This is a genomic window from Pseudomonas sp. NDM, assembly GCF_003105095.1.
Lineage (GTDB): Bacteria > Pseudomonadota > Gammaproteobacteria > Pseudomonadales > Pseudomonadaceae > Aquipseudomonas > Aquipseudomonas moraviensis_A.
Genome location: NZ_QETJ01000005.1, coordinates 57,672 through 113,271, shown reverse-complemented (window position 1 = coordinate 113,271; position 55,600 = coordinate 57,672). Strand labels below are relative to the sequence as shown.

The following is a 55,600-nucleotide window of genomic DNA, read 5'->3' as shown; positions in this document are numbered from 1 at the left end:
GATGGCGTCAGGTCAGCCAACTCTTCTGTGACTGACACACCGCAATCGCGAGCAGGCTCACTCCTACAGGGGATTTGTGGTTGTGCACATGAACCTGTGGGAGCACCGTTGCGTGACATTCGCGTGACATTCACGGGGTTAAATCAACGGACATTCAGGCGTATAACCTGTAGAGACTTTTTGATCTGCATGCGGACATCAACACGGGGTAGCGACATGACCACAGCAAACATCCTTGGCAATCTGTTCCCTTCTGTCAGCGACATCCCGGAAAAATACCGCCTTGATGCTCAGGTCGAGCAACGCGAATATCTGGTCGACGGCCAGTTGCGCCGCTGGGACGGCCCGCTCGCGCAGGTGCGTAGCCCGGTTTACGTGAAAGGCGCAAACGGTGAAGAACAGGTCATTCTCGGCAGCACACCGCTGCTGGATGCCGACACCGCCCTCACCGCCCTCGATGCCGCCGTCCGCGCCTACGACCGCGGTCAGGGCCTGTGGCCAACCATGCGCGTGGCCGAGCGCATCCAGCATGTCGAAGCGTTCCTCGGCCGCATGCGCGAGCAGCGCGAAGCCGTGGTCAAGCTACTGATGTGGGAGATTGGCAAAAACCTCAAGGACTCGGAAAAAGAGTTCGATCGCACCTGCGATTACATCGTCGACACCATCAACGCCCTGAAAGAACTTGATCGCCGCTCCAGCCGCTTCGAGCTGGAGCAGGACACCCTCGGGCAGATCCGCCGCGTACCGCTCGGCGTCGCACTGTGCATGGGCCCTTACAACTATCCGCTCAACGAAACCTTCACCACGCTGATCCCGGCGCTGATCATGGGTAACACCGTGGTATTCAAACCGGCCAAGCTCGGCGTGCTTTTGATTCGGCCATTGCTCGAAGCCTTCCGCGACAGCTTCCCGAGCGGTGTGATCAACGTGATCTACGGCAGCGGCCGCGAGACTGTCAGCGCACTGATGGCCAGCGGCAAGATCGACATTTTCGCTTTCATCGGCACCAATAAGGCCGCCAGCGACCTGAAGAAACTGCACCCGAAACCACACCGTTTGCGCGCCGCTCTCGGTCTGGATGCGAAGAACCCTGGCATCGTCTTGCCCGAAGTCGATCTCGACAATGCTGTCAGCGAAGCAGTCACCGGCTCACTGTCGTTCAACGGCCAGCGCTGCACCGCGCTGAAAATCCTCTTCGTGCATGAAGACGTGGTCGACAGCTTCATCGAGAAATTCAACGCCAAACTGGCCACGCTGAAACCGGGCATGCCGTGGGAAAGCGGTGTTTCGCTGACGCCGCTGCCGGAATCCGGCAAGGTGGATTATCTGCACGGCCTGGTGGCAGATGCGCAGAGCAAGGGTGCGCAAGTGGTCAACCCGAATGGCGGCGAATCCCGCGCGTCGTTCTTCTATCCGGCGGTGCTGTACCCGGTGAACCCGCAGATGCGCGTGTATCAGGAAGAGCAATTCGGCCCGGTCGTGCCGATTGTGCCCTACCGTCATCTCGATACCGTGATCGACTATGTGCTGGAGTCGGATTTCGGCCAGCAGTTAAGCATCTTCGGCACCAACCCGGTGGCGGTCGGCCGACTGGTCGACACCTTCGCCAATCAGGTCGGGCGGATCAACCTCAACGCCCAGTGCCAGCGCGGCCCGGACACTTACCCGTTCAACGGCCGCAAGAACTCCGCCGAAGGCACGCTCTCGGTTCACGATGCGTTGCGGGTGTTCTCGATCCGCACGCTGGTGGCGACCAAATTCCAAGAGAGCAACAAGGATTTGATCAGCGAGATCATTCGCGGGCGTGATTCGAGCTTCCTGACCACCGATTACATCTTCTGAGTCGGCTATCGGGCAGAGTTGATTAATCCTGCTCGATAGCGGCCGCCTCCCGGCGTTTCAGTGTCTACACTGAGCCCAGCATTGCTGGATGCCCGGGAGGCTGACCATGCTCGATTACTTCGCGTTGGGCCTGTTGGTGTTTGTCGGTCTAGTGCTGTTTTACGGGATCATCGTGCTGCATGACATCCCGTACGAGATCGCCGTCCACCGCAAGCACCCGCACCAGGATGCCATTCATGCCACTGGCTGGGTCAGCCTGTTCACCCTGCATGCGCTCTGGCCGTTTTTGTGGATTTGGGCGATGGCCTATCGGGAGGACCGCGGCTGGGGTTTCGGTGATGGCAAACCCGTGCAAAACCATGTCATCCGGCTGGAGCAGCAAGTCTTGGAGCTGCAGGACCGCATCGAGCGACTCGAAGCGCAGTTTCCTGCTGCCCCTGCTGCCGATACGCGGGGGATCTGAGCATGGATCTGTTGCTCATCCTCACCTACGCCGCACTCTGTGTCGCCATCTTCAAGATCTTCCGCATTCCGCTGAACAAGTGGACGGTGCCCACGGCTGTTCTGGGTGGTGTGCTGATCATCGGCGCGCTGATTTTCACCATGAACTACAACCATCCCTATTCCGAGGTGGCGCGCTCCTACTTTGTCTCGGTGCCGGTGATTCCGATCGTCAGCGGCCAGGTCATCGACGTGCCGGTCAAGGGCAACGAGCCTCTGGAAAAAGGCGACGTGCTGTTTCGCATCGACCCTACGCCTTTTCAGAACCGGCTCAAATCCCTCAAGGCGCAGCTGGTAGCCGCCAAGGGCGACCGTTATCGCATCACCGAACTGATTCGCCGCAACTTCGGTACTCAACGCGAACTGGACGCGGCCATCGCCCGCACTGACGATCTGCAGGCGCAACTGGACAATGCTCAGTTCGAGCTGGACAACACCGTGGTGCGGGCGCCGAGCAAAGGCTTTGTGACCCATGTTTCGCTGCGACCGGGGATGATGGCGAGCAAGCTGCCGCTGCGCCCGTCGATGGTGTTTATTCCCCAGGAAGGTCAGTATTTTGCCGCGTGGATGCGTCAGAACAGCCTGCTCCGTCTGACAGTGGGCGATGAGGCCGAAGTGGCCTTCGATGGCATTCCCGGCAAGGTCTTTGCGGGACGGGTAAAAAGCGTCATTGGCGTGATCGCCGAGGGGCAGGTGCAGCCTTCCGGCACGCTGATCAGCTACACCGGCTCGCCACCGGCGGGACGGGTGCCGGTGATCATTGAAATCACTGACCCGGCTTTCGCCGAATACAGCGCGCTCATGCCTGGCGGCGCTTACGGACAGGCGGCGCTGTACAGCCAGCACTTCCATCACATCGGCGCGATGCGCAAAATCCTGCTGCGCATGTCGGCCTGGATGAATTACATTTTCCCCTTCCATTGATTTGACTGACTCACGAGGTTCGCACTGACTACTTACAGCTCCCACCGCCTGCCACCACTGTTGCGCCGAATCCTGCGCCCGCTGCTGGACCCGTATCGGCGCTACCGCCACGCCCGACTGATCCATTCCGTGCGGGTCGCGCTGGGGTTGCTGGCGACGATTCTGTTGACCACCGGCATCAACCTTCCCCACGGCGAGTGGGCATCGGTGACGATGCTGGTGGTGATCGGTGGCTTGCAGCACCACGGCAATATCGGCAAGAAAGCCGCCGAGCGCGCCATTGGCACGTTGATCGGTGCAGGGGTCGGATTGGCGCTGGTGGCGCAACATGCGTGGCTGGACCTGCCGTGGCTGACCTATTTTTCCATGGCGGTGGTCTGTGGCTTTTTCTCGTATCACGCGATCGGCAAGGGTGGCTACACCGCCCTGCTCTCGGCCATCACCGTGTTCATCGTCGCCGGACATGGCGATAACCCGATCACCGATGGTCTGTGGCGCGGTGTCGACATCTTGATCGGCATCGCCCTCGCCCTGGCTTTTTCCTTCGCCCTCCCGCTGTACGCGGTCTACTCGTGGCGCTACAACCTCGCCGATGCCTTGCGCGATTGCGCCACGGTGTACGGGCGCATCATCAACGGTGAAGCGGTCAGCGCCGACGAACATGTGCGGCTGATGAGCAAAGTCGGCGCGGTAATGGTGCAATTACGCTCGCTGATGCCGTCGGTGTCCAAGGAAGTGAAAATCTCCATGACCGAGCTCGACGCCATTCAGCGCAACCTGCGCATGTGCATCAGCACCCTGGAAATCCTCGGCAATATCCGCCCCAACGCTAGCGACCCCGCGGCCACGGCGCATCTGCAAACGGCGTTGAAGGCTGAGCACCGGCAGATTCGCGTGCAACTGATCGGCATGGCCCGCGCGTTGAAAACCGGCGCGTCGCAGCGGCTGGAGCGTCCGATGGAACTGCCGGCAGCGGACCTGGATGCGCCGGTTGCCAATACGCTGGACGGCTATCGGATGCTGACGCGACAACTGGCAGCCAATATCAGCGAAATGCGCCAACGTCTGGCGGCCACCGCGCCGCGCTGGAACATCTGAACCTTACTGTGCCGCCAGCCGCCGGGTTTTCCAGCCCCAGCCTTGTTGCATGCCGGCGGCGGCCAGCAGAATCGCCGCCACTCCGATCCATTGCAGCAGTTCCAGGCGGTGGCCGAAGGCGAACCAGTCGACGAAAATCGCCGCAATCGGATAGATGAACGACAGCGCGCCGGTCAGCGCTGTCGGCAACTTTTGAATGGCGCCGTAGAGCAACACATACATCAGACCGGTGTGAACGATACCCAATGTCACCAGACTGGCCCAGGCGTCGGCACCTTGCGGCAGCGCACCGAAATGCGCGAACGGCGCGAGCAACAATACGCCAGTGCAGACTTGAATCAGCGCGATCAGATGTGGCGGCGTGCCGGTCAGGCGCTTGATGATCAGTGCGGCAATCGCATACAGAAACGCCGCACCCAAGGCTAGAGCAATCCCCAGCAAATAATCGTTGCCGCTCTCCCCTTGAGTGCCATGGGCGCTGACGATTGCCAGCATTCCCATGAAGGAAACTGCCAGCCAGAACAGCTTCTGCAAGGTGATTTTTTCGCCAAGAAACAAGGCCGCCAGACCGACCAGCATGAACGGCTGCACGTTATACACCGCCGTGCCGATCGCAATCGAGGCGCGGGAATAGGACGCGAACAGCAACACCCAATTACCGACAATCGCCATTCCGCTGAGCACCGCCAGCAGAAAGGTCGTGCGGGTGAGGATCCCCGGACGAAGGAAGCCGAACGCGGCGCAGATCAACAGCAAGGTCCCGGCGCCGAACACGCAGCGCCAGAACACCACGTCCAGCACCGGTTGCCCGGACACCAGCACGAACCAGCCGATCGTCCCGGATATCAGCATGGCGGCGGTCATTTCCAGCGAGCCGCGGCGGATTGCGTTGTCCATCATTGTTCTCCTGAGGCTAAGGTGAAGCATGGCGAAAGTATGCCAAGCGAGCGCCAGGCTGCTCCAGCGCATAAAGCAGGCTAAACTCCCTTTTGGCCTTTTTTATCGTGGGTGTTTTGCACCTTTTGCCTAATACGGGAATTCACACATGACTGACGATATCGACCAGGTTCTCATCGGTGCCTTGATGGAAGATTCCCGGCGTTCACTTAAAGCGCTGGCGCAGATCAGCGGCCTGTCGTCGCCGAGCGTGGCCGAGCGGCTACGGCGTCTGGAAGAGCGCGGCGTGCTCAAGGGCTATACGGTGGAGGTTGACCCGAAATGTTTTGGCTATCAGCTGCAGGCGATCGTCCGGGTACGACCTCTGCCCGGGCAATTGCAGGAGGTGGAACGGCAGATCATGTCGATCCCGGAGTTCACCGAGTGCGACAAGGTCACCGGTGAGGACTGCTTTATCGCCCGCCTGCATGTGCGCTCGATGGAACAGCTCGACACCCTGCTCGACCGCCTCAATACATTGGCGGAAACCAATACGGCGATCGTCAAGAAGACCCCGGTCAAGCGGCGACTGCCACCGATGGCCTAGGTGCCTTTTGCATCTGATCGGCGTAAATTGTGGTTTTTCACAGCTAAGGAATGGCGGTATGAAAACTCAGGCAATGCTGCTGGCGGCCCTGCTGCTCGGCGGTTGCGGCACGATTCAAACGGTGGCGCGCCACGATCAGGCTGCCGTTGACGGACTCAAAGAGCAGAAAAGTTATTGCGGCGCGGTACCGAGAATCTACAGCGGCCTCGCCTATGATTTCTGCACGCTGAACGCACCGCTGGCCTCAGGCATCGATCCCGATGATCACCGCAACGCGGCAATTCCCGTGGTGCTGGTGGACGCCGTGGTATCCGGCGCACTCGACACCCTGCTGCTGCCCTACACGATCTACCGTCAGCAAATGGATGGCAGCATCGTCATCAACTGAGCAGACACTTTTCTCCAGACAATAAAAAACCCGCCGAAGCGGGTTTTTTATTACAGCCGTGAAGATCAGTCGTCGCGGCTCATGATGCCGAACAGTTGCAGCAGGCTGACGAACAGGTTGTAGATCGATACATACAGGCTGATGGTCGCCATGATGTAGTTGCGCTCGCCGCCGTGGATGATCGCGCTGGTCTGAAACAGAATGCAGACCGACGAGAACAGCACGAAGCCGGCGCTGATCGCCAGTTGCAGGCCGCTGATCTGGAAGAAGAAGCTGGCGACTACCGCACCCAGCAACACGAAGAAACCGGCGGTGATGAAACCGCTCAGGAAGCTCATGTCCTTGCGCGAGATCAGGACGTAGGCCGACAGGCCACCGAACACCAGTGCGGTCATGGCGAATGCCGAGCTGACCACTTCAGCGCCGCCCTGCATGCCCAGGTAACGGTTGAGGATCGGGCCGAGCAGGAAACCCATGAAACCGGTCAACGCGAAGGCAGATACCAGGCCCCACGCGGAATCACGGAGTTTGTTGGTGAGGAAGAACAGCCCGTAGAAGCCGATCAGCACCACGAAAATGTTCGGGTAGCCGACACGCATCTGCTGGGCTACGAAGGCCATCACACCGCTGAATGCGAGGGTCAGAGCCAAGAGACCATAAGTGTTGCGCAGGACGCGGCTAACCTCTAGCTGCTCAGCCTGCACGCTGTTATTAACTGCGTAATCCTGTTCGCGCATGGCGACACTCCTGTTGGTTTGAAACGTTCAGTCGCAAAGATCATAACAGACGCTCTGTAACAAGCCATGCAGAGAGTTTGACAGTGTGTTTCATTCAGGTATTATGGCGCCCGCAACGCAAACGGAGGTGTGGCCGAGTGGTTTAAGGCAACGGTCTTGAAAACCGTCGACTGTAACAGGTCCATGAGTTCGAATCCCATCGCCTCCGCCATATTTGATACGACAAAGCCCTGATTATTCAGGGCTTTGTCGTTTCTGGCATTCAGGAAATTGGCTCCTCTGTCTACGGATCGTTTCCGCATCTTTTCGGGCATTTCCGCAACCCTACCCTTCTGACACCGTTAAGTGCTCAACAAAACTAAGCACAGCGCGACGGCAGCATTGAATGCTCAGTAGACCGCTTTCGGCCATAAGCAGCCGTTCAAGACGGCTCGTTTTTCAGGCGGCAGAGGCCCATCCCGTCGCCGCTACCTGGCGCTCACCCTCCACAACTGATCCAGCTTCGTCGTATAACTCTGGTAGGCTCCCTGATCAGCAAAGACTGAGGGGGGCAGGCAGCGCCTTTACGCTTTCCGGCTTCGAGTCTCCTAGCCCAATTGGCTCCCTGGCGCTTGCCGACCGATAATCAGCGTCTTCGATGCCGCTCGTTGTGAGGGCTATGCTTGGCATTACGCCCATTTAAATTGGGGAAATCTCATGATCAACGTACGCACAGCCCGCATGCTTGCCGATTACAAATGCTGGGCCGATCAGCGCCTCTTTGACAGCCTGGCCGCACTGCCTCCTGGCGAAGTCAGCAAAGAGCGAGTGTCGGTGTTCAAAAACGTAATCGGCACTTTGAATCACATTTACGTCGTGGACTGCATTTGGCAGGCTCACCTCGAAGGCCGGGGGCACGGCTTCGAAACTTCACATGATCTGCTGCATCCCGAACTCGCTGATTTGCGCTTGGCACAAAAGGAGATCGATCACTGGTACAGCGACTGGAGCGCCCGGCAGAGCGAGGCATCGCTGGATAGACTCGTCGAGTTCACGTTTGTGTCTGGGGAACGCGGCACCATGAGTGCCGGAGCAATGCTGATGCATGTGGTCAACCACGCCAGCTATCACCGTGGGTGGGTTATCCAGATGTATTTCGACATTCCGGCCATTCCGCCAATGACAGACATGCCGATATTCCTGCGCGAGACCGATCCAAATTTCAATTCGCTCAATACACCGGCAGAGGGGTCGCCATGTGTTGGGCAATTAATGAGCGCAACCAACGCTCTGCCGGATCGTTATCGTTGACCCCGCTCCAGACCATCGACAACTCCGACGGCACGATGTCAAAGGGCGGGTCATCAGCACGCAACTGGCTGCTGCCATCGATCAGCGCGCACGCCGCGTAGTCCGGCACTGCGGCTAGCATTTCCGTGCCCGCTAATAAGGCACGCAGTCCTGAGAACTGGGGTACCGCCAGCATCACTCGCCGCGAGCGGCCGATGCGTGCCAGGTCGGTATCGATGGCACCGGTCAAATCCCCGGAAAACGACACCAGGGCGTGAGGTCGTTCGCAATACTCATCCAAGGTCAGGGGGCCAGGACGATTATCGCCGCGCAGTATCTTGACGCGCAGATCCCGCAGCTTCTTGCGCTTGGCGTTGGCCGGCAACTCGGTGGTGTAACTGACTCCGACGGAAATCTCTCCGGAGGCAAGCATGGTCGACATCAGCAGAAAGTTAACCCGCCGTACCACTACGATAACCTTTTGCGCCTCTTCGCGAAGTTGATTGATCAATGGTGGAAATAGGCCGAATTCGGCATCGTCGGAAAGGCCGATTCGGAATACGTCCCGGCTGGTGGATGGGTCAAAATCCTTAGCTCGGCTGACAGCTCCGGAGATGGTGTCCATGGCTGGTTGCAACTCTTTAAGAATTGCCAGCGCTCGCTGGGTCGGCTCTAAGGTACGACCGTTGCGTACTAGCAAGGGATCGTCGAACAAGTCGCGCAACCGCGCTAAAGCGGCACTGACGGCGGGTTGGCCTAAGAACAGTTTCTCCCCAGCCCGAGTCAAGTTCCTTTCGAACATTAAGGTTTCGAAAATAACCAGAAGATTCATGTCCACGCGACGCAAGTCGTTTCGATTCATTCCTAGGCCCTCGCAGGCAGCATAATTTTCAAGTAAAGCAGCTACGCGGCAGAACACCGTGTTTCTGCTGCAACTAGACTTTGAATACGCCTTATTCAATCTCTTTACATTTGACCGGAAATGGATCGGGTGCGTGTAGCTCAAATTGGCGTGGGGAGTACGTCACGTATTTCCCTTAGCGAAGCATTAGGACTCAGAGAGCTCTCCCCTCCAAGCTATGTCCGATGTGCAAAGCGGCACGCCACTTCTTGTCGCTCTTTAACCTTCGCATCTAATGACAGGCTGAAGTCATCAGCAAAACGAGCTAAGTGCGATTCCCGTGCCCGCGAACCAAAATTTTTTGTTTCAATTTTGCAGCAAAATCCGAGGGGCAGTCTGTGTTAGACCAGTGCTCGCGACTTTATTGATAAAAACGAAATCCAGTGGTCCTTTTCCTCGCTTGTCCGCCTTCTCTCCCGAGTGGATCTTTGTACTAATCAACCCATGATCTGCGTTGCGGTGTTCCTAGGCAGGTAGAGCAATTTCGTAACAATTGCTGCCAACAAAATTACAAAAGGTCGGAGGACTTATGCGCCAAGATCAGCTTGATGGTCTTGGTTAAATTCTTAGAGGTAGCAAAGCAGCGCAGCTGCACTTGGGCATCCCACCATTGGGGGGGGCTCCCCCTGCTGTAAGCTAGGTAGAGAGAAACCTCGAACGAAGGCTCGGTGTTGTATTGTTCAAACGTACTATCCGGAGTGTCAGTCTGACGTAAGCAGGTGGTCAGTGTCTCAGTAAGAGTCCAGTGAATGCTTCAACTTTGAAATGTCTGTGCGTAACCAGCGCACTTTGACTCGCTGCCGGCCTGCTTAATTTAATTAGGAGTGATGGCGGGGCGTACAACTGGCCGGCTAATGTGCAATTCAAATCATACTATTCAGCCATGCTGACAACCTGCGCGCTTATTGCCATTCAGCCCCTCGTGTCCATAGGAATGGGTAGAAAGACACGCATTGATCTCCGCCCACTCACTGAATGTCGTTGCGCCAGGATTACCAACGTAGGCCCTCTTAGTAGGCCGCCGTACGATTGCTCACAGCTCATTCCAAGAAGGCGGTATAATCGATGCCCAATGGCTCCCACTGCAGAATATCGGGCGCCTAGTAGTACACCGCTCCCACATCATCACCCAAGCCGCCGCCGTTGATGGAAAAGCATCCACCTGCTTCGTCATCTGCCACCAGCAGCTGCCCTTACGCCCGTTCCTCGCTCCATCCCGCCAGTCCCCGATCAATCAGTATCCCGCCAGTCTCAAATGCTATAGCCCCCAAAGTAGACTTGGTTGTTACCTGTAGCTGTAGAAGAACGCTGGTGTTTTGAGGTGAGGTGGAAGCAAGTCGTAGGGGCGGTCGGCATGCTCCAGCATCTCCCGTATGTAGATCATGGCGGGGTCATTAATTTCAAGCGACTTGGCTGCACCATGTGAAGTTTGAAACCAACTGAGGCGACTCATGATCAATTCCTCTCTGTAGGCGGTATTAAGAGGGGGACATGCGGCCCATGGCTGCCGACCCGGGCGAACAGCTCTCCCGAAAATCAAAAAGCTAGGCTCAGCTTCAGGCATCGCTGCCGACCTTTGTACTTCGGCCGTCTGGGGCACCGGCTTCAGGCAACTGTTTCATGAGTCCTAGTTTCGATTTCCTCATGAAAGAACGTATGCACATCGTCGTACCCTATTTTCTGCGCCGTTTTTAGCGCGTCCGTCCCTTTTGCTGTGCCTTCAACGGTGAAGTAATGCACCTGATTGAGACCGATGGTTTTCAGCACTGCGGATAGGTAGGGACGAAGAAAGTCGGGTTGCCGTGCCCTCTCACCGCTAATGTAGCCGCCGGTGGCTACGGCAACGTAGACGGGGCGATCCAATAACGTTCCAACCTTACCTTTTGATGTGCTGAGGAAAGTTTTTCCGACGCGTACGACGTGGTCAATCCAGGCCTTGAGCGGCGAGGGCACGCTGTAGTTGTGCATGGGAGTAGCGATAAGCAGCACATCGCAGGCATTCAACAGGATGATCATTTGGTCGGAGCGACTCAATGTACCTTTCTGATCCTCGGTAGCTATTTCGCTCGGATGGGCCAAGGCATGGGCATAAGTCGCATCGACTGGCGATAACGTGTTCAGGTCTATATCCGTCAGTTCAATCCCGCGTATGCCAGCGCGTACTGTCAGAGCGTGCAGAATCCGCTCAGACAGTTTCAAGCTTTCAGATGCATTACCGTTGGGACTGGCAATCAGGCGAAGGATTCGCAAAGGAGCGAGGGGCTTCTGAGACGGGTTCATGATATTGCCTCCTGTACGGGTGATGCGGTCATGGGGTATCGAACTGTTTTTGAAAACGCAGCGCGCCGGTATAAAGGCCTTCGCGGAAGTAGAAGCGTTGGGCGCGCGCGTTGGCCAAACCCGTGTCAAGCACAAGGCGAGCACAACCGCTGGCACGAGCCAGTCGTTCCAGAGCTCGCAATAACCGGGAGCCCCACTGGCCGCCGCGCTGGGCTTCATCGGTGATGAGGTCATCGACATACAAGAATGGGCCATAAATCAGATTCTCCTGAAGGCGGTAACCTGCAAGCGCCACGAGAGCCGATGACTCGAAGGCTCCAACCAGGCGATAGCCGCCGGCTCGCATTCGTTCGATACGACTCATAAAATCGGCCTCGCTTGTTAGGTGGGGGCGCAATTGCTGCATTACCGGGAAAGCGATTTTCAAGTCATGGCGGCTGTCTAGAGGACGCAGGGCAGTGTCGGCCAAGTCGAGCACGCTGGGCACGTAGTCTTGAAGATTGAACGTCATGGGAGAGGCCTTAGTGGGTTGTGATGGTCAAATCTTGAACTAACATTGCCTCAATTTATTGAACCAAGAAGTGAGATATGAACTAGGCCATGATGACTTCCTGTTCGCACCCTTTCGCCTCCTTGGATGGGCAACCCGGTTCGCCTCTGTACCGTCAGTTATATGACCGAGTACTCGCCGCCATCGCCGCTGGCACGCTTTCCCCTGGTGACCGATTGCCTTCGGTGCGAGCTCTCGCCAAGGATCTCGGCGTTGCTCGTGGCACCATCGAACTGGCCTATTCGCTGCTCACGAGCGAGGGCTACCTCTTGGCCCTGGGGCAGAAGGGCACCGTGGTCAATCCCGAATTGCAGAAGCCGCTACTGTCTGCCCCCGCTTTATCCGTCAGCCGCGAGGTGATTGAAAACTCCCCAGACGCACTATGGCGTCCACCGCAACTTTTGCCGTTTCAGATGGGAGTGCCTGCAATGGATGAGTTCCCACGCAAGATCTGGGCGCGCTTGGGTGCCCGTTATCTGCGAGGCATGCGTTCAGGCGATCTGGACTATCCGCCGCCGCACGGCCTGCCTGCCTTACGCAGCGCCATCGCCTCATATCTGCAGGTGTCTCGAGGTATCGATTGCGGCGCCCATCAGGTGTTTATCACCAGCGGCTGGCGCAGTAGCCTGTCGCTGATCGCACATACTTTGCTGCGCGCAGGGGAGCGAGCCTGGGTCGAAGATCCTGGCTACCCAACCACGCGCCAAGTGCTTCGTCAATTCGGTATTGAGCTTGAGGCAGTGCCAGTTGATGCCGAAGGTATGGATGTGGAGCAGGCCATTGCCAGGCATCAGGCTGCACAGGTCGTCATGGTGACGCCGGGGCATCAAAGCCCACTGTGTATGGCGCTGTCTTTGCCTCGGAGACAGTTGTTACTCGATTGGGTGGCCCGGAGCGATGCCTGGGTTGTCGAGGATGATTACGACGGCGAGTATCGCTATGTCAGTCGCCCCTTCCCGGCGTTGGCGAGCCTGGATCGCAACGGGCGCGTGCTGTACGCCGGGACTTTCAGCAAGGTGCTTTTCCCCGGTATCCGTCTTGCCTACCTAGTGGTGCCTCAGGGGCAAGTGGCAGCGTTTGAGCGTGTAAGTCGGGCGTTATTCTCCGCAGGCTCGCCAGCGATTACTCAAGCGCTGGTCGCAGAGTTCATTGTCGAGGGGCATTTCACTCGGCACATTCAGCGCATGCGAAGGCTCTACAGCGAACGACGCGCTTTGACTATTGAAGCGTTGGAGCGGAGTTTACCCAATGGACTGCTGGTGGAGCGCTCGCCAGGGGGGATGCACTTGGTACTCCGTTTGCCGGAGGGAGTAGTCGACACTGCCCTGACTGAGCAACTGCTGGCCAAAGGCATCGCCGTGCAACCCTTGTCGCGATGGAGTGTTTCGTCGCGGCGTCAATCTGGGCTGCTGCTGAGCTTCACCAACTGCGCCTGCGCTGCTCAGGGCGAGCAGCTTGGCGCGTTGATAAACCGTGCGCTCAGTTGAGGTTGGCTTTGGTCAGGCCGAACACCTCATCCGACGAACCAGGGACTGCCTGAAAGGCCACATTGAGGCGATTCCAACCGTTGATGGCGACAATCAGGAACGACAAATCCGACAGATCCTGTTCGGAAAACTGCTCACGCACATCCGCGTAGAGGCTTTCAGGTACACCGTGGGATGGCAGTTGGGTCAGGGCTTCTGTCCAGGCGAGCGCCGCGCGCTCTATTGGCGAGAACAGTTGCGATTCACGCCAGACCGCAATGTGATGGAGGCGCAATTCGCGCTCGCCATGGATCTTGGCTTCCTTCACGTGCATATCCACGCAGAACGCGCAGCCATTCAATTGAGACGCCCGCAGCATTATGAGGTGGGCCAGGTCAGCCAGTAGCGGCTTCTTACTCAGTTGCATCGTCAGCTCCACCAGCTTATTGGAAGCCTGAGGCGACTGTTTGAAGTAATCAATACGGTTGTTCATGGCGGTCACTCGCAGCGGGTTTAGGGTTGTTGGAGCCCACTGTAGCCACGCGTGGTCTAGTCAGACAGGGCCAAGAAAAGACCTTTCAACTAAGCCATGCTGTTCTGATTCGCGATTTGCCGTTCGCCGATGTTGCCAAGCCGGTTGTCCGTGAACCCGGCGGAAGGCGACCCAAAGCCGGTGTATAAACTGGCACAGTAAGCGGCAACTGAGTTGCGATGCGCGATAGTTCTGGGGTGGATAACAGGTGCAGCGCCTTTGTGAAGACTGATTCCTCTCGCCGGTCGAAAACGCCGAAACAGATCGCAAGAGAGTGGGGCGGTGGGCGGTCAATCCGCAGTTCGCAGAGCAACTCGGGCGTGTTTACGAAGAGTGGAGTGGTATTTTCCTTTCAAAGAAATTCGATGCGATCGGATTTTCAGTCCTATAACGCACTTGAGAACACAGCCATTGGTGCGTGTCAAAAAAACCTATTTGTCGTCATTTCGACTAAAACGAATAATGGTCAAATTGACTCGGTATAGCTTCTGCACCCTGATTTTTATGACGTTTTAGGTTGGCATGAAATGTGTCAGTGATGGGTAAATGGTTTAATACCCAAGGAGCTGAAACATGAAAAGTGAGTTCGACAATCGTGTCGCTGTGGTAACCGGAGCAAGTTCAGGCATCGGACTGGCAGTCGTTCAACGATTACTAAGCTATGAAGCGACGGTAGTGGCGATGTCCCGTGGCCGGGGCGGCCTGGCTGCACTCAAAGACGTTCATGGTGATCGCCTCCATATTGTCAGTGGCGATGTTACGGTAAGTTCGGATCTTGAGAAGCTTGCACACTGCGTCTCCAGAATCGGGCCTGTAGATTTTCTAGTACCGAATGCAGGAGTCGCTGTACTTGAAGACAGCTTGGCGAGTAAGGGATTCGAGCGAAATTGGGCCATCAACGGAGCAGGTGCGCTTAACACGCTTTCAGCTTTGCGAGCCCAATTGGCGAGACCCGCTTCGGTTGTATTTGTGGGGACTTTTCTTTCCGCTTTGGCCTTCCCAGGCTTGGCTGGCTACATTGCGTCGAAAACAGCACTGACAGCGCATGCTCGAACCTTAGCCGTCGAACAGGCTGAGGCCGGAATTAGAGTGAACGTCGTATCGCCAGGGCCAACAGCTACGCCGATCTGGCGATCACTAGGGTTGGATAATGCGACGTTGTCCTCAGTCGCGGAAACGGTCAATCAGCGCTTACTAGAGGGTAAGTTCCTTGAGCCGGAAGCGGTGGCAGATGTGATTCTGTTCCTTCTATCAGAGCGAGCACGTGGCATTTACGGCCAAGATATTGTGGTAGATGGTGGGTATACCTTGCGGTAGGGCATAGAAACGCGAAGAGGTCGTGTAGACATGTATTCGGTGCGGATCGTGCGCTCGGCCTCTTATTTTTTCTTGCGCTAACTTTACCTCGATTGACGCGATCAACTCGGGCCCTTGATTACGTACATTCCCCCCATGGTTGCCCACCTTGTATCTATGAATCCTCAGCTGGCCGGTGCCGACACGCCCAGCACGCCTTGAACGAAAGACCCACATGGGCAAGCCCGCAGCGGTGACCACCTTTGCTATATGCATGCCTCATTTATGTCCGCTTTTGGCCGAAAGCGGTCATTCATAAGCGTCTGCTTCCGGCCAAAAGCGGACGTTCGACTGATTAGAATGAAGTGATTAAAGCTGCACGACTAAGTTGGTCAGGGGAAATGGTAAAGGCTTAATACTCGCCCGAACGACTGACGCCACCCTATCTAACCCGAACATCCTGGCCGGTTGCTCGGGTCGAGTCCGCTTGTGCACTTGACTCCTTGGTTCGCCTCCAGCCATTTCGTATGATGAGCAACCTTAGTTTGGGATGCTTGGCGTGAAACCAACATCAGAAAAAGCTTCAATCAATCCGCCCGTACCAATCGGCGTCACCCAGAATTTAAGCGATGCTGTAAGTCAGCTTTCTTGGGACGACTTGCGAATCATCAAAACGCTAAGCGAATGCGGTAATAGAGCAACGACTGCAAAGAGGTTGGGGATTAATGTATCCACCGTATCGCGTCGTGTGGCTCAAGTGGAAAAGACACTTGGGGTCGCTTTATTTGACCACCGCCGCTCTGGGTACATGCTGACGCCCGAAGGTATTGAATTAAGAGCGCTCGCCGAACGCGTCGAGCTTGATATCGTCAGCGTTACACGTCGGGTTTCTCGGGCAGGTCAAGGGCTGCTTGGAAAGCTTAGGATCACTACCAGCGACTCGCTGCTGCTGTATTTTCTCACGCCGATCATCGCCGACTTCAAGGCACTTAATGAAGGAATTGCCATCGAGGTTCTGGTTGGCAACGAGACGTTAAGTCTGGCTCGCGATGAATCTGACGTAGCGGTGAGAGCGACCAAAAAACCTGCCGAAAGTCTAGTCGGGCGCAAGCTCGCTTCGATCGCATGGGCGCCTTATGGCAGCATAAAACAAGCGACTAGTGCCCCGTTCGCAGAAGGCCAACCGTGGGTGTCCTATTCCGCAGGATTATGTGGACTGAAGGCCAAAAGCTACGTCGAAGACAGAGTCAGCGCCGACTGTATTTCTTATCGTACGGACTCAGTCGCGGCCGCGAGCGTCGCCATTGCGGCAGGACTTGGTTATGGGTTTCTTCCGTGCATGCTGGGTGACATTACGCCTGGGTTAACACGCGTAGGGCCAGTTGTGCGCGAGCTACAGGACGAGCTCTGGCTGCTTACGCATCAGGACATTCGAAAGTCATGGAGAGTCAAAGCATTCATGACTTTTTGTGCAGCAGCCGTAGCGCATCAAAAGCCTTTGATCGAAGGGCAGCTGAATCTCCCGGTTGCGCAGGGCGAAACCGGGAGCGTCTCTTAGTCGGCGCTAGATCCGATGACAGCCTTGCAGACAATTTCAATCAGCTGTGAACGTTGAGCCAACCTGGATACACCGATGATATTGCTCGCGCACTGGGGCCGCTCAGTGCGATATGCGGCTTTGCGCACATCACCTACCACGGCGAATGCCGCGTCCATATCCAAGACGTAGAGCGTTTCTTCGACGACATCATTAAGGGTTGCTCCATAGAGCGCGAGCAACTTGGCGATGTTGTCGTAGGAGACGCGCATCTGCTCTCCTATCGATGAGAAATCGCTCGGTTTGCCCTCGCTATTCAGGGGCGCGGGAGCAACGAGATTACCCGCCTCATCGTGGTTGAACTGACCCGAGATATAGATCTCGTTTCCAACTTTTCTGGCCTGGGGGTAGCCGTAGCCCTCCTCCCATGAGACTCCCCAGTAAGCGGTGTTTTTGCCGTGCGGTTGTGAAGCAGCCATTGCTTTCTCCTTGCAGATGACGGATCGAATGACGTCGATTCGAGTTGTCGGGAAGCAGAGGCTAGCACTGGAAACACTATTGAAAATGCGCAATTTTGCGCCTCCAGCAGCGCAAAAATGCGCCCCCATCTCGACGCGACTTCCGTTAAATTTTTCCCAATCGACTGACCGCTGGATTGAGCTAATCAACCGGCTACTGGGAAAAAGGAATCAGGATGAAAAAGGAAACATGCGCGTCCTCACTTAAGGATTTGACTAAACAAACCGGACATTTGAAACCTTGGCAGATCCAGCGCGCCAAGCAGGTGATGCTCGATAACTTGGACGCAGGTATCTCCGTGGCAGCTATCTCACAAGCGTGTGCGCTATCGCGCAGCCATTTCACCCGTCAGTTTAAAAGAAGCACTCTCGTCTCACCCAAAGAATGGATGCGAGAGCAGCGGATTTTGAGGGGCAAGCAGCTACTTCAGACGTCGAGATTGCTAATTGCGGACATTGCACTGGAGTGTGGCTTCTCTGACCAGTCACACTTCTGTCGAACATTCGTGCGAACCGAAGGTGTAACTCCGCGGGCTTGGAAACAGAACAATCAATCGCCTGCGCTGTGACTTGATGAGCTGGATAGCGGAGCTGAGTCGTACCTGGAGGCTTAACCCTAGGAGGCGACGCATGGGAACGGCGCCTCGGTCGCATTACGGTAAACACACAATCATCGCCCGCTAGTGGCCGTTAACGGTCGAGTGCGAGCGTCTGCTTTTGGCCGAAAGCAGCCGTTCACGAACGACTACCTTCGGCCAAAAGTAGCCCTGATGGAGGGCTATAACTCTCTGATGCTCAGAATAAACGGGGGATGACAGCGGGGTAGAAAAATAGGCTGTAAGTCGACGCTGCCTCATAACACCACCCACGATAGAGAAGCCATCGGGCTTTCTATTTTAGGCGAACGAAAGACCATTCAACGCCACAGGTGAGAATTGGCGGTATCTGCTTCTCCCTTAATAATACTGGCCTACGGCGAGCAAGCTTTCGAGACCCGTCTAATCGTAACCCCTATCCTCCGAATTTGACCGGTTGAGGAAGGAGCTCTCGGCTGAAGAGGGATTGCGACGGCGAAAAGTCCGTATTCCAGGCGAACGCAGTGGCGCTCGGACAATCTCGGTCGGTACCCAGGTGACGGTTAGCGGCGAGAGAGCCACTGCAATGGCGAACGCATTCAGTCCCCCTGTGCCGATAACATCAGAGCAGATAGCTCTTTTTTCGCCATTGAAGGTACATGCGGCAAGATTATCAAAGAGCATCCGAGTGCGAGCTTTATCCGACTGTTGTAAAGGTGGCCTGGACTGAGCCTGCAAGAGAGATTGGAAATCTGCTCCATCACTCGTTGCCCGCATCCTGGGTTCTGATGTCGGCAAGACGGATGGTGCTGGCGGTACTGCAGAAATACCGGTCATCGGCATGCCTCATATCACGCTTGGTGTCATGAATCTCGCCAGTGTTCCTGGCGTGACAGTTCCGTTCTTTGCTTCATCAGATCCCGCTGAACCAGTTGTAGCCCTGGTCTTCCCAATACCCGCCCGGGTTGTCGTTGCTGACGAAAATCTCGACAACATGCTTGGGGTTTTTGAAGCCCAGTTTGGTGGGGACCCGAACCCTCAGCGGATAGCCGTACTCGGGCGGCAGCGCCACGTCAGCGTAATCCAGTGCCAACAGCGTCTGCGGGTGCAAGGCAGTCGGCATGTCCAGACTGGAGTAGTAACGATCGGCACATTTGAAACCGACAAATTTCGCTGTGGTGTCGGCGCCGATGTGTTCCAGGAAGGTTTTCAGCGGTACACCTCCCCATTGCCCGATCGCGCTCCAGCCCTCAACACAGATCAGCCGAGTGATATCGCTGCGTTGCGGCAGCTTGCGCAAGCTTTCGAGTGTCCACGGCGCCTTGTCCCTGATCCGGCCGGAGACGGCGAGCGAGTAACTGGTCAGGTCTACTTCAGGGATATCGTCCTGACCATAGAAAGCGTTGAACGGAAACGGCTTGGTGATCTGCGCGCGGGCGAAGGTCGGCGCCAGTTTCCGTCCACTGAACAGCCACGCCTGGACCCGGTCGTTCCAACGCGACATGGCCCAAAGCACTTTGTCGACCTGATCGCCGTCCTGCAGGTTGCAACCGGTCAGCATCGACATCGCGCCCACCGTCAGGCCGGCCCGAAGAAAATGCCGGCGCTGAATGTTTTCCAGTTCAAGCTGTTGCGCAGGTTCAATCCTGACGCGCTGACGCGTTGTTTTTGTGGATTCAGTCATGACCCGTTTTTCCCGTTGTCAGGCGTGCGCACTCCACCCGTGATCATTGGCAACAGGGTTTTCGGTACCAGAATCACCAAGACCAGATGAATCACCACAAACGCTGCAATCATCGTCATGGCCGCGAAATGTACGTAACGAGCAACGTCATAGCCGCCCAGTAACGCGACCAGCTCTTGAAGTTGAACCGGTTTCCAGATCGCTACACCCGAGATCACGATCAGTACACCTGCCGCCAGCACGATCCAGTACATCAGGCGCTGTACTGCGTTATAGACACCCTTTTCATGCACCAGCCGAAAGCGCAAGGCATCGGTCAGATCATGCTTCAATGCGGTAATGCCGATGGGCAGCAGCTCACGTTTGAAATGGCGACTGGCCAACCCGTACAGCACATAGATCGCGCCGTTGATCAGCAGCAGCCACATAAACGCGAAATGCCAGGCCAGCGCCCCGCCCAGCCAACCGCCCACGGTCAACGACGCTGGAAACCTGAAACTGAACAGTGGCGAGGCGTTGTAGATCGCCCAACCGCTCATGAACATGCAGACCATGCAGGCAGCATTGAGCCAGTGGGTGAGGCGAACCGGCCAGGGATGCAGCTTCTTCTGTCTCACGTCGTTCCCCTTGCAAACCATCCGTGTAGCGGAGCGCTGCCAGACAGCAGCGCCCCAACCTTTTTCAGGTGATTACATCGGTGGCTGGAAGCCATCCTTGCCGACTGCAATGCCGCGTGCGGTGCCATCTGCAGCGGGGAACACGACAATTTTGGCGCCTTTGACCAGTTCATCGGCCTTGCCGGGCTCGACATAGGCAATAGGCACATCATCCGGGACGACGATCTGCTTCTCGCCGCCCTTGTAGTTGACGGTCAACGTGCGGCCGTCGGTTTTGGACAGTTTGCCCACGGTGCCGTTGGTCATGGTGCCAGTGCTGCCGTCTGCGTTCTGCCAACCGTAATGACCTTCGCCGCTGCCCTTGAGGCTGGCATCGAATACCGTGACCTCCAGCGCCTTCAGTGTTCCATTGGCCTGCGGGATGGCCGCCGAGCCGATGAAACTGTCGGACTTGATTGAGTCGAGACTGGCTTTCGATACCCGGTTGATACCGGTCTTGTCAGTCAGTCCGATCGTCTGCTGGGCGCCAGAGCGGACAGTGAAGGTCAGCGTGTTGTTGCTGACGCTTTCCACCGTACCGCGCAGTGGTTTGATGACCGGCATGTCAGCGGCGGTGGCAATGACGGCAGCGCTGAGCATCACCAAACCGAACGTAGTAGACAGGGCGTTTTTGAGTTGCATGGCGACGATTCCTCATGGGTTGATGTGTCGCCATCCTCGACCGCAGACCGGGACGTCACGATGACCACCGAATGACATTTTTGTCATTCGCCAACCCTGACCATGAATGACAGAAATGTAACCGACTGCGCCCGTTCATCCCGCTACACTGCACAGCCGAGATACCGATGTCGCGGGCTGAATCCCGTCATTAAGAGACCCGAGCGCGCCTGACGATGCATATCCTGCTGATCGAAGATGACACCAAAACAGGTGAGTACCTGAAAAAGGGGCTCGGCGAGTCCGGTTACAACGTCGACTGGACCCAGCACGGCGCCGACGGTCTGCACATGGCCTTGCATACGACCTATGACCTGATCGTGCTGGACGTCATGTTGCCCGGGATTGACGGCTTTCAGATCATCGAGCTGTTGCGCGCCAGACAAGATGTCCCCGTGCTGTTCCTCACCGCGCGCGACCAGTTGCAAGACCGCATTCGCGGTCTGGAACTGGGCGCCGATGATTACCTGATCAAACCTTTTTCGTTTACCGAACTGCTGTTGCGCATCCGCACTATTCTGCGCCGCGGTGTCGTGCGCGAAGCCGACCATTTCCACCTTGCCGATCTCGAACTGGATCTGGTCCGGCGCCGCGTGACCCGCCAACAACAGGTGATCGTGCTGACCAACAAGGAGTTCGCCCTGCTGCATCTGTTTCTGCGTCGAGCCGGCGATGTGTTGTCCAGGACACAAATCGCTTCGGAAGTCTGGGACATGAATTTCGACAGCGATACCAACGTGGTGGACGTCGCTGTCAAGCGCCTGCGCAACAAGGTCGACCAGCCCTACCCGATCAAGCTGATCCATACCATTCGCGGTATCGGCTATGTCTGCGAGGTGAGGCCATGCGGTTCCGACGCCAACCCTCGCTGACGCTGCGATCGACCGTGGCGTTTGCCATGGTCGCGATGCTGGCCGTGGCCGGCGCGGGCTTCTATCTGTATCAGACGATGAAAGCCTCGGTATTGATCTACAGCGATCACGCGGTGATGGGCCGTCTGGAGCATTTTCGCAAGCTCCTGCATTACGAACTCGCCATCGAAAAGCTGCGCGACAGCCCGCAGATTTTCAAGAACATGCTCGACAGCGAAGACGACATCTTCATCATTGAAGAGCCGGGGCAACCACCGGTCATCCAGGTCAATCCACTCAACGTCACGTTGCCTGAACTGCCGGTGATCGGCCAGGACACAAAGCTGAGCGTCAGTGATCTGCGCAGCGGCGTGACCGACTCGGGAACAAGGCTGCGCGCCGCCTCCGTAGTCACGACGTCGGGTGGCCGTGTAGTCCGATTGACGGCCGCCCACCTTATGGGCAAGGAAATGGCGATGCTTGCAGCGTATCGCGAGCGCATCTACCTGGCCGTGGCCCTTGCCTTTCTGGCAACCGCGTTGCTGGGTTATCTGTTATTGCGTCGCGGGCTGCGTCCGCTGCGCAAAATGGCCGCCCATGCCGCAGCCATAACGCCTGAGCGTCTGCACAGCCGCATGGACAGCGCCGACACGCCGGTTGAATTGCAACAGCTGAGTGACGCCTATAACGCGATGCTTGATCGTCTTGCTCAGGGTTATCAGCGACTGACGCAATTTTCCGCCGACCTTGCCCATGAAATCCGCACGCCGGTCGGGTCGTTGATGGGACATTGTCAGGTTGCCCTTCGCCAACGCCGTAGCGAGGACGAATATCAGGCGCTGATCGCTTCGAACCTTGAAGAACTCGAACGGATCTCGCGCATCGTCGAAAGCATTCTGTTTCTGGCGCGCGCCGATGAAGCGCAAGCCGTAGTGGAGCGCCAGCAACTGTCGCTGCATGACGAATCACAGCGCATCGCTGAGTATTTTGAGGGCTTGGCTGAAGAGCGGCGAATGAGCTTCCAAATAACGGGCGATGGTATCGTGCTCGCTGACCCCTTGCTGCTGCGCAGAGCGTTGAGCAACCTGGTGGCGAACGCTGTTCGCTACGCTTACGAGGGCACCGAGATTCTGATACGGGTATTGGAAACCCACGGAGGTGCCCGGATTGAGGTGGAGAACCAAGGGCCGGTGCTGGGCGACGAAACCCTGGGCAAACTCTTCGACCGCTTTTACCGTGGCGATGCGTCTCGGCACCAGAATTCCGACTCCTACGGGCTTGGCCTCGCCATTGTCGTGGCCATCATGCAACTGCATGACGGCCACGTGGGTGTCGAACAGCCAAGGGCCGGGACTATTCGTTTTTCGCTGTCGTTCCCTTGAGCTGCTCGACCGCTGCAAACTGTTCTTCGCCCGCTGCGGGTACCCAATCTTTTAACGGCGTCAGGAAATGCAGTTCAAAACGACGTGACAGGAACGCCCACTTTCCGTCCCGACGTTCAAACCTGTCGTGGTAAAGACCGCTGACTTGCACCGGGCCTTTTTCAATGTCATGAAACAGGCAATCCGCAGCTACCGTGCCCACTGCGCTGTCACCCTCGATTTCAATCAGCGGGTTGGCCATCCAGTGGTGCATATGGGGCATCTGACGCCAGCTGTTTTGCGCCATCGCCAGGATTTCGTCACGGTTTCCAGCCTGGCCAAAACCCGGTAGATCCAGTGTCGACTCTTCGTGCCAGATTGAGCTAAGAAGCGAGGCGTCGATGCGGTCGAAAGCATTGGCGTAGGCGCTGATCAGCGACTCGATGGCGGCGCGACTTTCCAGGGCGTCCAGTCGGGCTGTCAGTTGTTCATTGTTCATGATGAGGTTTCCTGCAGGGGCTGCGCATAAGCGAGGAAGGCAGCCCTGCGCGAGGGCTGCGCTACGGTTGAGCACGTGGTCAGATCTGCGACAGGCCGCCGTCGACCATCAACTCCACACCGTTGACATATTTCGCATCGGCAGACGCAAGAAACAGCGCCGACGAGGCGATTTCCTCAGGCTCGGCCATGTACCCCAATGGCGTGATCTGCTCGACGTGCTGACGCAGCGCGGCGACGTCGCTTTCGCTCATCTTCAAGCCGTTATCCATCAGCGGTGTGCGGGTGAAGCCAGGGCTCAGGACATTCGCTCTGATCTTGCGACCTTTGAGTTCGTTGGCCCACGTCCTGGCAAAGGAACGTACCGCGGCTTTGGACGCGTTGTAGAGGCTCAGTCCTTCCATGCCATTGCTGGAACAGATAGAGGCCGTCAGTACGATCGAAGCGCCATTTTTCAACAATGGCATCAACGTCTGTACAGTAAAAAAGACTCCCTTTACGTTGATGTCGAACATGTTGAAATAGGCGGCCTCGGTGGTCTCGCCCAGCGGGTTCTTTTCACAAATACCCGCATTGGCAAACACTGAGTCCAGTTGATCGTCGTGCGCCTCAATCGTCGCCTTGAGCTCGTCCAGATCAACCTGGCGCGCGACATCGGAAATGACCGCGACCGCCCTGTCGCCAAGCTTGGCCACCGCCGCCTCCAGCGTGGCTGCAGAACGCCCGGTGATGTAAACGCGCCTGGCGCCCTCGGCAATCAAACCCTGTGCAATCGCAAATCCGATCCCGGTGGACGCGCCGGTGACGACTGCGACCTGATCAGCGAATTTACCCGACATAACTGACTCCTCGATTTCGGTTGTGTGGCTCGACTGGAACCACAGTGCGGCCATTGTGCGAGGAGGCAGGGGCGTAGCGGCACTGCCATAAATGAACATTGGCCGTTCATTTATGTGAGGCGTCAGCCAGGGTTTGATCGTTTAGATTGAAGTCAGCTGATTCAAAGCATGACCCGCAATCGAAAATATTCTGGAGCCGAAGGGTTTCAGAAAGGAGACCTTATGCCTGAGAAAATAGTAGCCCTTCCGGAACAGCGGCGCTGGCTGATGTTCGCCATCCTGTTGGTCGGTGCATTCTTGCCGCCGCTGGATTTCTTCATCGTGAACGTAGCGCTGCCTTCGATTCAGCAATCGCTGGGCACGGCCTCCTCTGCCGAACAGTTGATCATCTCTTCTTACGCGGCGCTGTATGCCGTGACACTGATCACCGGCGGACGGCTTGGTGACATCTTTGGCCGCATGAGAATGTTCTTCGTTGGCCTGATTGGCTTTGCCGTCGCCTCACTGATCTGCGGTGTCGCCGAGTCACCCTGGGTGTTGATCGCCGGACGCTCGCTGCAAGGCGTGACGGCCGCTGTAATGGCGCCGCAGGCACTCGCTTCAGTGCAGGCGATATTCCCTGAGTCGGAAAAACCCTTGGCGTTGAGCCTGTACGGTGCGGTGTTTGGTTTGGCGTCGGTAGTCGGCCAGGCACTTGGCGGGATTCTGATCTCGCTCAACCTGATGAACCTGGGCTGGCGGACGATATTTCTGGTGAATCTACCGATTGCGTTGCTGGTCATTCTGATCGCCATCCCCGTGGTCAAGGAAACCCGCGCACCCCAGACCAGCAAGCTGGATCTTGGTGGAACGCTGTTGTCGATGGTGACGCTTGCGGCGCTGATCGTTCCACTGATCGAGGGACGTGAAGCGGGCTGGCCGTGGTGGGCCTGGCTGTCGCTGGCGGCGGTGCCACTGCTGGCCTGGCTGTTCTGGCGCTACGAAGCCCGCTTGTATCAAGCGCAAGGCGCGCCGTTGCTGAACCCTGCTGCACTGCGTGCGCCCGGGCTGGGCCGGGCATTGCTGGTGGCGCTGACTTTTTACGCGATCGGCGTGTTCTTCCTGCTGTTTTCCATCTATTTACAGGGAGCGCTGCATACGAGCCCGCTCAGTGCAGGTCTGGTCTTTCTGCCATTCGGCGCTGGTTTCTTGCTGGGGCCGCTCGCCACCCATCTATTCCGGCGTTTGCTGGGGTCTTATGTGAATCCCTTCGGAATGGCACTCGAAGTGCTGGGGTTCGTGCTATTGGCCTGGCTCGTGGCGCACACGCCAACCGCCGTCACGCCCTCTGCGCTGTCCCTTGCCGTGATTCTCTTTCTGATCGGTTTCGGACAAGGACTGGCCCTTCCGACATTGATGCGCATGATCACTGGACGCGTGGCACCGGCGTATTCCGGCATGATTGCGGGCATCACCAGTTCCACACTGCAAATCAGCACGGCACTGAGCGTAGCGATCATCGGTGGCATTTTTTACACGCTTCTGGGCAAGGACACGGACGCGGCGGCCATCACCCACGCCTTCACCGTCGCCATACTGTGCATCGCTGCGTGTCTGGTGGTAGGCGCAGGACTGAGTCTGAGTCTGGCGCGCCAATCTGCTGCAGAGCTGCAAACGGCGGCCATGCAGCCGGCAGAGTGAATCAACCGCCTGCCTGAGTGCCAATCATGACGGAGGCCAGGTCGGCAAGCGCGCGCAGACTGTCCATCTGGCGCATGTCCTGGTGGTAGCCCATCCAAATGTCGCGGCCTGGTGGCGGTTCATCTGAATCGATCAGACGCAGCGCCGTCAACTGGTCGCCCAAAGCGCGGGGCAATACCGCGACGCCCTGCCCCTGCACACACATTTGCGCCTGGACTGTGCGGCTGCTACTGGTAAACACGGTACGCGCCAGAGGGTAACGCTGCTGCAGCCACTGCACATCGGGATAATGAGATTGGGCAACACTCATGGTGATCAGACCCAGCCCGGCGCCCTGTGGCTCAGGGTCAGCAGATCCAACGGCTGCGTATAACCCGTAAGTCAGGGAGATCAGCTTGCGGTGCACGATATCGGGTTCGGTGAACGGAACGATTCGAAACGCGATGTCGGCGTCGCGGCGAGCCAGATCAAACAATCGATGCCCGGCAATGACCTCGGGCACGATCAATGGATAACGACGGCGCAGTTCACTCAGCACCGGGGCCAGGACATAACAGGCGAACCAGTCAGCGCAGGAAATGCGCAGCACACCTTCAGGCTGTGCGCTGTCCCCCGCGAGGCGCCTTTCGATGGCCAACGCACTTTGCTCCATTTCCTGCGCGAGGCTGAGGAGCTTCTCGCCGCTGTCGGTCAACACGAGACCTTGGTTGGTACGCAGGAAAACGGGTTGGCCACTGAACTGTTCCAGCACCTGCAAGCGCCGCCCCACGGTCGGATGGCTGACCCCCAACAGTTTGGCGGCAGCCCCCAATGACCCGCTGCGGGCAATCGCGAGAAAGACCCGCACATCACTCCAGTCCATGCTCTGCCCCCGTACAAAAATGAACAGTGAGAGTGCAGCAATGGCAGTGCCGTAGCAATCCCGTGCCCGACATACTTGTCTGCATTCACCGTCGTCGAATACAAACCGGAGACTGCAAATGAAGATTGGTTTTATCGGAGTGGGAAGCATGGGCAGAGCGATCATTCCACTGCTCGTCCGCGCTGGCCATCACGTCTCGGCATGGAACCGCAGTCACGCGGCGATCAAGGATCTCGAAGGCATCAGCGTTATCGAAACGCCGGCCTCTGCGTTCCAGCAAGAGGTAGTCATCACTCTTCTGGCCGATGACGCCGCCATCAGGCAAGTGCTGCTCTCCAGCGCTGTTCTGGAAACTGCAGACAAAGCTTGCGTGCATGTCGTGATGTCGACCTTGTCGCCTTCGCTGATGTTGGAGTTGCAGCGAGAACATGAAGCCGTCGGCATGCCATTGATCGCGGCGCCGGTTTTCGGCGTGCCCGCCGTGGCGGCCAAGGGCGAGTTGAATATCCTGGCGGCCGGATCGCAGGCCGCTGTCTCGACCGTCCAACCGCTGCTCGACCTGCTCGGGAAAAAAACCTGGTATCTGGGCGATCAACCTGAACAGGCCTGTATCGCGAAAATCGCCGGCAACATGATGATCACCCAAGCCATCCAGTCTCTGGGCGAAGCCAGCGGACTCGTTCAACGCCACGGACTGAGCCCTTCGATTTTCATCAAGCTCATGACCCAGACCCTGTTCGCCTGCCCCAGTTATCAACGTTATGGGCAGAACATCGTCAGCAGCAATTTTGAACCGGGATTCAAACTGTCGCTTGGCCTCAAGGATATGAATCTGGCGATCGATGCGGGTCGTCTCAAAGGGCTGGAGCTGCCAGCGGCGGATGCCGTTCGATTGAAAATGAAGTCGGCGGTAGCCAGGGGAGATGGCGACAAGGACTGGTCGGTTTTTGCTCAGCAGACGAATCATTGAGAAGCTCTTTCGAACACCTGTCACGAGGTCATTCATGGAAAACTCCGACATCGCGCGTCAACTCTCAACATTCAGGAAAACCATCGACAATATCGACGCCGCGCTCATCCATCTGCTCGCGGAACGGTTTCGCTGTACCGATGAGGTCGGATTGCTCAAAGCCCGATATCAGTTGCCTGCGGTAGACGAGGCCAGAGAGCAGCAGCAATACCAGCGTCTGGCAGCACTTGCTCAGGAGGCTGAGCTGGATACGGCCATCGTGCAGAGGCTGATGCAGTTGGTCATTGGCGAAGTGGTCGAGCGCCACAGGCAGATCGCCGCCAGGCATGCCCCGACACCCCCAATAACCCCACCCCTCGGGGCTGACCCCGGCGCCACTTATCGAAGCAATCAGACAAACGAGCAGAACCGCATGAAATGGCCAACGATCGAGCAAATTCGCAGCTTCACCGATTTACCCTATGGCTACAGTTGGGATTACCTGAAACGTGAGGAGATCAATGTCGCGACAGATTTTTTTCGGACATGGTTTCCCTCCATTTCGGTGGGGTTGGCAAGCCCGTTTCTGGACCAGCAGTTCTACGCAGACAACGTGGTGCTCGAAGAAGATCCGGATCGAGGCATATTTGCTACCGTCGTCCGCCAGAACGATGAGATTGTCGCTATCGCCACGTGGGAAAAAATTGACGGTGCTGACGTTATTTTCGGGCGGGTCGGCGCGGTAGCCAAACCGCACAGACAAGCCAGACTGGCCGTTGCGGCCCAGGACCTGGGAGAAAAAATCGGCACGTTCATCGGCGCGGGGCTGATCTATGGCATGGCAACAACCCGCACGCCGTATATGCAACAAGCACTGGAGCAAGCCGGTTACAAAGCGGTAGGGATAATGCCTGGCCTGGACCGGGAAGAAACAGCACCTGGAATCGTGCGCAGGGTTTACGAAGTCATCTACGTAAAACGGCTCGCACCACACGCCGACTTTCTCATTCCTACCGGTCATAACCTTACCCCTACAGTCGCGCGACTTTACGCAGATATATTTCAAGGTGATGACGACACGAACTGACGAGCCAGCCTAGTAGCGAACCAACCATCGAAATGCTTCTGATCAGTAACGCTCCCGGCTCGCGCCTTTTGCATCGATCGAGGTAGCCACATTAGGTAATGAGTTCAAAAAGACTCAGCAGCGGCTAAAAGCACCTGTGGGGTTGATTAATAGATGAGAAGTGAACTGAGTGGACGCGGCTCTGGCCCCTGAGTTAGCTTTCGTAACCGTTCTAACTTTGGGGCTCCGCAATCATGACTGACCGTCAGATCATTGTTCCAGATGGCATGAGATTGATCTACGAGCGCGCGGGTTATGCACCAGCAGTAAAGGTAGGAAAAACTCTCTACTGCGCGGGTCAGGTAGGCAGGACGCCGGAATTATCCGTTATCGAAGACCCTGAGCAGCAGTTCTTGGCTGCATGGGACAATCTCCGGGTCGTCTTGGAGGCAGGTGGCTGTAAATTTGAAGATGTCGTAGAAATGACAACTTATCACGTCGATATGCACCGTCACATGCCAACTTTCAGACGCGTGAAGGATAAAGTCTTTCCGAGAAGCACTTGCACGTGGACCTGCATTGGTGTCAGTGAGTTGGCTCGACCTGGCCTTCTCGTGGAGATCAAATGCGTCGCCGTAGAGCGATAAAAAGCGCTGCTGTCCAGATAGCCAACGCGTACTCGCTCAGCCAAGCGGCTCAAAGAACGTCTCCGCCCGTTGTGGCACCGGCTTTTTATGTCTGAACATTTGCTGCCAAGCGAGCTGCGCCTGGACCTTGGCCACCGAATCCAGCACTTTCTGCGCCCAGCGATCATCCTCGGGATGCACCACGACCACCCGGAAGCCATGATCCTTGCCTTCAAGCTGCACGCCCTCCGAATCATCGACATGCAAGTCGATATCGAACGCTGGCGGATATTTTGAAGGCGCATTCGACATCCCGTGCGCCGTCAGGGCACGGTTGTGCAGCACGCTGTTGACCACGCCGTCGACGCGGATACCGTACAGCGCCAACCAGCGCCTGATATAGGACGGCGTGCGCCCGGATGAGGTGTAGACCCAGATGCTGCAGTCCTGGCGGCGCAGCTCGCGGATCAGCGATCGCGTGCCCATGCGCAACGGCTCACCCAGCCAACGATGAATACAGGCGGGAAGTCGGCTTTTCTCGACTGCGCAGTGGTGGAGCTGGCAAGCGAGCGTGTCATCGATATCGAACGAAATTCGTATGCGCTGACGCCTGAACAGCTGTGGCAGAGCGCAGCGGATGACCTGCCCTGCCCGGCGGGCGAAGGTTCTGCATTTGGCCAATGCTGGAGCCCCGCTCATCAATGGCCACCCTGGGAGACAGGCAGAGGCTTGTCTTTGAGAAAGAACTTCATTGGTTCGGGCGCCTGTTCTTCTAAAAATGCTGCGTATTTTTTCTTGATCTTGGGCAATTCGTACAACGCCTTGACGCCATGCTTGGCGGAGTTGCGGATGACCGAGGACGGGTTGAAATAGCCCTCGGCGTTTTCAAGCGTCAGCACGAACGGAGGCAGCCCCGCCCGCATCAGCAGGTAGCTGACAATCAGCGAGCCACTGCGGTTATTGCCTTCGATAAACAGCTGCGGCTTGCTCAGAATGCGCACATAGACCCCCGCTGCACGCTTCCAGACCGATTCACTGCGATACGCGCAATACCAGTTGTACAAGTCCTTGATGCCTCCCTCAACATTGTTGAAGAAGTGCGCTTCGGTGGCTGCCAGATGCTGGGCGTATTCGAGCCGGCGTGCCGGATCCCGGCCACACAGCACCGTGGCATTGATCTCCAGCATCAGGTTCAGTTGCTGCAGATCGAACAGGTCGACGCCGCGGGCAACATATTCGTCAACCAACGCATAACCTTCAAGCACATTGTTCAGGACTTCGTCAGTGAACGGGTCTCGGGGCTCGGTGAAGTGCCGGCTGAGCTCGGCGAAACGGCTCTGCACGTTACGCAGTGCGCGTTCAATCGCAGGCAAATCAAGACGGTGCTTGGCAGGCATTGGAGCTCCTTGGAAACGCTTGGTGAATGTCCGCCGGTGCCCGCCAAATCCATTTGGCTTGTGCAGGTAGGCGGCCGTGACCGGTGCTGTGACTTAGCTGAACTTGCCGCTGATGTAATCGCCGGTCATCTGTTCCCGCGGATTGTCGAAGATCTGCGCCGTCGGGCCCATCTCGACCAGATAGCCCGTGCGCGTGCCCTGGGAAATATCCACCGAGAAAAACGCCGTGGTGTCAGCGACACGGATGGCTTGCTGCATGTTGTGAGTGACCAGTGCGATGGTGTAGTCCTTCTTCAACTCGACCATCAATTCTTCGACGCGTCGGGTAGCGATCGGGTCGAGTGCCGAACAAGGCTCATCCAGCAGCAGGACTTCCGGCTCGGTGGCGATTGCCCGGGCAATACACAGGCGTTGCTGCTGGCCACCGGAGAGCGACAGGCCGCTGACCTTGAGCTTGTCCTTGACTTCATCCCACAGCGCGGCGCCTTGCAGCGCATGCTTGACGCGATCGCCAATATCGCCCTTGTAGCGATTGAGGCGCAGACCAAACGCAACGTTGTCGAAGATGCTCATCGAAAACGGGTTTGGCTGTTGAAACACCATGCCGATGTAGCGGCGCACGACCACCGGGTCGACACCCTTGCCGTAGACGTCCTGCCCGAGGAAATGCACATGGCCCTCGAAACGAAACCCCTTCACCAGGTCGTTCATCCGGTTGAGGCTACGCAGCACGGTGCTCTTGCCGCAGCCTGAGGGCCCGATGAATCCAGTGATCTTGTTTTTCTCGATCGGCACGTGACTGTCACGTACCGCCATGAAATTCCCGTAGAAAATCTTGTCCAGTTTGCAGTCCATGACTACAGGCGCCTGGGTGACAAACGGAGCGGCTATTTGCGCAGTGGATACGTTCAAAATCAGTTGCTCCCGTTCTTAATACTTGGGCTTGCCGAAAATACGGCTGATGATGTTCACGAACAGCACGATCATCACCAGCACCAACGAGGCCGCCCATGCGAGCTCGAGCTGGTTATCGAAAGGCATGCCGGAGAAGTTGTAGATCAGCACCGCCAGCGAGGCAGTCGGGTTCATGACGTCGAGATTGCCTTGGTGGTAGATCCAGTAATTGCTGAACAGCGCGGTAAACAACAGCGGTGCCGTCTCGCCTGCGGCACGCGCCACGGCGAGCATCACGCCAGTCAGGATCGCCGGCATGCCGGTCGGCAAGATGATTTTCCAGATCACCTGCGAGCGAGTGCAGCCCATGCCATAAGCGGCATCCTTCATGATCTTGGGCACCATCCGCATCGATTCTTCCGCGGTCAGCACGACGATCGGCAGCATCAGGACCGCCAGTGCCACGCCACCCGCCGGTGCTGAATAGGTGCCGGTTGTCATCACCACCAGGGCATAGGCAAACACCCCCGCCAGGATCGACGGCAGGCCCGTGAGCATCTTCGCGGCGAAACGCGCGGCGTTGCCCAGTTTGCTGTCCGGCCCCAGCTCAGCCAGGAAGATCGCCGCCATGATCCCGACCGGCACCGCGATCGCTGCCGCGATACCGACCATCACAAAGGTACCTGCCATCGCGTTACCGAAACCGCCGCCCATCTCGAAGCCAGTCGGTGGCAGTTCGGTGAAGACTTCCAGGTTCAGGCGCGCGCCACCACGAGTGATCAGCATGTAGAGCACGGAAATCAGCGGCACGCTGGCCAGCAGAGCACCTGCCCAGACCAGGGTGGTCAGGATCAGGCTGCGCAGCGCGCGGCCTTCGAACCTGCGTTGTAAGCTGGGCATGGCGCCTGTTGGTGCCGTCAAATCTGTTGCTGCGGTCAGATCAGTCATCACTTGTTACCCCGTTGGGCGTACATCATGATCATCGAACCGAAGATGTTCACGATCAGCGTAATCAGCATCAGCACAAGCGCGGCGTACATCAACACCTCGATCTCGTTCGGCCCGGCTTCGGGGAAGTTCAGCGCCAGCAAAGCGGCAAGGGTGTTGGCGGGGGCAAACAGCGAGAGGGAAATGTTGTTGGCGTTGCCGACGAGCATGGCCAGCGCCATCGTTTCACCCAGCGCGCGCCCCAGGCCCAGCACCAGCGAGCCGAAAATGCCGGTGGCCGCCGAAGGCACCATCACTTTGAGAATCGCTTCCCAATGGGTAGTGCCCATGCCGTACGCGGCCTGCTTGGTTTTCATCGGCACAGCCGTCAGCGCGTCCTGCGACACGGCGGCAATGGTCGGCAGAATCATGATGGCGAGCACCAGCGCTGCGGGCAGCAGGCCTGGACCGCTCAGGGATGTGCCGAAAAAGGGAATCCAGCCCAGTTCGCTGTTCAACCAGGTCGTCAGCGGCCGAATCGCCGGGATCACTACGTAGATCCCCCACAGGCCATAGACCACGCTGGGAATGGCTGCCAGCAGTTCGACGATGGTCCGAAACAGCGCAGCGAGCTTGGTCGGCAGGAAATCCTGGGTCAGGAAAATCGCCATGCTCACGCCGAAGAAACCGGCGATCAGCAAAGCGATGAAGGCGCTGTAGAGCGTGCCCCAGATGGCCGGCAGGATGCCGTATTTGCCTTGGTTGACGTCCCACACGCTGCCCAGCAGCACATCGAAGCCGTGCTTCTCCATACCGGGAAGTGCCTTGCGTCCGACTTCGAACACCAGCGCAAATACCAGCGCAAGAATCAGCACCACGCCGATTCGCGCCAGCGCGCGAAAGGTGCGATCCACCAGGAAGTCCTTCGTCGAGGGTGGCTGGCAGGCAGAGTCGGGATTAACCGGTACGACAAAAGGTTTGTTCATGGGCTAAGTCCGGAACAGGGGGGAAACTCTCCCGGCGTGGCGCAGACGCACACGCCGAGAGAGACCTCACGGCGTTACTGAATGTTGGCGGACGCTTTGCGAACCTGTTCGACGACCGATTGCGGCAACGGGATGTAGCCCATCGAATCGGCAATCTTCTGCCCCTCGGTCAGGCTGTATTCGACCATTTCACGCATGGCCTTGGCCTTGGCCGGATTGCCATTGTCCTTGCGGAAAATCATCCAGGTATAAGAGGTGATCGGATAGGACTTGGCACCGTCCGGATCAGGCAGCCAGGCCACCAGGTTTTCCGGCATTTTCACCGCCGCCAGGGCCTCGGCACCGCTTTCGGCGTTTGGCACTACGTAATTGCCAGCCTTGTTCTGCAACTGGGCAAAGTCGACCTTGGCGAGCTTGGCGAAGCCATATTCGATGTAACCAATCGCGCCTGGGGTCTGGCGCACGGTAGCCGTTACGCCATCGTTTTTTGGCGATTTGATGAACTTGTCACTGGCCGGCCAGTTGACAGTGTTGCCCTCACCCAGCGCCTGCTTGAACTCGGCGTTGACGGTTGCCAGGTGCTTGGTGAATACCGCAGTCGTACCGCTGGAATCTGCACGCACGACAACCGTGATCGGCGTATCGGACAGTTTCAGGTCCGGGTTGGCAGCGACGATCTGCGGATCGTTCCAACGCGTGATCTTGCCCAGGAAAATGTTGGAATACACCTCGCGTGGCAGCTTCAGACCCTTGGGATTGCCCGGCAGGTTGTAGGCCAGCACGATTTCCCCGGCAGTCATCGGCAGCAACTGCACGCCTTCGGCGACCTTGGCGATATCTTCGTCTTTCATTGCCGAGTCACTGGCAGCGAAATCTACGGTTTTGTTCAAGAAATCCTGTACGCCCGCGCCGCTGCCCTTGGATTGGTAATCCACAGTGACGCCATCGGATTTCTTGCTGAAATCCTTGAACCAGGTCAGGTAGATCGGTGCCGGGAAACTAGCTCCTGACCCCGTCAGGCGAACATTTTCTGCTGCAAAGGAGGCCGAGGTGGCACAAAGAGATACCGCAATGGCGAGTGCAGCAGACTTCATCGAACGTTTCATTAAATGACACCTAGTGATTACGGGCTCCCGAACTCTGCAGCAGTTTTGTGACGTTTTCATGAAAGCGAGGTGGCAAACGGTACCCTCCTGCCCTCACCGCAGCGGCGCACATGGATGTAACGGGTTCGTAACAAGATGTGCCTAACACTTTGCCATCCTCAGCCGCGAGCCCCTGCCATGTTCCCCACAGACGACACGCTAATACAGCGCATCCACCGTGAATTGCTTGATCACAGTGACGAAGAGCTGGAACTTGAATTATCCGAAGACGGCCATGACCTCAACGCATTGTTCGATGAGCATGTGCAAGAGGATCCCGAGAAGGATGCGCGAAGGACTTACTTCAGCGAACTGTTCCGCCTGCAAGGCGAACTGGTAAAGCTGCAGAGCTGGGTGGTCAAGACGGGCCACAAAGTCGTGATCCTGTTCGAAGGACGGGACGCCGCTGGTAAAGGCGGTGTCATCAAACGCATCACCCAACGCCTGAATCCCAGGGTCTGCAGGGTCGCCGCCCTACCCGCCCCCAACGACCGCGAACGCACTCAGTGGTACTTCCAGCGCTACGTCTCGCACCTGCCGGCGGCGGGTGAAATCGTGTTGTTCGACCGTAGCTGGTACAACCGCGCGGGTGTGGAACAAGTGATGGGGTTCTGCAATGAATACCAGTACGAGGAATTCTTTCGTACGGTACCGGAATTCGAACGCATGCTCGCCCGCTCCGGCATCCAGCTGATCAAATACTGGTTCTCCATTTCCGACCAGGAACAGCATCTGCGCTTTCTCAGTCGCATCCATGATCCGCTCAAACAATGGAAACTCAGCCCCATGGATCTGGAGTCCCGCAGGCGTTGGGAGGCCTATACCAAGGCCAAGGAAATCATGCTTGAACGCACGCACATCGCCGAAGCACCGTGGTGGGTGGTACAAGCTGACGATAAAAAGAAAGCCCGGCTCAACTGCATCAATCATCTGCTCGGGCAGATGCCGTACGAAGAGGTGGAGCTGCCGGTAATCGAACTGCCGCAACGCGTCAGGCAGGAGGACTATTCGCGCGTTCCCACACCACCGGAAATCATTGTGCCTCAGGTCTATTAGGCTTGGCCCAAACGAGCACTCGGAACGACAAAGCCCCGGTTATTCGGGGCTTTGTCGTTTCCGGGATCGGAAAAGCGAATCTTCCCGTGCCGCCGGTGTCCCTACTCGCTGATCGCGAGCAGTCGCTCGTCAGGCTCACGTTGCAAAAACGCTACTTTCCCTCAACCTTAATGGCCCTCAACCGGAAATGGCGTTAGCATTTAAACCATTCGGCTGAACAAGCCTGTTTATTCAGATCAGGGTCGCATTGTGGAAAAGCTAAAACGCCTTCAAAGCGGGATCGAAGGACTCGACGCGCTGCTTCAGGGAGGCCTTGTCGCGGGTGCTTCGTACATCATTCAAGGGCGCCCGGGTTCCGGCAAGACCATCCTTGCCAATCAGCTCGGGTTTCATCATGCCCGCAACGGCGGTCGTGTTCTGGTCGCCACGTTGCTGGCCGAATCCCACGACCGGCTGTTTCAGTTTCTGTCGACCATGAGCTTCTTCGACGCCTCGCGTGTTGGCGCCGAAATACAGTTTGTCAGCGCATTCGACACGCTGGAAAACGAAGGCCTCGATGAGGTGGTGAAGCTGCTTCGCCGCGAAATCACCCGGCAGAAGGCGACCGTCATGGTCGTTGACGGCCTGCTCAATGCACGGTCCAAAGCCGATTCGCCGATCGACACGAAAAAATTCATCTCCGAACTGCAAGGCCACGCGGCGTTTGCCGGTTGCACCGTGCTGTTTCTCACCAGCTCGCGCCTGGACGACGGCAGCCCCGAGCACACCATGGTCGACGGCGTCATCGAAATGGGCGAAGAGCTGTTCGGTACCCGCTCGGTGCGCCGCATTCATTTGCGCAAGACCCGCGGCAGCGGCGCGTTGACCGGTGTCCACGAATGTGAAATCACCGATAACGGCCTGGTGATCTACCCTCGCCTGGAAACGCTGTACAAACGCCCGTCCGCCCCGGACAGCGCGGACATGACGCGCATCCCAAGCGGCATTGCCTCGCTGGACGACATCCTCGGAGGCGGCTTGCACAGCTCCAGCGTGACGCTGGTCATGGGTCCTTCGGGGATCGGCAAGACCACCCTGGGTCTGAAGTTCATCGCGCAGTCGACGCCGGAAGCGCCGGGCCTGCATTTCGGTTTCTATGAAAGCCCGCAGCGGCTGCGCCTCAAAGGCCGTTCGCTGGGCATCGATATTGAACAAATGGAACACAGCGGTGCGCTGAGCATTGCCTGGCAGCCCACCACCGAAGGCTTGCTGGACGGCCTCGGCGCACGCCTGCTGAGTCTGGTCGATGAAAAAGGCATCAAGCGCCTGTTTATCGATAGCCTCAGCGGCATGACGCGGGTTTCTACCACCCCGGAACGCATCACCGACTTTTTCAGTGCATTGATGAACGAGCTGCGATCCAGAGGCGTCACGGTGTTCGCCTCCTGGGAAATGCGCGATTTGTTCGGTTCCGAAGTCAGCGCACCGACCTCTGACCTGTCCAGTATTGTCGACAACCTGATGCTCATGCGGTTCTTTGAAAATCACGCTGAACTTCACAGGACGCTTTCCATTCTCAAGATACGTGATAGCTCCTACAACCCGTCGCGGTTCGAGGTGGTTATCCGTGATCAAGATGTGTTCCTGGAAAAGGCTTTGAAAAATGAACCTTCAGTCACAGCTGAGTCATTGCCTGGTTCAATTTCGTAAGTCTGCAAGCGGGTTGAAATGACATGACCACCATCCTGGTAGTCGACGACGAGTATCTGATTGCCGACATTCTTGGCTTTGCGCTTGAGGATGAGGGCTTCATGACTGTGACCGCGAGCAATGGCAAGAAGGCTCTCGAAGTGCTGGAAAGAGAACGTCCAGCCCTGGTCATCACGGACTTCATGATGCCGGTCATGGACGGCCTCGAATTCGCCGAAGCCGTGCGTGCCCAGCCCTCCGTCAAACACCTGCCGATCATCCTGATGAGTGGCGCCCAGGCGCACATCGGCATGCAGCGCTCGGACCTGTTCGATGTGGTGGTGCCCAAGCCGTTCGACATTGCGGTGATTGTGGCTGAGGTGAAGAAGTTGTTGGGCTCATAGATACTCGACGACGAAGGCAATTTCGGCATTGGCATCGCCCGCTCTCATTTGCGCATTGGAAGGTTCAATGCGCACGAAACGAGCTTGCAAGGAAACGGATGCATTACCGCCGCTCGATGTTGGCGCTTTCATTATGTAATTCTGGTTCAGTTTGAGTATCTTTCTGTCACTGAAGCGCATTTGCAACGCCAGCCCTTTGGCAGTCGAGTTACTGTTGAGGTTTACCACGCCGGTATCAGCACTCCATGCAGGGCTGCCCGCAGTGGGCGAAAAGGAGTACCTGAAGTTATTGATTCCAGGAGGACAGTTTTTCATATCAAGAAAGAAGTATTTCTCCTTGGCATAGTCACCGTTCTGCAAAAAATCGCTCATGGTGTAGCTACCCATATCCACTTTCACATCAGGTGTTTCACAAGACTGCGAGACGATTCGTGTGCCGCTGGTATTCATTGCCAAAGGCTCGATTTCAGCAGCGACAAATGTCCCCAGTTGGCCTGAAGGTATCGTCGCACTGCCGGAAATAGTGCCCGTCTTTACAAAACGCAAGATGTGCTCAGAACCATTCCAACCCCAACCGCCAGCAGTGTCGGTAGTTCCTGGAAAGCCCTTCCACGCTTTCCCCGATGGCGGTCGGACCCATTGCCAGCCGATTCCGGTATTCCCGATAGGAAAAATCTCCACGCCCGGCTGAGTAATGCCGACATTATTGCGTACACCTTCATTGTGCACTGCGGAGCACCTGAAAGAACTGGGAATGGGACCCAGCGTCACGATAGGGCTTTCATAAATAACCGTGCCATTCGGCGCGTCACGTGGTACCGAGAGAGTGGCCGGCAGGATAACCTGCATATTGCCCATGGAATTGTCCGGATAAAATTCGCAGATCGCCGCCATTGCGTTTGACGACAACATATACAAGAGCCCGACAATTAATACACGGCATAACTTCATAACACTCTCTCTGACTCTACCTAGCGTGCAAACAACTGAATGGCTGACGTAGCCACACCTATTTAATTGGCAGGAATATCACCACGACCGGAACGAGAAGATAATAAAAAAAGAACACTTGAGCAAAAATTTATTTATTCAATAACAAGACAATTCTCATAGATTAATAACCACCCTGCCAAACCTGAAAAGTCTACAAACAGAAACGCTGTTTAGTATCACACTTTCGCAGCGCAAATAACTAAAGCCCAATTTAAGACTCGTCTTAAAGGCACAGTGACACTCGGCCATTACACTGACTGTTCTTGATAGGAGAACCGATTCCGTGAGAGCCCTAGATACCCTCAATAGCCCGAAACCCCAGAGCAACGCCGCCCTCTACTGCCTGACGATCCTGGCACTGGCGCTGATCGCCATGACCGTCGTCGCCGGTTATGAGCTCAACAATTTGTTTCCACTGAAGGCCGTAGTGCAACAGCAGGAGATCCAGCTCACGCAGCGCACCGATACCATCCAGTCAATGAGCGTGGAACTCAAGCGTCTGGCGGAACAGAAGCAGGCTCTGGAAACCGATTTGCTTACCGCGAAGGAACAAGCGAAGGCCGCCGAGGCGGCAAAGACCGAACTCGAAAACACTCAACGCGCAGCCCAAACCAGCGCTGCGTTAGAGGACGAAGACTCACTCTGCGCGATCATCGAGCAAAATATCCGACTCGTAGCAGACCAGCTCAGTCGCGACGACTTCTTTCGTCTGCGGGATGAGCGCGAAGCTGAAGCCGAAGCAGTGCTTGAAAGCTATGAAAAACAACTCGCCACCTGCATTGAACAGCTGACAGCACAAACCGCATCGCCAGCTCAAAATGATGAACCGGATGCGCAAGACCTCACTTCACCGATCAAGCACTGATTAAAAAGCCCTGGCAACCAGGGCTTTACCCTCACAGTCAGAGCTTGAATTCCTTGGTCAATTTGTTCAGCGACGCCGCTAACTGCGAGAGCTCCGCCGATGCAACAGCCGTCTGTTTCGATCCTTCTGCGGTTTCACAGGACAGGTCACGAATGCTGATCAGGCTGCGGTCGACTTCACGCGCAACCTGAGCCTGCTCTTCGGCAGCGGTCGCCATCAGCAGGTTTCGTTCGTTGATGAGATTCAGCGAGCCAGTGATATCGGTCAGCACTTCTCCGGCGATATTGGCCATTTCGAGCGTTCTCTCAGCCTGAGCGCGGGTGTGGCTCATGGACGTAACTGCGCGGCTGGTGCCCGACTGAATGGAGCTGACCATGGACTCGATGTCCTCGGTCGATTTCTGAGTACGCTGCGCCAGGCCTCTCACCTCATCGGCAACCACGGCAAAACCGCGGCCCGCTTCCCCCGCCCGCGCCGCTTCGATGGCCGCGTTCAAGGCGAGCAGGTTGGTTTGTTCGGCAACCTCTCGGATAACGTCCAGCACGCTGCTGATATCACTCGCCATGGTGGAAAGCGCCTGGACTTCAGCAGAAGTGCTATGCACGCTGGACACCATCAGATTGATGGCGGCTACCGTGTCGCTGACCTGGCTTCGACCGGCAATGGCTGCCGCACTTGATTCCGAGGTCAACTGCGAGGTCGATGCGGCGTTGTCCGCCACCTGCTCCACCGCTGCGCTCATTTCAGTCACGGCAGTGGCAGCCATTTCGATTTCATGGCTCTGACGCTGAGTGATACGCGAGATATCTTCCGTAACGCCGTGCATGACCTCCGAGGTTTCAGCCAATTGGGTGGACGAATCGCGGATCATGATCAGCGCATCGCGCAGACTGGCCTGCATCGCCGCCAGCGACGACAGCATCTGCGCCGCCTCATCGGAGCCATCGAGCGCAATGGTTTCGCTCAGATCGTTGGCGGCGATGCATTCCGCCACCCTCAGCGAGCCTGCAATCGGCACCGTTAGGCTGCGGGTATACAACACGGCCAGGGCCAACGAAGCACCGATGGCAATGATGATGAACACACTGACGATCAACAGCGTGTGTTCGTAGACATTGTCGGCCTGCTTGCCCGCCTCATAGGCTTGGATCTCGTTCAGCGCGATCAGCTTCTTGAGCGCGACCTGTACACCGTCCGAGGCAACACGCATCTGATTCTTGGACAGCGCGATGGCCGCCTCGAGCTGCCCGCTCGCCACTGTTTCGAGGTACTGGTCCTGCGCAAGATCATTGACCTTTTGCGCTTTGGCAAACTCCTCGAACGCCTCGCGCCCAGCGTCGGTGGCCAGCAGATCAATGAGCGCTCGCTGATGTTTCTTGATCAGCTGACGGGACTGCTGAATGTCCATCAGCGCCTGCGCCTTGCGCTCGGGGGTTTCGATGGGATTGCGCAAGCGGGCGTTATTACCCTTGATTTCGATGAACTCACGATCCAGTTGGCCGAGCAGTTTGATGCTCGGCACGATCGTGGTCTCAACGTACGTTTCGGCCTTGTTGAGCAAGTCGACTTGCTGCAGGGCGATCAGTCCGATCGCGATAATCATGAGACAGAACAAGCCGAAACACAGCGCCGAACGCGGCGCGAGATTGAGTTTACGAAGCAGCATGATGCCTTACCTTAGAGTGTATTCAAGACAATGGGGCAAACGAGTGGGCAGCGCAGCAGGCGCTGGGCAATAACGCCTCAGCGCGAACATGGATCATCGCGGGAAGGTGCAGCAGCTAGCGGTTCGCGCACGAAGAGAGCGTGGAGTCGGGCGAGGCCGGCTCCGCAAGTTCCTTGAGCGCCGGATCGGCCAGCATCAGAAAATCCGCCAGGCGCGGCAGGTTGATTTTCGAGACCAGGCGCATCCAGCGTTGCGGATGCGGGTTGAAGAAGGTCTTCGACCACTGATGATCATCACTGGGGTTGAAAATCAGCAGATGACGAATCAGCGGGTTTTCCCCGAAAAAATCCAGCGGATCCATTGCCATCTCGCTGAGCAGCTCAGCATTGACGACGACCAGGCTCAACCGTTGGGGGCAGTAATACGTCAGTATTCTCAGGTCGCGATAAGTACACACGTTCAACACGCTGAGACAGCCCAGCGTGTTGAACTGCTGTTCGATCGACTGGCCTCTGCGCACGTCGCTGTCGGCGATCAGGATCCGCAAGGATCGACTTCGGTTATTTTCAAGAAACATCGGACACCTTTGGCAGCTCCATTCTTCCTTTCAAGAAAATAACCAAGGGCCAATCTGTCTGATATGAGACTTGTCTCAAAATAGCGAGGGGGATCGCTTAACGTAACCCACACCTTGATGACAGCTCACGCTAACGTTGGCGCGGCCTGGTTCAAGTGGTGTTGAGGGAGGGATTCTGTGACGCGGGAGGGCGGCGGCGAGCCTGAAGCGCGGGACGGTTCTGCACGAACCAGACAATTCTCATTAGTGACGCCCCTTTTTGTCAGTAACCTTGAAACAAGGGGCGCAGATTCATTCTTTCCAAGCCATCAAGGCAGCGTCATCGTCACGACGTAATTACCGGTCGTTATCTGGTGGCCCTTGTTGTCTGTCAGTAGCAGACGCTGGTCGTAGTATTTTTCCTGTTCATGGGTATCGGCAATCATTTTCACGAACACTTGCTGGCGCGGCTCACCCCGCCCTGCCGCACTGACGTTTTTCACCGTGAAGATCTGCCCGGTGCTTGCCTGCGGGCAGTCAAGCAGCTCGACAGAAAAATGGCTGCTGCCACTCGCCATGCAACTCGTCTCGACAATCTGTCCGCTGAAGCGAATCACCCCGCTGACGGGTGCAGACTGGGCCGCGGTGACGGTGTCGACACCGAGCAGGCAAAGACAGGCAATCAATAAAGGACGTCGAATGATCATCGCGAAACTCCATGGTTATTAACCAAGGTATCGCCCGTTGCAAAATGATCTTTAACGTCCGCTTCCATGCAAGGCCAGTCAGCATGGCCCTGCCTCGATACGGTTACAGCTCGACCCGTTTGATTTTCTTGATCAGATCAGCCTGTGCGTGCTCCAGCTTCAGCGCGCTGCGATTGATATCCAATGGATCGATGACCGGCGCTTCGCACTCGGCCTCAAGCTCGTTACACGCCTCGATGACCTGATGTTCGGCCACAATGCGCGCCGCGCCCTTGATTCTGTGCGCCAGGTCAGCCAACAGCCCGGGATCGCTTTCGGGAATCAGCGAATGCAACTCCTCCAGATCCTTTTCGCAACTCGACAGTGCCTCGCGCAGTAATTCTTTCATCATGTCGAGGTCGCCGCCGGTGAGCTCGTCAAGACGCTCGCGGATCGAACCCAGCTCCTTGACAGTCGCCGCAGGCGGACTTTCAACCGGCTCGGGTTCAAGATTTTTTTCCCAGCCGGCAAGCATGGTAGACAAGGTGCTGAGGCTGATCGGCTTGAACAGACAATCATCCATGCCCGCCTCTCGGCATTTCACTTTTTCTTCCGGCTGCGCGTTGGCTGTAAAGCCCAGCACAATGCACGGTGCGCCACCACTGTCGCGCTCATCCTGGCGAATGGTGCGGGCCAGCTCATAGCCGTTCATGACCGGCATGTTGCAGTCGGTGATCACAATGTCGAACGGCTCCGAGCGCCACAATGCCAAGGCCTGGGCACCATCGGCAGCATCACGCACTGCCTGGCCAAGAAAGCTGAGCTGCTGCGTCAGCAACAAGCGGTTTGCGCTCTGGTCATCCACTACCAGAATCCGCAGGGTCGGGACCGGTTTGTCCTGAATAACCGAAACAGGCAGCACCTTGCCGCCGAGCGGGCTGAGAATGTTGAAGAACAGCGACACTTCCAGGCAGGTGCCTTTGCCCAGCGTACTGGTGATATTCAGCCGCCCGCCCATCAATTCGCACAACGAACGTGAGATGGCCAGCCCCAGACCGGTGCCGCCCCTGTTCGAGGGGCCGTGATTGGCTTGCGAAAACGGCTGGAACAGGTTCTGCAGATCGGCGCTGGAAATGCCGATGCCGGTGTCCTCGACTTTGAGGTCGACCTGCAAACGCTCGTCAGCGAGGCGTTGACCACGAATCGAGACGCTGACATGACCGGTGTCGGTAAACTTGATCGCGTTACCCACGAGGTTTGAGAGCACCTGCTGAAAGCGCATCGGATCAACCAGCACGTCACAGCCGACATTGGCATCAATATCGAGCTTCAATACCAGGCTCTTTTGCCTGGCCAACCCGTCGAACACCCGCGCCACGGATTCGACCAATTCGCGCAGGTTGGCACGTTTTGGCGAAAGGCTGACATGGCCGGACTCGATGCGTACCACGTCGAGGATATCGCCGATCAGTTCCAGCAGACCTTTCGCCGAATCGTACGCCACTTCAATCGCCGGTCGATCGAAGTGGCCCTGCTCGGCACGCTTGAGGGTGAGTTCGAGCATGCCGATCACGGCACTCATTGGCGTACGGATCTCGTGGCTCATGGTCGCCAGGAACGTGGTTTTGGCGCGGCTCGACTCGTCAGCCAGCTCTTTCGCCGCACGCAATTCCTCGATCAGTTCGCGCCGTTCGCTGATGTCGATCCAGCCGCAGATCACGCCCCTGACCTCACCCGCGGTGTCGTGATAAGGCTGGATCCAGTGGTAAATGATCAGCCGTGTATCACCGACATGCAGCGTGCGATCCACCTCGTAAGGTTCATCCTGTTCGATGACGCGCAGGTAGTCGTCGTGAAATTGCAACGCCTCCTGACGATTGCGCTTGCCGCTTTCGAGCACGGTCTTGCCGATCACATCCTTTTCTATCAGGCCAAAGGTTTGCAGATAGTTGTTATTGCAGGTGACAAGTCGACCTTCCCGATCACGAACGTAAATGGGATGCGGCGTGCCGTTGATCAGCGCCCCCATGAACTTCAGCTGATCGCCAAGCAAACGCTCTGCACGACTGCGTTCGCGGATCTGCCGGCGGATATAGAAATTCCACGCCAGCGATCCCAGGATAATCAGGAAGGCGCCAGCGCTGATCTGGTAGATCAACGCCTTGTAGTCGCGCCACGACAGTCCCGAGAACGCTGCGATGGGACGCCAACGGTTGAGGATCACGTCCAGCTCGTCTGGCGGAATGCTCAGCAGCGCCTTGTTCAGAATGCTGACCAGTTCGGTATCGGCGCGCCGGGCGGCAAAGGCGAGGAACCCTTTGTTCATGCCGACGATGTTGGAGATGCGCAAACTGTCGCTATAAATGTGAGCGATGTAATAACGCGCACTGTGCAACGTGGTAATCATCGCGTCTGCCCGCCCGTCTTTCACGTCAGCCAGCGCGCCCAGCACTGTTTCGTTGTCGACGATCTCGATGTCGGGATAATCCTTGAGCAGCTCGCGCTCCGCCGAGCTTTCGGGAACCGCGACACGCTTGCCGCGCAGTTCCTGCAGGCTTGAAGGCGCGCCTGCATCCTTGGTAGTGACGATCACGAAGGGACTGGCGAGAAACGGATGAGTGAAACGCATGCCGACTTCACGCGAGACGGTTGGCGTCAGCAGCGAGATATCGGCGCTGCCATCAAGCAGACGCGTGCTCAGGCTGGAAAAACTGTCAGTGCGTTCTACATCGATCTGCAAACCGGTGCGGCGCTGAATCAGCTCCAACAGATCAGCGCCGATCCCGCCAAAATTGCCATCGCCATCAAAGAACGCAAACGGTGCCTGATCGTCATTGATCACAAACCGCGCCACCGGGTGCAGCTCAAGCCAGCGTGCCTCGCCGGGTGTCAGGTCAATACGTTTGGGTGTCAGCGCCCCGCCGCCGCCGGACCAGCGCTTGGTGATCTCGCCTATCTTCCCCTCACCCATCGACTCGATGACCGAGTCGATCAGACGCAGCAGTTGATCATTACCTCGGCGCAAGGCAAAGCTGAAACCGCTGGTTTGGGTTTTGACGAAAGAGTGCAGACGCACATAGTTGAAGTAGTTGAGGTTGATCAGATAATTGCTGGACACCGTGTCGCCCAGGAACAGATCGACTTTGCCAAAGGCCAGCGCAGCCAGTGCGAGCTCGTTCGATGGAAAAAGCACGAACTCGGCGTTGGGATACAACCCGTGCAATTGACTGGAAGGCAGGTAATCGTCGGCAACCGCAATACGCAAACCGGCCAGATTGGCCGGCATCGGTCGCCGATCATCGCCGCGCATGAACATCGCCGGCACGTCTTCGACATAAGGTTTGCTGAGCGTGACGAGGCCATCGATCAACTCGAAACTGTTGGAGCTGCCCAACATGTCGATGTCGCCACGCTCGAGCGCCGCCATGGCGTCGCGACGGTCGGGATAAGCCTTGACGGTAACTTCGACGTGCAAGGCCTGGCCGATAATGCAGGCGATGTCGGCGGCAATCCCCTCGTAACGTGTACCGCTGGCGGTCATGACATAGGGCGGGAAATCCGGAAGCGCCGAGCCCAGCACCAGACTGCGCTTCTGCCGCAGCCAACTCCAGTCTTCATTGGCCAGATCGAGCTGCAGCTCCTTGCAGTCCGATCGACCGAACACCTGCAGAGTGCGCGGCTCTGCTGCCCACAACAACCCGCTACCGAACACGAAAAGCACACTGGCTAGCAAAACACCGCGCAACAGATGAAACATAAGCGAGTTATCCCTGGTTGTCCGCCGTCAGGCTGTGCTGCAACTTGAACAGCTCTGCATCACCACGAATGCCAAGCTTTTTGAAAGCGGCCTGTTTTTGCCCGCTGATGGTTTTGCGACTGCGCGAGAACTTCAAAGCGATCTGCGTCACTCCCATTCCCTCCAGGCAGCAGCGCAAGACTTCTTTCTCTTTCGGTGACAGCAGAGGATTGCTGAGGAAATCGTCGCTGTGCGCCGCGCCGTCGTCATTGGCACCGGCAGGTTCATCGACCGACGCAGGCAGCACATCGAGCTCGAAGGCCATTTCCGGCGACAGGTACAACTGCCCGGACGCAGCACTGCGGATGGCGGTGATCAGGTCATCGACCGACTGCGACTTGCCGAAGAATCCGCTGACGCCCGCCCCGATCGCCATGTTCACCACCGCCGGGCGTTCTTCGGAAGATGAGACAAGGATGCGCATGCCCGGATATTGCTTGCGCAGCAGGCGGATCAGATTAAGCCCGTCCAGCTCCCCATCGTGCAGCTTGTAGTCGAGTATCAGCAGGTCGATTTCGATCTCGCGCAACCCGGCGAGCAACTGCGCGCTGCTCCCGTACACACCCACGACACTGAACTCGGCTTCGCGCGTCAGCCGCGATTTCATCGCCAGACGTATGAGCGAGTGATCATCAAGGATGGCAACGCGTAACGGATTCACGACTGACCAATGCATGAACAGCTCCATGATGAGGAGGGTTGGAGAACCATCAGCACTTGGCAACCGCAGCAAATCCCGGGCATTACCGAAGCATTCAGGTGCATCTGATTGATTTCTCGGCACATCATGAGTGTTTTGCAGGCGCGACGAAATAGGGCTTTGTCCCAAAAGTCAGACTGCCCGCTCGCATCAGCGATCAGACGTGCCTATGGCGCGGCGCCAGGACGACTTTTGCCCCTCGAAGCGCCAATCGACCAGATGGGCCCAGTTCATGGGTCGAGCATAAAAGAAGCCCTGCCCCCACTGACAACCCAGCCGCGCCAGGTGGTGAACCTGATCGGCGGTTTCGATGCCTTCAGCCACCACCCGCATGTCCAGCTCGCGCGCCAGGGCCAGCGCACCGTGGATGACCGCGCTGTAGCGCGCCTGCTGGAAATTCTGCACGAAACCGGCGTCGAGTTTGATTTCGTTGAACGGCATCTGACACAGGCGCTCCAGCGAAGAATAGCCGACACCGAAATCATCGATCGCCAGGCTGAAACCCAGCATGCGCAGGCGCACCATGTTTTCCATGCTGATCTCGGGCATCTGCAGCAGACCGGTTTCCGTCAGCTCGAATATGAGCCCGGCTGGCGAGGCGCCGTGGATGCGCAGCAGCGCCTTGATCCGGTCGACAAGGTTCGGGTTGGCCATCTGCGTGACGTCAAGATTGAACGCCAGCTTGAACGGCTTGCCGTGAGACTGCACGAAGCGCTGCAGACTCAGTCCTTGCGTGAGCAGGCTGAAAAACATTTCATCGAGCAGCCCGCAACGCTCGATCGTTGGCAAGAACATACCCGGCGAAAGCAATCCGCGACTGGGGCTCTGCCAGCGCACCAGCACTTCGGCGCCATCCACCTCACCACTGCGCAGATGAAACTTGGGCTGGAAGTACGCGCGAAATTCCTGCCGGCGAATGGCTTCAAGCACTTCGCTCTCCGAAGGCTGATCGAGCTGACTTTCCGCCACTTTGGCATCGACCTGAGTGTGCGGCCGGTAGCGAGCCAACAACGGCGCCAGCACATCGACCATCAACGGCTTGCCGACACTGCCGAGCAATTCCAGGCCCTGCAACGTGACGATCCGGTCAACCGTGCGCAACAGGTCTTCAGGCAGTGAACTGCAGATGATCACTGCGCGAATCAATCCGGCCTCTCTCGCCAGGCGCAAAAACGTCAAACCATCCATCCCGGCCATGCTCAGGTCACACAACGCAACGTCCACGCCCCCTGCCTGGGAGATCACGGCCAGCGCATCCTTGCCGTCAGCCGCCTGAAAGATATTTTTGTAACCCAGGCTATTAAGCGCACTGACCGCCGCCGTGCGCTGGAAGGCGTGATCTTCCAATACCAATAAACGAAGCGTGTTCACAAACCCGGAACCTCTTTCTATCAGCCATTAATAGTGGAAAGTCTGAATCATCTTTCAAGCAGGACGCCCGCTCACAAACTTTGCATTGACTGAGAATTTCTGCACCCGCGAATACTAACCAGACACAAACTGCACGACTTTGAGAATTGTCTCATTTAGTTCGCCACACCATTGACCGCAAATATAGCTGCGCACTTGCGATAGTGCTGACTTGCTCGCACTTGCCGAGCTTTAAGACAAATCTCAAAGACTTACAACTAACACAGACCTAAGATGGCCTGGCATTTCAATGCAGCACTTCACAATAACTTCGGATATAAACATGAAAAAGTTCGCTTTCGCAGTACTCACTCTTTCCGTACTGGCTGCCTCCACTGGCGCAGTGGCTGAAGAAGAAGCCGCCAAAGCTGTCAAGGGCGGCAGCGGTCAAATCAGCTTCACCGGCGTTATCAATAACGACGCCTGCTCGGTAGACGGCGCTTCGGGTAACGACAAGATGATTGCCGTGGACATGGGCAGCGTTTCGATCAAGGACATGGGCACCGACTCTGCCCCGGGCGCCGGTCGTGTGGCTGCCAACGATTTCAACCTGAAAGTGAACTGCAACGCCGGCACCAAGGTTTCGATGCTGTTCAAACCAACCGTCAATGGCGGTTCGGGCCTGGTTGATGGCAAGAAAGTTCTCAAGCTGCAAGGTACCGATGCGGCCAAAGGCGTCGGTATCGCGCTGCTGGACAGCAATGGCCAGTTGATCGATCTGAGCTCCGAAGCCACCGCCAAAGTGCAGACCAGCCTGACTGGCGACGGCACCACTGGCGGCGACGGCACCCTGTCGTTCGCAGCCGCTTACGTCACCACCGGCGACAAGACCGCTGCTACTGCAGGTACCGGTAACGCCACTCTGCCGTTCGTTCTCGAATACGAATAAGCAGCGCGCAATACCTGGACGGGGCCGCTGTGCCCTGTCCTTCCCAGCCTGAATTAATCGGTGAACACTATGTTAAGTCGCTATTTTCCGCTTTGCCTGGGACTTGCCGGAGTGTTGATGACGCACTCGGCATTCGCCAGCATTTCCTTGAGTTCCACCCGGATCATTTTCGATGGCGCGCACAAAGAAGCGAACGTCACCGTGCGCAATGGCGGGCAAACCATTCTGGCGCAATCGTGGCTGGACGCCGGCGACGCCGCTGGCAGCGCGCCGCCTTTCGCGGTAACCCCACCGCTGGCCAAACTCGAGCCCAATCAACAGCAACTGCTGAGGATACTTTATGAGGGCCGCGGCATGCCTGCGGACAAAGAGTCAGTGGTGTGGCTGAACGTGCAGGAAATCCCCCAGGCCAGTGCTGCCGATGTCAATACGCTGCAACTGGCGGTGCGTCAGCGCATCAAGGTTTTCTTCCGCCCGGACGGACTCGCCGGTGACGCCGCAAAGGCGCCGGAGCAACTTGCATGGCAGTTGGTTACACAGGCTGGCAAGTCGATGCTGCAAGTAAAAAACCAGAGCAATTACCACGTATCGCTGGCAGATCTGAAAATCGCTGCTGGAAAAAAAGCGGAGCTGGTAATTGATTCGACAATGATCGTTCCCGGCGAAGTCCGTTCGTTCAATCTGAAAGAGTTGCCAGCCGGTTCTTCGCGCTTGAGTTTTTCAGCCATTAACGACTACGGCGCACAACAAAGATTTGACGCACCACTGAGCGCCACCGAAAGTCATGCCGAGCGCGTGAAAGATGCCTCCGCGCAGTAACTTCCCCGCCCTACCCTGCCAACTTACAAGCTATTCACAAGTTCCGGACTCCGGTTGAAGCAACACGGACTGATAAGGCAAATTGCATGTTTTCCTCCCAACACCACACATCTCCAAGTTGTGTTAAGCATCACGTTGCGCGTCAGAAAAACAAAACGGCGTTGGGCTGCCTGCATCCATTGTGCTTTGCAATCAACATGGCCATTTGTGGATTTGCCGTGGGTGCCGAAGCCCCGGCCGCAGTGGCGAGTGAATCTTTCAACACGCTGTTCCTTGAAGGCTCATCGGCGGTCGATCTGCAACCCTTGTTGAATGCCAACAGCGTACTGCCGGGCCAATATCGCGTTGACGTTTACAGCAACGGCACGCTGGTCGGTCGACGCGACGTTGATTTTGCGGCCAACCCGGTCAACGGCAAAGTCGAACCGCGCATCACCCTGGAACTGTTACAGCAGCTGGGTGTGGACATGCGCAAACTGCGTGAGCAAGGTCTGGTTGACGAGCAACACCCTGCCGATCACTACGACCTGCCCGCGATGATCGAGCAAGCCAGTCTCAGTTTTGACGCCAACCGCCTGCGCCTCAATATCAGCGTGCCGCAGGTGGCGATGGCTCGTGGCATGCGTGGTTATGTCGATCCTGAGCTTTGGGACGAAGGCGTGGCCGCCGGCTTCATCAACTATCAGTTGAGCAGCACCCGCAGCAAAACCGATTACTCGACGCAAATCTCCAATAACCTCGGGCTGCGCAATGGCATAAACCTGGGCGCCTGGCGTTTGCGCAACGAGTCCAACCTGAGCAGCGCCACCGGCCGGCCCAATCGGTTCGTCAGCAACCGTACCTTCATCCAGCGCGACCTCACGGCGATCAAGGGGCAACTGAGTGCGGGTGAAATCTTTTCCGATTCGGATCTGTTCGACAGCGTGCGCTATCAAGGCGTCAAGGTGGCCTCTGATGAGGGCATGCGCGCAGACAGTGAGCGCGGCTATGCGCCGATCATTCGTGGCGTGGCTGAAACCAATGCAACGATCGAGGTCCGCCAGGATAACTACATTCTCTACACCACCAACGTGCCGCCGGGCCCGTTCGAGATCAGTGATATCTATCCATCGGGCTCCAACGGCGATCTGGAGATCACCATTGTTGAAGCGGATGGACGGCGCAAGGTCACCCGCCAGGCATTCTCCGCCCTGCCGACGATGGTGCGTGAGGGACAGTTGAAGTACAGCCTGTCGAGCGGCAAATTCAATAACAACAGCGAGGGCTACGACAAGCCGGCCTTCCTCAGCGGCACGTTCGCCTATGGCTTGACCAGCAACCTGACAGGCATTGCCGGCCTTCAGGCCAGCAATGGTTTCAAGGCGCTCTCATTCGGCGCGGCGAAGAATACCTCGATTGGCGCGATGTCCCTGGACGTCACGCAATCGTCCAGCAAGGCCTTTGGCAAAACCACCCAGGGCAGCAGCATACGCGCGCTCTATGCAAAGACCTTCACCGGCACCGATACCAGCTTCACCCTCGCCGCCTATCGTTATTCGACCGAGGGTTACCGCACGCTGACCGACCATGTGCAGGACACCAGCGCCGGCGCAACCCGACGCCTGGGTAATTCCAAAACCCGCACCGATCTTACGGTCAACCAGACCTTGGGCGAAGCACGCCAGTTCGGCTCGTTGTACTTGAACGCCAGTGACCAGCGCTATTGGGATCGCGGCGGCTCGCGGAGCTTTTCCGCCGGTTACAACAACAACTGGCGCGACCTGAACTACAACATCAGCCTGAGCAAAACCCAGGAATTCGGCGCGCGCGGTGAGACCAACAACGACACACAACTGAGTGTTTCGATTTCCTTCCCGCTCGGATCGACGCCTCGCGCACCGCGTGCCTACATTTCCAGCAACCATCAAAATACAGGGACCAGCACCCAAGCCGGGATCAACGGTTATCTGACCGAGGACAGCGACACCTACTACTCGGTGCAGACCGGGCGCAGTGTCCAGGGCGATCGTTCTGGCTCGCTGAGCCTGAGTACCCGCACATCGATGGGCGACCTGAGCCTGGGTTACAACCGGGGCAACGGTTATGAATCACAGAACCTGAGTGCCGCCGGATCGCTGGTGGCCCATGCAGGCGGCATCAATATGGGCCAGACCGTCGGCGAAACGTTCGGCCTGGTGGAAGTGCCCGGCATGTCGGGCGTCGAAGTCAGCAGCTATTCAGGCGTGAAAACCGGCCTGAACGGCTACGCGGTTTTGCCTAACGCGCAACCGTATCGCGTGAACTGGGTGACGCTGGACACGCGTAACCTGGGTGGTGAGATCGAGCTGGACAATGCCACTCAGCAACTGGTGCCAAGACGCGGTTCGGTGGTTCTCGCGCGATTCGAAGGCAGCAAAGGCAGACGCGTCCAGTTCGAGCTGTACGACGCCAACGGACAGGCAATTCCATTCGGCGCCGTGCTGTTGGATAGCGACGGCAAACAACTGGCATTGTCCGATCCGACGGGCAAAGCCCTGGCGCTGGTGACCAAAGACCACGGTGTCATCACCATCAAGTGGCAGGGCAAAAGCTGCCCCGTGCCGTACAAGCTGCCGGAAAAGGTTGAAGGTTTGAACTACGAGCAATACCGGTTGGCCTGCTCTTCGAGCGCGAAGTAGATCGACCGCTAGCTTGTCACTCTATGCCCCTCAGCCAAAACTCAGCCCTGATGATTCAGGGCGTTTTTAATGCGCGCGGTTTGGACATTGCCGTCATCAATACCGTCGGAATTTGCAAAACAGCTGCAAAGACCGGCAATCATTCCCAAGGCGCCGGCGACCACGCTTCCACCAGCCTGTCGATGAACAGCCGAATCTTCGGCGACAGGTGTCGCTTGCTCGGGTAAATAACCCGGATAGGCTCGGCAGCCTCGGCGTAATCTGCGAGCAACTGCACGAGCTTGCCACTGCGCAAGTCATCGTTGACCACATAGGATGGCAACGTCGCGATACCGAGGCCTGCGGCAGTCGCCTGATGCAAGGCTTCGGCGCTGTCCATTTGCAGCCGTCCGGCATGAATGACAGGCACAGGCTGACCGTTGATGCGGAAGTTCCACGGCAGCAATCGGCCGCCGCTGACGAAGTGCAGGCACGCATGCGCGGCGAGATCTTCGGGTGTCTGCGGTGCCGGATATTCATTCAGATAATTGGGCGAGGCACAGGTGATCATTTGCTGGTAAGCCACCGTCCGCGTGAGTAGCCCGGAGTCTTCCTTGGGCGGACCGATGCGAATCGCCAGATCGAAACCTTCGTCGATCAGGTCGACCAGCCGATCGGAAAACGTCGCGTCGATGGCGAGCGACGGCCAGTCTCTCAAGCAGCGCTCGATGTGCTGCACAACGTGCAGCCGGCCCAGTGCTACCGGCAGGCTCATGCGCAAGCGGCCGCTGGGCGTCGTACGGCGGAAAGCCAAAGCCTCTTCGACCTCGTCCAGATCCTGCAAGATGCCCACACATCGCTCATACAGCACCCGACCATCGTCGGTCAGGCTCAGGCTGCGGGTTGTGCGGTTAAGCAGGCGCACCTGCAGACGCGATTCGAGGCGCACGATCGATTTACCGACGGCCGAGCGGGTCAGCCCGAGTTGCCTGGCCGCCGCCGTAAAACTTCCGGTATCCACCGAGGCGACGAAGGCGGCGATGTCGTTCAGGTTATGCAGTTCCATGAGGCCTCCGGGTTTTGGCATTCAGGCGGCTTGGCACCGATTATGGGGAACCCTATTCCCCAATAAGCAGCATAACATCTCGATTAGTTAACCCATCACTAACGCCTGATCGAGGTCATATGAACACTGAAGTAAAAGCAGCCGTGCAAACCTGGGCCAACAGCCTCAGCGATCTGGTACCCGTGCTCAAGGGCACCGATACCACCACAAAGATGAGCGACATCCGCGATGCCTACGCAAAAATGCTCGGGCAGAATCAGCCGCCGGCTGGCGTGAGGTTTGAAACAGTCGACATGGGCGGCGTGCCCGCTACGCTGGTGACTCCGGATGAGCTCAAGACCGACGCGGTGCTGATGTACATCCACGGTGGCGCCTACATCGTCGGTCGACCTGACGGCTACCACGGCATTGGCGGCAACTACGCAAAAATGCTTGGCGCACGGGTGTACATGCCGGATTACCGCCTCGCACCGGAGCATCAGTTCCCCGCCCCCATCGATGACACTTTGCGCGCCTACGAGTGGTTGCTTGAGCAGAACATCACCGCCAGCAAGATTGCCTTCGCAGGCGAGTCGGCGGGTGGCGCGATGGTGGTCAGCGTGATGGTCGCGGCAAAATCCAAAGGCTTGCCCTTGCCCGCAGTGGGTTCGTCCATCTCGCCATGGGCCAACCTCGAACACACCGGAGCCTCCATGAGCAATCGTGAAGGCCTTGATCCGCTGAACTCCAAGCCAGTGCTGGACATCCTCGCGCGAGCCTTTCTCGGCGACACCTTGGCCAACCATCCGCTGGCCTCGCCGGTGTTCGCCGACGTCACCGGGTTGCCACCGATTCTTGTGCAGATCGGCGAAAACGAACTGATGCTCAGTGACGCCATGCGTCTGGCCAGTCACCTGGCGGACAACCGCGTCCGGGTCAATCTTGAAGTGTGGCCTGGTATGTTTCACGCCTGGCATTTCTACGCGGCCATGCTGGCCGAGGGGCACCAGGCGCTGGAGAGTTCGGTGCGGTTTATCGAGACGGGGTTGATTGGGGCTAATCGCTGATCAGACAGCATCCGCGGCTGATCGGGGGCACTTCTGGCTGTATTGCTCGGCGCCTTGGCGGTATGGTGGTTTGCCGTCCGCCGAGGAACCCTGAATGCCGGAAAAACCACCAGCCCCCAACGACACCGCCAGTGCAGCCGACATCGAGCGTGCGATTCTGGCCTTGAACAAAATGGCCGAACGCCTGTGGGGCGACGGTCGTGAAGCCGAGGCCAAAGCGCTGCTCGATGCACTGGATGCGCTGAATCGCGCCCTTGACCGGATCCGCATTGGGGAAAGTCGCAGGGCCGTCACCCTGCACTGAATCAGACCTGATAGAACTCGCGATACCACTGCACGAACGCT

General features: G+C 57.3%; 55 protein-coding genes, 1 tRNA gene and 1 pseudogene (1 of these 57 running past the window's edge). 27 read left to right on the top strand and 30 right to left on the bottom strand.

Features of this window, described 5'->3' with window-relative positions:
* Window positions 1-216 precede the first annotated feature (216 nt).
* The 4 genes from DCO47_RS02610 to DCO47_RS02595 all read left to right on the top strand — a co-directional run bounded on the left by DCO47_RS02610 (window position 217) and on the right by DCO47_RS02595 (window position 4,365).
* Window positions 217-1,842, top strand: a complete 1,626-nt coding sequence (locus DCO47_RS02610) for an NADP-dependent glyceraldehyde-3-phosphate dehydrogenase (RefSeq protein ID WP_116657383.1) — start codon at window positions 217-219, stop codon at window positions 1,840-1,842.
* A 106-nt stretch (window positions 1,843-1,948) separates the two neighbouring features.
* Entirely contained in the window at window positions 1,949-2,305 is a 357-nt protein-coding gene (locus DCO47_RS02605) for a DUF3302 domain-containing protein (RefSeq protein WP_065617261.1), read from the top strand.
* A gap of 2 nt (window positions 2,306-2,307) precedes the next feature.
* Window positions 2,308-3,267, top strand: a complete 960-nt coding sequence (locus tag DCO47_RS02600) for an HlyD family secretion protein (RefSeq protein ID WP_056785734.1) — start codon at window positions 2,308-2,310, stop codon at window positions 3,265-3,267.
* A 57-nt stretch (window positions 3,268-3,324) separates the two neighbouring features.
* On the top strand, window positions 3,325-4,365 hold the full coding sequence (locus tag DCO47_RS02595) for an FUSC family protein (RefSeq protein ID WP_177434299.1): 1,041 nt from the start codon (window positions 3,325-3,327) through the stop codon (window positions 4,363-4,365).
* A 3-nt stretch (window positions 4,366-4,368) separates the two neighbouring features.
* Here DCO47_RS02595 and DCO47_RS02590 read toward each other — a convergent pair whose 3' ends face one another.
* On the bottom strand, window positions 4,369-5,262 hold the full coding sequence (locus DCO47_RS02590) for a DMT family transporter (protein ID WP_083352847.1): 894 nt from the start codon (window positions 5,260-5,262) through the stop codon (window positions 4,369-4,371).
* Window positions 5,263-5,410: 148 nt separating this feature from the next.
* On the opposite strand from DCO47_RS02590, the gene DCO47_RS02585 reads away from it, so the two are divergent.
* Both DCO47_RS02585 and DCO47_RS02580 read left to right on the top strand, forming a co-directional pair.
* On the top strand, window positions 5,411-5,848 hold the full coding sequence (locus tag DCO47_RS02585) for an Lrp/AsnC family transcriptional regulator (protein WP_042609829.1): 438 nt from the start codon (window positions 5,411-5,413) through the stop codon (window positions 5,846-5,848).
* Between the two features lie 58 nt (window positions 5,849-5,906).
* Window positions 5,907-6,236 carry a YceK/YidQ family lipoprotein gene (locus DCO47_RS02580; protein WP_042609828.1) on the top strand — a complete coding sequence of 110 codons (330 nt, stop codon included), beginning with the start codon at window positions 5,907-5,909 and terminating at the stop codon, window positions 6,234-6,236.
* Window positions 6,237-6,301: 65 nt separating this feature from the next.
* Here the strand turns inward: DCO47_RS02580 and DCO47_RS02575 are convergent, their stop codons facing one another.
* On the bottom strand, window positions 6,302-6,973 hold the full coding sequence (locus DCO47_RS02575) for a Bax inhibitor-1/YccA family protein (RefSeq protein ID WP_042609827.1): 672 nt from the start codon (window positions 6,971-6,973) through the stop codon (window positions 6,302-6,304).
* A 123-nt stretch (window positions 6,974-7,096) separates the two neighbouring features.
* On the opposite strand from DCO47_RS02575, the gene DCO47_RS02570 reads away from it, so the two are divergent.
* Both DCO47_RS02570 and DCO47_RS02565 read left to right on the top strand, forming a co-directional pair.
* Window positions 7,097-7,184 (top strand) — tRNA-Ser (locus DCO47_RS02570).
* Between the two features lie 485 nt (window positions 7,185-7,669).
* Entirely contained in the window at window positions 7,670-8,263 is a 594-nt protein-coding gene (locus tag DCO47_RS02565) for a DinB family protein (protein ID WP_064361695.1), read from the top strand.
* Here DCO47_RS02565 and DCO47_RS02560 read toward each other — a convergent pair.
* From DCO47_RS02560 to DCO47_RS02545, 5 genes and pseudogenes are all read right to left on the bottom strand, one after another.
* The gene (locus DCO47_RS02560; protein WP_042609825.1) at window positions 8,184-9,104 is read right to left on the bottom strand and encodes a LysR substrate-binding domain-containing protein; all 921 of its coding nucleotides are present in this window, start codon (window positions 9,102-9,104) and stop codon (window positions 8,184-8,186) included. The two genes, DCO47_RS02565 and DCO47_RS02560, sit on opposite strands and share 80 nt — an antisense overlap.
* A gap of 1,139 nt (window positions 9,105-10,243) precedes the next feature.
* Window positions 10,244-10,417, bottom strand: a pseudogene (locus DCO47_RS27200) (DUF2625 family protein); the annotation flags it as partial.
* Window positions 10,418-10,428: 11 nt separating this feature from the next.
* Entirely contained in the window at window positions 10,429-10,596 is a 168-nt protein-coding gene (locus DCO47_RS27195) for a hypothetical protein (RefSeq protein WP_155400930.1), read from the bottom strand.
* A 152-nt stretch (window positions 10,597-10,748) separates the two neighbouring features.
* The gene (locus DCO47_RS02550; protein WP_042609824.1) at window positions 10,749-11,423 is read right to left on the bottom strand and encodes an FMN-dependent NADH-azoreductase; all 675 of its coding nucleotides are present in this window, start codon (window positions 11,421-11,423) and stop codon (window positions 10,749-10,751) included.
* 28 nt (window positions 11,424-11,451) lie between these two features.
* Window positions 11,452-11,934, bottom strand: a complete 483-nt coding sequence (locus DCO47_RS02545; RefSeq protein ID WP_042609823.1) for a GNAT family N-acetyltransferase — start codon at window positions 11,932-11,934, stop codon at window positions 11,452-11,454.
* A gap of 89 nt (window positions 11,935-12,023) precedes the next feature.
* On the opposite strand from DCO47_RS02545, the gene DCO47_RS02540 reads away from it, so the two are divergent.
* The gene (locus DCO47_RS02540; protein WP_064361696.1) at window positions 12,024-13,460 is read left to right on the top strand and encodes a PLP-dependent aminotransferase family protein; all 1,437 of its coding nucleotides are present in this window, start codon (window positions 12,024-12,026) and stop codon (window positions 13,458-13,460) included.
* Here the strand turns inward: DCO47_RS02540 and DCO47_RS02535 are convergent.
* Window positions 13,453-13,932 (bottom strand): carboxymuconolactone decarboxylase family protein, encoded by a 480-nt coding sequence (locus DCO47_RS02535; protein ID WP_064361697.1) that lies wholly within the window; start codon window positions 13,930-13,932, stop codon window positions 13,453-13,455. The two genes, DCO47_RS02540 and DCO47_RS02535, sit on opposite strands and share 8 nt — an antisense overlap.
* Before the next feature lie 612 nt (window positions 13,933-14,544).
* Here DCO47_RS02535 and DCO47_RS02530 point away from each other — a divergent pair.
* Together DCO47_RS02530 and DCO47_RS02525 are read left to right on the top strand one after the other, a co-directional pair.
* Complete coding sequence (locus DCO47_RS02530) at window positions 14,545-15,288, top strand: SDR family NAD(P)-dependent oxidoreductase (protein ID WP_064361698.1); 744 nt, start codon at window positions 14,545-14,547, stop codon at window positions 15,286-15,288.
* Window positions 15,289-15,817: 529 nt separating this feature from the next.
* Window positions 15,818-16,825: a LysR family transcriptional regulator gene (locus tag DCO47_RS02525; protein WP_116657382.1), complete on the top strand. Its 1,008-nt coding sequence runs from the start codon at window positions 15,818-15,820 to the stop codon at window positions 16,823-16,825.
* Here DCO47_RS02525 and DCO47_RS02520 read toward each other — a convergent pair.
* Complete coding sequence (locus DCO47_RS02520) at window positions 16,822-17,283, bottom strand: Rid family hydrolase (RefSeq protein WP_042609819.1); 462 nt, start codon at window positions 17,281-17,283, stop codon at window positions 16,822-16,824. The two genes, DCO47_RS02525 and DCO47_RS02520, sit on opposite strands and share 4 nt — an antisense overlap.
* Window positions 17,284-17,498: 215 nt before the next feature.
* Between DCO47_RS02520 and DCO47_RS02515 the strand changes: the two genes are divergently transcribed.
* Window positions 17,499-17,891: a helix-turn-helix domain-containing protein gene (locus DCO47_RS02515; protein WP_042609818.1), complete on the top strand. Its 393-nt coding sequence runs from the start codon at window positions 17,499-17,501 to the stop codon at window positions 17,889-17,891.
* 919 nt (window positions 17,892-18,810) lie between these two features.
* Here DCO47_RS02515 and DCO47_RS02510 read toward each other — a convergent pair.
* The 3 genes from DCO47_RS02510 to DCO47_RS02500 are packed head-to-tail and all read right to left on the bottom strand — an operon-like array spanning window position 18,811 to window position 20,879.
* Complete coding sequence (locus DCO47_RS02510; RefSeq protein WP_065617258.1) at window positions 18,811-19,581, bottom strand: molybdopterin-dependent oxidoreductase; 771 nt, start codon at window positions 19,579-19,581, stop codon at window positions 18,811-18,813.
* Window positions 19,578-20,219: a cytochrome b/b6 domain-containing protein gene (locus DCO47_RS02505; protein WP_371919854.1), complete on the bottom strand. Its 642-nt coding sequence runs from the start codon at window positions 20,217-20,219 to the stop codon at window positions 19,578-19,580. The genes DCO47_RS02510 and DCO47_RS02505 overlap by 4 nt, the downstream gene beginning before the upstream one ends.
* 51 nt (window positions 20,220-20,270) lie before the next feature.
* On the bottom strand, window positions 20,271-20,879 hold the full coding sequence (locus DCO47_RS02500; protein ID WP_116657380.1) for a hypothetical protein: 609 nt from the start codon (window positions 20,877-20,879) through the stop codon (window positions 20,271-20,273).
* A gap of 215 nt (window positions 20,880-21,094) precedes the next feature.
* On the opposite strand from DCO47_RS02500, the gene DCO47_RS02495 reads away from it, so the two are divergent.
* Together DCO47_RS02495 and DCO47_RS02490 are read left to right on the top strand one after the other, a co-directional pair.
* On the top strand, window positions 21,095-21,790 hold the full coding sequence (locus tag DCO47_RS02495; RefSeq protein WP_064362038.1) for a heavy metal response regulator transcription factor: 696 nt from the start codon (window positions 21,095-21,097) through the stop codon (window positions 21,788-21,790).
* The gene (locus DCO47_RS02490; protein ID WP_116657379.1) at window positions 21,763-23,151 is read left to right on the top strand and encodes a heavy metal sensor histidine kinase; all 1,389 of its coding nucleotides are present in this window, start codon (window positions 21,763-21,765) and stop codon (window positions 23,149-23,151) included. The genes DCO47_RS02495 and DCO47_RS02490 overlap by 28 nt, the downstream gene beginning before the upstream one ends.
* Here DCO47_RS02490 and DCO47_RS02485 read toward each other — a convergent pair.
* Together DCO47_RS02485 and DCO47_RS02480 are read right to left on the bottom strand one after the other, a co-directional pair.
* A complete protein-coding gene (locus tag DCO47_RS02485) occupies window positions 23,123-23,629 on the bottom strand; it encodes a nuclear transport factor 2 family protein (protein WP_116254814.1) in 507 nt (168 codons plus the stop codon). The two genes, DCO47_RS02490 and DCO47_RS02485, sit on opposite strands and share 29 nt — an antisense overlap.
* Before the next feature lie 79 nt (window positions 23,630-23,708).
* Window positions 23,709-24,467, bottom strand: coding sequence for an SDR family oxidoreductase (locus tag DCO47_RS02480; RefSeq protein WP_064361704.1), 759 nt, complete (start codon window positions 24,465-24,467; stop codon window positions 23,709-23,711).
* A gap of 168 nt (window positions 24,468-24,635) precedes the next feature.
* On the opposite strand from DCO47_RS02480, the gene DCO47_RS02475 reads away from it, so the two are divergent.
* Window positions 24,636-26,147 (top strand): MFS transporter, encoded by a 1,512-nt coding sequence (locus DCO47_RS02475; protein WP_256590074.1) that lies wholly within the window; start codon window positions 24,636-24,638, stop codon window positions 26,145-26,147.
* 1 nt (window position 26,148) lies between these two features.
* Here DCO47_RS02475 and DCO47_RS02470 read toward each other — a convergent pair whose 3' ends face one another.
* The gene (locus tag DCO47_RS02470; protein ID WP_042609812.1) at window positions 26,149-27,009 is read right to left on the bottom strand and encodes a LysR family transcriptional regulator; all 861 of its coding nucleotides are present in this window, start codon (window positions 27,007-27,009) and stop codon (window positions 26,149-26,151) included.
* Window positions 27,010-27,127: 118 nt separating this feature from the next.
* Between DCO47_RS02470 and DCO47_RS02465 the strand changes: the two genes are divergently transcribed.
* The 3 genes from DCO47_RS02465 to DCO47_RS02455 all read left to right on the top strand — a co-directional run bounded on the left by DCO47_RS02465 (window position 27,128) and on the right by DCO47_RS02455 (window position 29,671).
* Window positions 27,128-27,979 (top strand): NAD(P)-dependent oxidoreductase, encoded by an 852-nt coding sequence (locus tag DCO47_RS02465; RefSeq protein ID WP_116657377.1) that lies wholly within the window; start codon window positions 27,128-27,130, stop codon window positions 27,977-27,979.
* A gap of 34 nt (window positions 27,980-28,013) precedes the next feature.
* Complete coding sequence (locus DCO47_RS02460) at window positions 28,014-29,045, top strand: chorismate mutase (protein ID WP_065617253.1); 1,032 nt, start codon at window positions 28,014-28,016, stop codon at window positions 29,043-29,045.
* Window positions 29,046-29,278: 233 nt separating this feature from the next.
* Window positions 29,279-29,671 (top strand): RidA family protein, encoded by a 393-nt coding sequence (locus tag DCO47_RS02455; RefSeq protein ID WP_116657376.1) that lies wholly within the window; start codon window positions 29,279-29,281, stop codon window positions 29,669-29,671.
* Between the two features lie 36 nt (window positions 29,672-29,707).
* Here the strand turns inward: DCO47_RS02455 and DCO47_RS02450 are convergent, their stop codons facing one another.
* The 6 genes from DCO47_RS02450 to pstS all read right to left on the bottom strand — a co-directional run bounded on the left by DCO47_RS02450 (window position 29,708) and on the right by pstS (window position 34,960).
* The gene (locus tag DCO47_RS02450; protein ID WP_256590073.1) at window positions 29,708-30,349 is read right to left on the bottom strand and encodes a hypothetical protein; all 642 of its coding nucleotides are present in this window, start codon (window positions 30,347-30,349) and stop codon (window positions 29,708-29,710) included.
* Window positions 30,349-31,047, bottom strand: coding sequence for a hypothetical protein (locus DCO47_RS02445; RefSeq protein WP_064361710.1), 699 nt, complete (start codon window positions 31,045-31,047; stop codon window positions 30,349-30,351). The genes DCO47_RS02450 and DCO47_RS02445 overlap by 1 nt, the downstream gene beginning before the upstream one ends.
* A gap of 93 nt (window positions 31,048-31,140) precedes the next feature.
* The gene (gene pstB / locus DCO47_RS02440; RefSeq protein ID WP_016774591.1) at window positions 31,141-31,902 is read right to left on the bottom strand and encodes a phosphate ABC transporter ATP-binding protein PstB; all 762 of its coding nucleotides are present in this window, start codon (window positions 31,900-31,902) and stop codon (window positions 31,141-31,143) included.
* A 75-nt stretch (window positions 31,903-31,977) separates the two neighbouring features.
* Window positions 31,978-32,889 (bottom strand): phosphate ABC transporter permease PstA, encoded by a 912-nt coding sequence (pstA, locus tag DCO47_RS02435; RefSeq protein WP_016774590.1) that lies wholly within the window; start codon window positions 32,887-32,889, stop codon window positions 31,978-31,980.
* A complete protein-coding gene (gene pstC / locus DCO47_RS02430; protein ID WP_042609807.1) occupies window positions 32,889-33,854 on the bottom strand; it encodes a phosphate ABC transporter permease subunit PstC in 966 nt (321 codons plus the stop codon). The genes pstA and pstC overlap by 1 nt, the downstream gene beginning before the upstream one ends.
* Window positions 33,855-33,928: 74 nt before the next feature.
* The gene (pstS, locus tag DCO47_RS02425; RefSeq protein ID WP_064361713.1) at window positions 33,929-34,960 is read right to left on the bottom strand and encodes a phosphate ABC transporter substrate-binding protein PstS; all 1,032 of its coding nucleotides are present in this window, start codon (window positions 34,958-34,960) and stop codon (window positions 33,929-33,931) included.
* A gap of 177 nt (window positions 34,961-35,137) precedes the next feature.
* Here pstS and ppk2 point away from each other — a divergent pair, with 177 nt between their 5' ends.
* From ppk2 to DCO47_RS02410, 3 genes are all read left to right on the top strand, one after another.
* On the top strand, window positions 35,138-36,055 hold the full coding sequence (gene ppk2, locus DCO47_RS02420) for a polyphosphate kinase 2 (protein WP_116657375.1): 918 nt from the start codon (window positions 35,138-35,140) through the stop codon (window positions 36,053-36,055).
* A 249-nt stretch (window positions 36,056-36,304) separates the two neighbouring features.
* Window positions 36,305-37,744, top strand: coding sequence for an ATPase domain-containing protein (locus DCO47_RS02415; protein ID WP_064361714.1), 1,440 nt, complete (start codon window positions 36,305-36,307; stop codon window positions 37,742-37,744).
* A 23-nt stretch (window positions 37,745-37,767) separates the two neighbouring features.
* Window positions 37,768-38,127: a response regulator gene (locus tag DCO47_RS02410; protein ID WP_064361715.1), complete on the top strand. Its 360-nt coding sequence runs from the start codon at window positions 37,768-37,770 to the stop codon at window positions 38,125-38,127.
* Here the strand turns inward: DCO47_RS02410 and DCO47_RS02405 are convergent.
* Window positions 38,122-39,078: a fimbrial protein gene (locus DCO47_RS02405; protein WP_064361716.1), complete on the bottom strand. Its 957-nt coding sequence runs from the start codon at window positions 39,076-39,078 to the stop codon at window positions 38,122-38,124. The two genes, DCO47_RS02410 and DCO47_RS02405, sit on opposite strands and share 6 nt — an antisense overlap.
* Window positions 39,079-39,403: 325 nt before the next feature.
* Here DCO47_RS02405 and DCO47_RS02400 point away from each other — a divergent pair, with 325 nt between their 5' ends.
* Window positions 39,404-39,985: a hypothetical protein gene (locus DCO47_RS02400; RefSeq protein ID WP_064361717.1), complete on the top strand. Its 582-nt coding sequence runs from the start codon at window positions 39,404-39,406 to the stop codon at window positions 39,983-39,985.
* A gap of 37 nt (window positions 39,986-40,022) precedes the next feature.
* On the opposite strand, the gene DCO47_RS02395 is transcribed toward DCO47_RS02400, so the two are convergent.
* The 6 genes from DCO47_RS02395 to DCO47_RS02370 all read right to left on the bottom strand — a co-directional run bounded on the left by DCO47_RS02395 (window position 40,023) and on the right by DCO47_RS02370 (window position 48,760).
* Window positions 40,023-41,651, bottom strand: coding sequence for a methyl-accepting chemotaxis protein (locus DCO47_RS02395; protein WP_064361718.1), 1,629 nt, complete (start codon window positions 41,649-41,651; stop codon window positions 40,023-40,025).
* A 115-nt stretch (window positions 41,652-41,766) separates the two neighbouring features.
* A complete protein-coding gene (locus DCO47_RS02390; protein WP_133247386.1) occupies window positions 41,767-42,198 on the bottom strand; it encodes a hypothetical protein in 432 nt (143 codons plus the stop codon).
* Between the two features lie 338 nt (window positions 42,199-42,536).
* The gene (locus tag DCO47_RS02385; RefSeq protein ID WP_064361719.1) at window positions 42,537-42,914 is read right to left on the bottom strand and encodes a type 1 fimbrial protein; all 378 of its coding nucleotides are present in this window, start codon (window positions 42,912-42,914) and stop codon (window positions 42,537-42,539) included.
* Between the two features lie 103 nt (window positions 42,915-43,017).
* Window positions 43,018-46,650 carry a transporter substrate-binding domain-containing protein gene (locus DCO47_RS02380; RefSeq protein ID WP_064361720.1) on the bottom strand — a complete coding sequence of 1,211 codons (3,633 nt, stop codon included), beginning with the start codon at window positions 46,648-46,650 and terminating at the stop codon, window positions 43,018-43,020.
* A gap of 7 nt (window positions 46,651-46,657) precedes the next feature.
* Window positions 46,658-47,365 carry a response regulator transcription factor gene (locus DCO47_RS02375; RefSeq protein WP_042609798.1) on the bottom strand — a complete coding sequence of 236 codons (708 nt, stop codon included), beginning with the start codon at window positions 47,363-47,365 and terminating at the stop codon, window positions 46,658-46,660.
* Window positions 47,366-47,539: 174 nt separating this feature from the next.
* Window positions 47,540-48,760, bottom strand: coding sequence for an EAL domain-containing protein (locus DCO47_RS02370; RefSeq protein WP_042609797.1), 1,221 nt, complete (start codon window positions 48,758-48,760; stop codon window positions 47,540-47,542).
* A 322-nt stretch (window positions 48,761-49,082) separates the two neighbouring features.
* On the opposite strand from DCO47_RS02370, the gene DCO47_RS02365 reads away from it, so the two are divergent.
* The 3 genes from DCO47_RS02365 (at window position 49,083) to DCO47_RS02355 (ending at window position 53,164) form a co-directional block, all read left to right on the top strand.
* Complete coding sequence (locus DCO47_RS02365; protein ID WP_083352866.1) at window positions 49,083-49,688, top strand: fimbrial protein; 606 nt, start codon at window positions 49,083-49,085, stop codon at window positions 49,686-49,688.
* 69 nt (window positions 49,689-49,757) lie between these two features.
* Window positions 49,758-50,507, top strand: a complete 750-nt coding sequence (locus tag DCO47_RS02360; RefSeq protein WP_064361721.1) for a molecular chaperone — start codon at window positions 49,758-49,760, stop codon at window positions 50,505-50,507.
* 197 nt (window positions 50,508-50,704) lie between these two features.
* A complete protein-coding gene (locus DCO47_RS02355) occupies window positions 50,705-53,164 on the top strand; it encodes a fimbria/pilus outer membrane usher protein (RefSeq protein ID WP_256590072.1) in 2,460 nt (819 codons plus the stop codon).
* Window positions 53,165-53,303: 139 nt separating this feature from the next.
* Here DCO47_RS02355 and DCO47_RS02350 read toward each other — a convergent pair whose 3' ends face one another.
* A complete protein-coding gene (locus DCO47_RS02350) occupies window positions 53,304-54,209 on the bottom strand; it encodes a LysR family transcriptional regulator (protein WP_116657372.1) in 906 nt (301 codons plus the stop codon).
* A 119-nt stretch (window positions 54,210-54,328) separates the two neighbouring features.
* Between DCO47_RS02350 and DCO47_RS02345 the strand changes: the two genes are divergently transcribed.
* Together DCO47_RS02345 and DCO47_RS02340 are read left to right on the top strand one after the other, a co-directional pair.
* On the top strand, window positions 54,329-55,255 hold the full coding sequence (locus DCO47_RS02345) for an alpha/beta hydrolase (RefSeq protein ID WP_165839176.1): 927 nt from the start codon (window positions 54,329-54,331) through the stop codon (window positions 55,253-55,255).
* A gap of 94 nt (window positions 55,256-55,349) precedes the next feature.
* Window positions 55,350-55,559, top strand: coding sequence for a hypothetical protein (locus tag DCO47_RS02340; RefSeq protein WP_116657371.1), 210 nt, complete (start codon window positions 55,350-55,352; stop codon window positions 55,557-55,559).
* A 1-nt stretch (window position 55,560) separates the two neighbouring features.
* On the opposite strand, the gene DCO47_RS02335 is transcribed toward DCO47_RS02340, so the two are convergent.
* On the bottom strand, window positions 55,561-55,600 hold the end of the coding sequence (locus DCO47_RS02335) for an NAD-dependent epimerase (RefSeq protein ID WP_116657370.1). It continues 935 nt past the right edge of the window; the window shows 40 of its 975 coding nt (coding positions 936-975); its start codon lies beyond the right edge, outside the window; it ends in the stop codon at window positions 55,561-55,563.

Bases quoted from the DNA above. Each gene is read 5' to 3' on its own strand.
- DCO47_RS02610 (WP_116657383.1), top strand. From the start codon at position 217: ATGACCACAGCAAACATCCTTGGCAATCTGTTCCCTTCTGTCAGCGAC.
- DCO47_RS02605 (WP_065617261.1), top strand. From the start codon at position 1,949: ATGCTCGATTACTTCGCGTTGGGCCTGTTGGTGTTTGTCGGTCTAGTG.
- DCO47_RS02600 (WP_056785734.1), top strand. From the start codon at position 2,308: ATGGATCTGTTGCTCATCCTCACCTACGCCGCACTCTGTGTCGCCATC.
- DCO47_RS02590 (WP_083352847.1), bottom strand. From the start codon at position 5,262: ATGGACAACGCAATCCGCCGCGGCTCGCTGGAAATGACCGCCGCCATG.
- DCO47_RS02585 (WP_042609829.1), top strand. From the start codon at position 5,411: ATGACTGACGATATCGACCAGGTTCTCATCGGTGCCTTGATGGAAGAT.
- DCO47_RS02580 (WP_042609828.1), top strand. From the start codon at position 5,907: ATGAAAACTCAGGCAATGCTGCTGGCGGCCCTGCTGCTCGGCGGTTGC.
- DCO47_RS02575 (WP_042609827.1), bottom strand. From the start codon at position 6,973: ATGCGCGAACAGGATTACGCAGTTAATAACAGCGTGCAGGCTGAGCAG.
- DCO47_RS02565 (WP_064361695.1), top strand. From the start codon at position 7,670: ATGATCAACGTACGCACAGCCCGCATGCTTGCCGATTACAAATGCTGG.
- DCO47_RS02560 (WP_042609825.1), bottom strand. From the start codon at position 9,104: ATGAATCGAAACGACTTGCGTCGCGTGGACATGAATCTTCTGGTTATT.
- DCO47_RS27195 (WP_155400930.1), bottom strand. From the start codon at position 10,596: ATGAGTCGCCTCAGTTGGTTTCAAACTTCACATGGTGCAGCCAAGTCG.
- DCO47_RS02550 (WP_042609824.1), bottom strand. From the start codon at position 11,423: ATGAACCCGTCTCAGAAGCCCCTCGCTCCTTTGCGAATCCTTCGCCTG.
- DCO47_RS02545 (WP_042609823.1), bottom strand. From the start codon at position 11,934: ATGACGTTCAATCTTCAAGACTACGTGCCCAGCGTGCTCGACTTGGCC.
- DCO47_RS02540 (WP_064361696.1), top strand. From the start codon at position 12,024: ATGATGACTTCCTGTTCGCACCCTTTCGCCTCCTTGGATGGGCAACCC.
- DCO47_RS02535 (WP_064361697.1), bottom strand. From the start codon at position 13,932: ATGAACAACCGTATTGATTACTTCAAACAGTCGCCTCAGGCTTCCAAT.
- DCO47_RS02530 (WP_064361698.1), top strand. From the start codon at position 14,545: ATGAAAAGTGAGTTCGACAATCGTGTCGCTGTGGTAACCGGAGCAAGT.
- DCO47_RS02525 (WP_116657382.1), top strand. From the start codon at position 15,818: ATGCTTGGCGTGAAACCAACATCAGAAAAAGCTTCAATCAATCCGCCC.
- DCO47_RS02520 (WP_042609819.1), bottom strand. From the start codon at position 17,283: ATGGCTGCTTCACAACCGCACGGCAAAAACACCGCTTACTGGGGAGTC.
- DCO47_RS02515 (WP_042609818.1), top strand. From the start codon at position 17,499: ATGAAAAAGGAAACATGCGCGTCCTCACTTAAGGATTTGACTAAACAA.
- DCO47_RS02510 (WP_065617258.1), bottom strand. From the start codon at position 19,581: ATGACTGAATCCACAAAAACAACGCGTCAGCGCGTCAGGATTGAACCT.
- DCO47_RS02505 (WP_371919854.1), bottom strand. From the start codon at position 20,219: ATGGTTTGCAAGGGGAACGACGTGAGACAGAAGAAGCTGCATCCCTGG.
- DCO47_RS02500 (WP_116657380.1), bottom strand. From the start codon at position 20,879: ATGCAACTCAAAAACGCCCTGTCTACTACGTTCGGTTTGGTGATGCTC.
- DCO47_RS02495 (WP_064362038.1), top strand. From the start codon at position 21,095: ATGCATATCCTGCTGATCGAAGATGACACCAAAACAGGTGAGTACCTG.
- DCO47_RS02490 (WP_116657379.1), top strand. From the start codon at position 21,763: ATGCGGTTCCGACGCCAACCCTCGCTGACGCTGCGATCGACCGTGGCG.
- DCO47_RS02485 (WP_116254814.1), bottom strand. From the start codon at position 23,629: ATGAACAATGAACAACTGACAGCCCGACTGGACGCCCTGGAAAGTCGC.
- DCO47_RS02480 (WP_064361704.1), bottom strand. From the start codon at position 24,467: ATGTCGGGTAAATTCGCTGATCAGGTCGCAGTCGTCACCGGCGCGTCC.
- DCO47_RS02475 (WP_256590074.1), top strand. From the start codon at position 24,636: ATGACCCGCAATCGAAAATATTCTGGAGCCGAAGGGTTTCAGAAAGGA.
- DCO47_RS02470 (WP_042609812.1), bottom strand. From the start codon at position 27,009: ATGGACTGGAGTGATGTGCGGGTCTTTCTCGCGATTGCCCGCAGCGGG.
- DCO47_RS02465 (WP_116657377.1), top strand. From the start codon at position 27,128: ATGAAGATTGGTTTTATCGGAGTGGGAAGCATGGGCAGAGCGATCATT.
- DCO47_RS02460 (WP_065617253.1), top strand. From the start codon at position 28,014: ATGGAAAACTCCGACATCGCGCGTCAACTCTCAACATTCAGGAAAACC.
- DCO47_RS02455 (WP_116657376.1), top strand. From the start codon at position 29,279: ATGACTGACCGTCAGATCATTGTTCCAGATGGCATGAGATTGATCTAC.
- DCO47_RS02450 (WP_256590073.1), bottom strand. From the start codon at position 30,349: ATGAGCGGGGCTCCAGCATTGGCCAAATGCAGAACCTTCGCCCGCCGG.
- DCO47_RS02445 (WP_064361710.1), bottom strand. From the start codon at position 31,047: ATGCCTGCCAAGCACCGTCTTGATTTGCCTGCGATTGAACGCGCACTG.
- pstB (WP_016774591.1), bottom strand. From the start codon at position 31,902: ATGGACTGCAAACTGGACAAGATTTTCTACGGGAATTTCATGGCGGTA.
- pstA (WP_016774590.1), bottom strand. From the start codon at position 32,889: ATGACTGATCTGACCGCAGCAACAGATTTGACGGCACCAACAGGCGCC.
- pstC (WP_042609807.1), bottom strand. From the start codon at position 33,854: ATGAACAAACCTTTTGTCGTACCGGTTAATCCCGACTCTGCCTGCCAG.
- pstS (WP_064361713.1), bottom strand. From the start codon at position 34,960: ATGAAACGTTCGATGAAGTCTGCTGCACTCGCCATTGCGGTATCTCTT.
- ppk2 (WP_116657375.1), top strand. From the start codon at position 35,138: ATGTTCCCCACAGACGACACGCTAATACAGCGCATCCACCGTGAATTG.
- DCO47_RS02410 (WP_064361715.1), top strand. From the start codon at position 37,768: ATGACCACCATCCTGGTAGTCGACGACGAGTATCTGATTGCCGACATT.
- DCO47_RS02405 (WP_064361716.1), bottom strand. From the start codon at position 39,078: ATGAAGTTATGCCGTGTATTAATTGTCGGGCTCTTGTATATGTTGTCG.
- DCO47_RS02395 (WP_064361718.1), bottom strand. From the start codon at position 41,651: ATGCTGCTTCGTAAACTCAATCTCGCGCCGCGTTCGGCGCTGTGTTTC.
- DCO47_RS02385 (WP_064361719.1), bottom strand. From the start codon at position 42,914: ATGATCATTCGACGTCCTTTATTGATTGCCTGTCTTTGCCTGCTCGGT.
- DCO47_RS02380 (WP_064361720.1), bottom strand. From the start codon at position 46,650: ATGTTTCATCTGTTGCGCGGTGTTTTGCTAGCCAGTGTGCTTTTCGTG.
- DCO47_RS02375 (WP_042609798.1), bottom strand. From the start codon at position 47,365: ATGCATTGGTCAGTCGTGAATCCGTTACGCGTTGCCATCCTTGATGAT.
- DCO47_RS02365 (WP_083352866.1), top strand. From the start codon at position 49,083: ATGAAAAAGTTCGCTTTCGCAGTACTCACTCTTTCCGTACTGGCTGCC.
- DCO47_RS02360 (WP_064361721.1), top strand. From the start codon at position 49,758: ATGTTAAGTCGCTATTTTCCGCTTTGCCTGGGACTTGCCGGAGTGTTG.
- DCO47_RS02355 (WP_256590072.1), top strand. From the start codon at position 50,705: ATGGCCATTTGTGGATTTGCCGTGGGTGCCGAAGCCCCGGCCGCAGTG.
- DCO47_RS02350 (WP_116657372.1), bottom strand. From the start codon at position 54,209: ATGGAACTGCATAACCTGAACGACATCGCCGCCTTCGTCGCCTCGGTG.
- DCO47_RS02345 (WP_165839176.1), top strand. From the start codon at position 54,329: ATGAACACTGAAGTAAAAGCAGCCGTGCAAACCTGGGCCAACAGCCTC.
- DCO47_RS02340 (WP_116657371.1), top strand. From the start codon at position 55,350: ATGCCGGAAAAACCACCAGCCCCCAACGACACCGCCAGTGCAGCCGAC.